Source organism: Streptococcus vestibularis ATCC 49124, assembly GCF_000188295.1.
In the GTDB taxonomy this organism is placed as follows: Bacteria; Bacillota; Bacilli; order Lactobacillales; family Streptococcaceae; genus Streptococcus; species Streptococcus vestibularis.
This window is the reverse complement of record NZ_GL831112.1, coordinates 742,528-800,198: the sequence shown is the minus strand read 5'-3', so window position 1 is coordinate 800,198 and position 57,671 is coordinate 742,528. Positions and strand designations below refer to the sequence as shown.

At 39.7% G+C, this 57,671-nt stretch carries 51 protein-coding genes and 6 pseudogenes (1 of these 57 running past the window's edge); 6 read left to right on the top strand and 51 right to left on the bottom strand.

Annotated elements, in window-relative coordinates; translation table 11 throughout:
• The 37 genes and pseudogenes from xseA to cdaA form a co-directional block, all read right to left on the bottom strand.
• Positions 1-601: the beginning of an exodeoxyribonuclease VII large subunit gene (gene xseA, locus HMPREF9425_RS03935; RefSeq protein ID WP_003092559.1), read on the bottom strand. The gene continues 728 nt to the left of window position 1, outside the view; only the first 601 of its 1,329 coding nucleotides appear in the window; it begins with the start codon at positions 599-601; its stop codon lies beyond the left edge, outside the window.
• A gap of 186 nt (positions 602-787) precedes the next feature.
• Positions 788-1,324: a hypothetical protein gene (locus HMPREF9425_RS10255; RefSeq protein ID WP_003092586.1), complete on the bottom strand. Its 537-nt coding sequence runs from the start codon at positions 1,322-1,324 to the stop codon at positions 788-790.
• Positions 1,325-1,670: 346 nt separating this feature from the next.
• Positions 1,671-2,315, bottom strand: coding sequence for an endonuclease III (gene nth, locus HMPREF9425_RS03925; protein WP_003092414.1), 645 nt, complete (start codon positions 2,313-2,315; stop codon positions 1,671-1,673).
• On the bottom strand, positions 2,315-3,013 hold the full coding sequence (locus HMPREF9425_RS03920; RefSeq protein WP_003092593.1) for a DnaD domain-containing protein: 699 nt from the start codon (positions 3,011-3,013) through the stop codon (positions 2,315-2,317). The genes nth and HMPREF9425_RS03920 overlap by 1 nt, the downstream gene beginning before the upstream one ends.
• A gap of 70 nt (positions 3,014-3,083) precedes the next feature.
• Positions 3,084-4,028 (bottom strand): homoserine O-acetyltransferase MetA, encoded by a 945-nt coding sequence (metA, locus tag HMPREF9425_RS03915; protein ID WP_003093071.1) that lies wholly within the window; start codon positions 4,026-4,028, stop codon positions 3,084-3,086.
• A 170-nt stretch (positions 4,029-4,198) separates the two neighbouring features.
• The gene (locus tag HMPREF9425_RS03910; protein WP_003092661.1) at positions 4,199-4,717 is read right to left on the bottom strand and encodes an adenine phosphoribosyltransferase; all 519 of its coding nucleotides are present in this window, start codon (positions 4,715-4,717) and stop codon (positions 4,199-4,201) included.
• A 114-nt stretch (positions 4,718-4,831) separates the two neighbouring features.
• A complete protein-coding gene (gene recJ, locus HMPREF9425_RS03905) occupies positions 4,832-7,042 on the bottom strand; it encodes a single-stranded-DNA-specific exonuclease RecJ (RefSeq protein ID WP_037621676.1) in 2,211 nt (736 codons plus the stop codon).
• A 310-nt stretch (positions 7,043-7,352) separates the two neighbouring features.
• Positions 7,353-7,757 carry a GNAT family N-acetyltransferase gene (locus HMPREF9425_RS03900; RefSeq protein ID WP_003092934.1) on the bottom strand — a complete coding sequence of 135 codons (405 nt, stop codon included), beginning with the start codon at positions 7,755-7,757 and terminating at the stop codon, positions 7,353-7,355.
• Between the two features lie 76 nt (positions 7,758-7,833).
• Positions 7,834-8,601 (bottom strand): SDR family NAD(P)-dependent oxidoreductase, encoded by a 768-nt coding sequence (locus HMPREF9425_RS03895; protein ID WP_003092437.1) that lies wholly within the window; start codon positions 8,599-8,601, stop codon positions 7,834-7,836.
• Positions 8,601-9,530: a ribonuclease Z gene (rnz, locus tag HMPREF9425_RS03890; protein ID WP_003096969.1), complete on the bottom strand. Its 930-nt coding sequence runs from the start codon at positions 9,528-9,530 to the stop codon at positions 8,601-8,603. Before rnz ends, HMPREF9425_RS03895 begins: the two co-directional genes overlap by 1 nt.
• A 31-nt stretch (positions 9,531-9,561) precedes the next feature.
• Positions 9,562-10,203 (bottom strand): hypothetical protein, encoded by a 642-nt coding sequence (locus HMPREF9425_RS03885; protein ID WP_003096968.1) that lies wholly within the window; start codon positions 10,201-10,203, stop codon positions 9,562-9,564.
• Positions 10,196-11,434: a GTPase HflX gene (gene hflX, locus HMPREF9425_RS03880; RefSeq protein WP_003096966.1), complete on the bottom strand. Its 1,239-nt coding sequence runs from the start codon at positions 11,432-11,434 to the stop codon at positions 10,196-10,198. Before hflX ends, HMPREF9425_RS03885 begins: the two co-directional genes overlap by 8 nt.
• 378 nt (positions 11,435-11,812) lie before the next feature.
• Positions 11,813-12,982, bottom strand: a pseudogene (locus HMPREF9425_RS03875) (FtsW/RodA/SpoVE family cell cycle protein); the annotation flags it as partial.
• A gap of 451 nt (positions 12,983-13,433) precedes the next feature.
• Positions 13,434-13,747 (bottom strand): annotated as a pseudogene (hisE, locus tag HMPREF9425_RS03870) (phosphoribosyl-ATP diphosphatase).
• 8 nt (positions 13,748-13,755) lie between these two features.
• Complete coding sequence (gene hisI, locus HMPREF9425_RS03865; protein ID WP_037621427.1) at positions 13,756-14,094, bottom strand: phosphoribosyl-AMP cyclohydrolase; 339 nt, start codon at positions 14,092-14,094, stop codon at positions 13,756-13,758.
• Positions 14,094-14,498 (bottom strand): annotated as a pseudogene (gene hisF / locus HMPREF9425_RS03860) (imidazole glycerol phosphate synthase subunit HisF); the annotation flags it as partial. The pseudogene hisF and the gene hisI, both read right to left, overlap by 1 nt.
• A pseudogene (locus HMPREF9425_RS03855) lies at positions 14,472-15,031 on the bottom strand (phosphodiester glycosidase family protein); the annotation flags it as partial. The pseudogenes hisF and HMPREF9425_RS03855, both read right to left, overlap by 27 nt.
• Positions 15,032-15,192: 161 nt before the next feature.
• Positions 15,193-15,927 (bottom strand): PHP domain-containing protein, encoded by a 735-nt coding sequence (locus HMPREF9425_RS03850; RefSeq protein WP_037621672.1) that lies wholly within the window; start codon positions 15,925-15,927, stop codon positions 15,193-15,195.
• An 8-nt stretch (positions 15,928-15,935) separates the two neighbouring features.
• Positions 15,936-16,580, bottom strand: coding sequence for a TIGR01906 family membrane protein (locus HMPREF9425_RS03845; RefSeq protein ID WP_003096955.1), 645 nt, complete (start codon positions 16,578-16,580; stop codon positions 15,936-15,938).
• Complete coding sequence (locus tag HMPREF9425_RS03840; protein WP_003096954.1) at positions 16,570-17,343, bottom strand: TIGR01457 family HAD-type hydrolase; 774 nt, start codon at positions 17,341-17,343, stop codon at positions 16,570-16,572. The genes HMPREF9425_RS03845 and HMPREF9425_RS03840 overlap by 11 nt, the downstream gene beginning before the upstream one ends.
• A gap of 1 nt (position 17,344) precedes the next feature.
• Positions 17,345-18,088: an acyl-ACP thioesterase domain-containing protein gene (locus HMPREF9425_RS03835; RefSeq protein WP_003092548.1), complete on the bottom strand. Its 744-nt coding sequence runs from the start codon at positions 18,086-18,088 to the stop codon at positions 17,345-17,347.
• Complete coding sequence (gene hemW / locus HMPREF9425_RS03830) at positions 18,089-19,225, bottom strand: radical SAM family heme chaperone HemW (RefSeq protein ID WP_003096952.1); 1,137 nt, start codon at positions 19,223-19,225, stop codon at positions 18,089-18,091.
• Between the two features lie 96 nt (positions 19,226-19,321).
• Positions 19,322-20,056: a hypothetical protein gene (locus HMPREF9425_RS03825; protein WP_003096947.1), complete on the bottom strand. Its 735-nt coding sequence runs from the start codon at positions 20,054-20,056 to the stop codon at positions 19,322-19,324.
• Between the two features lie 196 nt (positions 20,057-20,252).
• The gene (locus tag HMPREF9425_RS10695; RefSeq protein ID WP_003096944.1) at positions 20,253-20,543 is read right to left on the bottom strand and encodes a hypothetical protein; all 291 of its coding nucleotides are present in this window, start codon (positions 20,541-20,543) and stop codon (positions 20,253-20,255) included.
• Positions 20,544-20,792: 249 nt separating this feature from the next.
• Complete coding sequence (locus HMPREF9425_RS10690) at positions 20,793-21,029, bottom strand: hypothetical protein (protein WP_003096942.1); 237 nt, start codon at positions 21,027-21,029, stop codon at positions 20,793-20,795.
• An 82-nt stretch (positions 21,030-21,111) separates the two neighbouring features.
• Positions 21,112-21,330, bottom strand: a complete 219-nt coding sequence (locus tag HMPREF9425_RS10685; protein ID WP_037621422.1) for a hypothetical protein — start codon at positions 21,328-21,330, stop codon at positions 21,112-21,114.
• 64 nt (positions 21,331-21,394) lie between these two features.
• A complete protein-coding gene (rfbB, locus tag HMPREF9425_RS03805) occupies positions 21,395-22,441 on the bottom strand; it encodes a dTDP-glucose 4,6-dehydratase (protein ID WP_003096936.1) in 1,047 nt (348 codons plus the stop codon).
• Between the two features lie 205 nt (positions 22,442-22,646).
• Positions 22,647-23,240, bottom strand: a complete 594-nt coding sequence (locus HMPREF9425_RS03800; protein WP_003096935.1) for a dTDP-4-dehydrorhamnose 3,5-epimerase family protein — start codon at positions 23,238-23,240, stop codon at positions 22,647-22,649.
• Positions 23,240-24,109 (bottom strand): glucose-1-phosphate thymidylyltransferase RfbA, encoded by an 870-nt coding sequence (rfbA, locus tag HMPREF9425_RS03795; protein WP_003092398.1) that lies wholly within the window; start codon positions 24,107-24,109, stop codon positions 23,240-23,242. Before rfbA ends, HMPREF9425_RS03800 begins: the two co-directional genes overlap by 1 nt.
• A 230-nt stretch (positions 24,110-24,339) precedes the next feature.
• Entirely contained in the window at positions 24,340-25,431 is a 1,092-nt protein-coding gene (locus HMPREF9425_RS03790) for an NAD(P)/FAD-dependent oxidoreductase (protein ID WP_003096932.1), read from the bottom strand.
• A gap of 66 nt (positions 25,432-25,497) precedes the next feature.
• The gene (locus HMPREF9425_RS03785) at positions 25,498-25,779 is read right to left on the bottom strand and encodes a ZIP family metal transporter (protein WP_003096930.1); all 282 of its coding nucleotides are present in this window, start codon (positions 25,777-25,779) and stop codon (positions 25,498-25,500) included.
• 12 nt (positions 25,780-25,791) lie between these two features.
• Positions 25,792-26,580: a Nif3-like dinuclear metal center hexameric protein gene (locus HMPREF9425_RS03780; RefSeq protein WP_003096928.1), complete on the bottom strand. Its 789-nt coding sequence runs from the start codon at positions 26,578-26,580 to the stop codon at positions 25,792-25,794.
• A pseudogene (locus tag HMPREF9425_RS03775) lies at positions 26,570-27,255 on the bottom strand (tRNA (adenine(22)-N(1))-methyltransferase). The gene HMPREF9425_RS03780 and the pseudogene HMPREF9425_RS03775 overlap by 11 nt, the downstream one beginning before the upstream one ends.
• Before the next feature lie 97 nt (positions 27,256-27,352).
• Positions 27,353-27,793: a GtrA family protein gene (locus HMPREF9425_RS03770; RefSeq protein ID WP_003096922.1), complete on the bottom strand. Its 441-nt coding sequence runs from the start codon at positions 27,791-27,793 to the stop codon at positions 27,353-27,355.
• 2 nt (positions 27,794-27,795) lie between these two features.
• On the bottom strand, positions 27,796-29,148 hold the full coding sequence (glmM, locus tag HMPREF9425_RS03765) for a phosphoglucosamine mutase (protein ID WP_003092462.1): 1,353 nt from the start codon (positions 29,146-29,148) through the stop codon (positions 27,796-27,798).
• A 220-nt stretch (positions 29,149-29,368) separates the two neighbouring features.
• Positions 29,369-30,334 (bottom strand): CdaR family protein, encoded by a 966-nt coding sequence (locus HMPREF9425_RS03760; RefSeq protein WP_003096921.1) that lies wholly within the window; start codon positions 30,332-30,334, stop codon positions 29,369-29,371.
• Positions 30,331-31,182 carry a diadenylate cyclase CdaA gene (gene cdaA / locus HMPREF9425_RS03755; RefSeq protein WP_003096919.1) on the bottom strand — a complete coding sequence of 284 codons (852 nt, stop codon included), beginning with the start codon at positions 31,180-31,182 and terminating at the stop codon, positions 30,331-30,333. Before cdaA ends, HMPREF9425_RS03760 begins: the two co-directional genes overlap by 4 nt.
• Before the next feature lie 101 nt (positions 31,183-31,283).
• Between cdaA and murT the strand changes: the two genes are divergently transcribed.
• Positions 31,284-32,627 (top strand): lipid II isoglutaminyl synthase subunit MurT, encoded by a 1,344-nt coding sequence (gene murT / locus HMPREF9425_RS03750; protein WP_003096917.1) that lies wholly within the window; start codon positions 31,284-31,286, stop codon positions 32,625-32,627.
• Complete coding sequence (gene gatD / locus HMPREF9425_RS03745) at positions 32,627-33,415, top strand: lipid II isoglutaminyl synthase subunit GatD (protein ID WP_003092813.1); 789 nt, start codon at positions 32,627-32,629, stop codon at positions 33,413-33,415. The genes murT and gatD overlap by 1 nt, the downstream gene beginning before the upstream one ends.
• A gap of 51 nt (positions 33,416-33,466) precedes the next feature.
• On the opposite strand, the gene mprF is transcribed toward gatD, so the two are convergent.
• The 4 genes from mprF to udk form a co-directional block, all read right to left on the bottom strand.
• Positions 33,467-36,022 carry a bifunctional lysylphosphatidylglycerol flippase/synthetase MprF gene (gene mprF, locus HMPREF9425_RS03740; protein WP_003096915.1) on the bottom strand — a complete coding sequence of 852 codons (2,556 nt, stop codon included), beginning with the start codon at positions 36,020-36,022 and terminating at the stop codon, positions 33,467-33,469.
• Positions 36,019-36,738 (bottom strand): alpha/beta fold hydrolase, encoded by a 720-nt coding sequence (locus HMPREF9425_RS03735; RefSeq protein ID WP_003092532.1) that lies wholly within the window; start codon positions 36,736-36,738, stop codon positions 36,019-36,021. The genes mprF and HMPREF9425_RS03735 overlap by 4 nt, the downstream gene beginning before the upstream one ends.
• A 214-nt stretch (positions 36,739-36,952) precedes the next feature.
• Positions 36,953-38,872 carry an ABC-F family ATP-binding cassette domain-containing protein gene (locus HMPREF9425_RS03730; protein ID WP_003096911.1) on the bottom strand — a complete coding sequence of 640 codons (1,920 nt, stop codon included), beginning with the start codon at positions 38,870-38,872 and terminating at the stop codon, positions 36,953-36,955.
• A gap of 36 nt (positions 38,873-38,908) precedes the next feature.
• Positions 38,909-39,544 carry a uridine kinase gene (udk, locus tag HMPREF9425_RS03725; RefSeq protein ID WP_003092587.1) on the bottom strand — a complete coding sequence of 212 codons (636 nt, stop codon included), beginning with the start codon at positions 39,542-39,544 and terminating at the stop codon, positions 38,909-38,911.
• Between the two features lie 97 nt (positions 39,545-39,641).
• Here udk and HMPREF9425_RS03720 point away from each other — a divergent pair, with 97 nt between their 5' ends.
• A complete protein-coding gene (locus HMPREF9425_RS03720; protein ID WP_003096908.1) occupies positions 39,642-40,724 on the top strand; it encodes a DEAD/DEAH box helicase in 1,083 nt (360 codons plus the stop codon).
• Positions 40,725-40,776: 52 nt separating this feature from the next.
• Here HMPREF9425_RS03720 and HMPREF9425_RS03715 read toward each other — a convergent pair whose 3' ends face one another.
• The 9 genes from HMPREF9425_RS03715 to acnA form a co-directional block, all read right to left on the bottom strand.
• Positions 40,777-41,940 (bottom strand): ATP-grasp domain-containing protein, encoded by a 1,164-nt coding sequence (locus tag HMPREF9425_RS03715; protein WP_003096906.1) that lies wholly within the window; start codon positions 41,938-41,940, stop codon positions 40,777-40,779.
• Between the two features lie 45 nt (positions 41,941-41,985).
• On the bottom strand, positions 41,986-42,726 hold the full coding sequence (locus HMPREF9425_RS03710) for an esterase family protein (RefSeq protein ID WP_003096904.1): 741 nt from the start codon (positions 42,724-42,726) through the stop codon (positions 41,986-41,988).
• Between the two features lie 51 nt (positions 42,727-42,777).
• Complete coding sequence (locus tag HMPREF9425_RS03705; RefSeq protein WP_003096903.1) at positions 42,778-43,605, bottom strand: alpha/beta hydrolase; 828 nt, start codon at positions 43,603-43,605, stop codon at positions 42,778-42,780.
• 115 nt (positions 43,606-43,720) lie between these two features.
• Positions 43,721-45,154 carry an NADP-dependent glyceraldehyde-3-phosphate dehydrogenase gene (locus tag HMPREF9425_RS03700; protein ID WP_003092704.1) on the bottom strand — a complete coding sequence of 478 codons (1,434 nt, stop codon included), beginning with the start codon at positions 45,152-45,154 and terminating at the stop codon, positions 43,721-43,723.
• A 218-nt stretch (positions 45,155-45,372) separates the two neighbouring features.
• Complete coding sequence (gene ptsP / locus HMPREF9425_RS03695; RefSeq protein ID WP_003092582.1) at positions 45,373-47,106, bottom strand: phosphoenolpyruvate--protein phosphotransferase; 1,734 nt, start codon at positions 47,104-47,106, stop codon at positions 45,373-45,375.
• Positions 47,107-47,110: 4 nt separating this feature from the next.
• Complete coding sequence (locus HMPREF9425_RS03690; protein ID WP_003092417.1) at positions 47,111-47,374, bottom strand: phosphocarrier protein HPr; 264 nt, start codon at positions 47,372-47,374, stop codon at positions 47,111-47,113.
• A 261-nt stretch (positions 47,375-47,635) separates the two neighbouring features.
• Positions 47,636-48,811 (bottom strand): NADP-dependent isocitrate dehydrogenase, encoded by a 1,176-nt coding sequence (icd, locus tag HMPREF9425_RS03685; protein ID WP_003093026.1) that lies wholly within the window; start codon positions 48,809-48,811, stop codon positions 47,636-47,638.
• 13 nt (positions 48,812-48,824) lie between these two features.
• Positions 48,825-49,949, bottom strand: a complete 1,125-nt coding sequence (locus tag HMPREF9425_RS03680; RefSeq protein ID WP_003096900.1) for a citrate synthase — start codon at positions 49,947-49,949, stop codon at positions 48,825-48,827.
• Between the two features lies 1 nt (position 49,950).
• Complete coding sequence (acnA, locus tag HMPREF9425_RS03675) at positions 49,951-52,614, bottom strand: aconitate hydratase AcnA (RefSeq protein ID WP_003096897.1); 2,664 nt, start codon at positions 52,612-52,614, stop codon at positions 49,951-49,953.
• Between the two features lie 330 nt (positions 52,615-52,944).
• On the opposite strand from acnA, the gene nrdH reads away from it, so the two are divergent.
• From nrdH to nrdF, 3 genes are all read left to right on the top strand, one after another.
• Positions 52,945-53,169 (top strand): glutaredoxin-like protein NrdH, encoded by a 225-nt coding sequence (gene nrdH / locus HMPREF9425_RS03670; protein WP_003096895.1) that lies wholly within the window; start codon positions 52,945-52,947, stop codon positions 53,167-53,169.
• A gap of 90 nt (positions 53,170-53,259) precedes the next feature.
• On the top strand, positions 53,260-55,419 hold the full coding sequence (gene nrdE, locus HMPREF9425_RS03665) for a class 1b ribonucleoside-diphosphate reductase subunit alpha (RefSeq protein WP_003096894.1): 2,160 nt from the start codon (positions 53,260-53,262) through the stop codon (positions 55,417-55,419).
• Between the two features lie 157 nt (positions 55,420-55,576).
• Positions 55,577-56,539 (top strand): class 1b ribonucleoside-diphosphate reductase subunit beta, encoded by a 963-nt coding sequence (nrdF, locus tag HMPREF9425_RS03660; RefSeq protein ID WP_003092647.1) that lies wholly within the window; start codon positions 55,577-55,579, stop codon positions 56,537-56,539.
• A 179-nt stretch (positions 56,540-56,718) separates the two neighbouring features.
• Here nrdF and HMPREF9425_RS09350 read toward each other — a convergent pair.
• Positions 56,719-57,643, bottom strand: a pseudogene (locus HMPREF9425_RS09350) (IS3 family transposase).
• Between the last annotated feature and the right edge of the window lie 28 nt (positions 57,644-57,671).

Here is a 57,671-nt window from a genome sequence, read left to right as displayed (position 1 = left end):
GACCTACGATAAGTAAATCTAGGTCATCCCTTTGATTGGCTTTTTGGATATTTTCAGCAATTTCCTGTGCAGCTCCTTCACCTTGAACCTTGGTAGGAAAAAGTAAGATTTCTACACCAGGAAAACGACGGTTAACAGTCGTAATAATATCTCGAATAACCGCACCACTAGGACTTGTGACAACCCCGATTTTTTTGACAAAATTAGGAAGACCCCGCTTATGACGCTCGTCGAAATAGCCTTCAGCAGTTAATTTCTTACGAAGCTGTTCAAATTGGAGAGCCAAGGCACCCACACCATCTGGCTCGGCTTTCTCAATAATAATCGAGTAGGAACCACTCGGCTCGTAAATCTGTACCCGACCAACGACATTGATTTTCATCCCTTCTTCGAGGTCAAAACCAAGTTTTTTGAAGACTCCCGCCCAAATTGTAGCTTGGATAACAGCCCCTTCATCCTTCAAAGAAAAATACTGATGACTCGGCCGACGGCGAAAATTGGAAACCTGACCTGTCAAATATACCCTCTCTAAATAAGGGTCACGGTCAAATTTCATTTTCAAATATTTGGTTAAGGATGTGACCGATAAATAGTCTGACACGACAATTCTCCTTTATTTAACCTATCCTCGAAAACCTGAAGACATTAAAAAAGTTCTGTAGAACCATCATCCCCAAATCTTCTCAGTCAGTTTTTTAATTGTATACACGATTACCTTAAATTATATCAAAAAAGACTGTCAAAAGACAGTCTCAACCACCATTGTCAAGTATTTTATATAGTTTCATTAATCGGTTGTATAAGTTTTTGAAACGACGTCCCAAGAATCGCTTGAACCGTCAATACCACCATAGGCTTCGAGTTGTCCCTTCTTATCTACACGGAAAAGAAGAACCTCATTACCATAGGTATCATAAAGTTGAGCATAAACTAGGTTATCATCATCCGTCCATGAATAAACATTCCAACCTAGATTTTTATAATTTTCTCCAGTTGAACCTTGTTCTTTAGCATAGGTAGAAAAAACCCAGTCTTCTAACTGTTTATCAGACAAAGATGAGGTATCAACTTGAGAGGATTGATTATCTGATGACGCTGCAGCTGCTTCCTTACTTTTAGCTAACTGGCCATTTTTCCATGGGTTTGTTTCACTCTCTTTTTGGTTATTACTATACCACATCAAAGTAACAACAGGAATAACCACTGCAAGTACTGCAACAACTCCAATTACCCATCTAATGATTTTAGGATCTTTGAGTTTATTAAAACTCGAAACATTCCTTCCCTTAGTTCTTTCAGTTTTACGACGTCTAAATTCGCTCACAGCTTTATCCTCTTTTTCTTGAAAGTAGTCCCTTTTTTCTTTTCCTCTTGTTCCAAGAGCTTTTGCACTTCCCTACGACCCTGCGAATCACTCGTTTGAGTCAATGAAATTTGCAACTAAAAAATACGATTATCCAAAGCTTGCTCATATTCTTTGGCTGCTTCTCTATCACCGTTATCAGCTAAGGCTCTCAGATACTCTTCATTACTGAATTCAGCCATTCACTATTTCGCTACTGCTTCTAAATCGTTTCTTCTATTTTCTTAAAGCCTGGGACTTTTGTCAAGTTACTAATTTGTAACAAAATCTTACAACTGTAAAAGCTGAAGAAAATCACATCTTCAGCTTATTTCTTGGTTATTCCTCGATAATACTTACAGTAACTTTGAAGAGGACAAGTCTGGCATTTAGGATTCTTGGCTAAACAATGATAGCGTCCAAAGAAAATCATGCGGTGATGACTGATAATCCAATCTTTCTTTGGTATTTTCTTCATCAATTCTGCTTCGATTTCCTCTACACTAGCATTTTCTGGAGCTATATTCAGACGTTTAGAAACGCGAGAGACATGTGTATCTACAGCAATAGACGGAATCCCGTAGACTTCAGCCAATACGACGTTAGCTGTTTTTCGTCCAACACCAGGTAAACTCTCTAATTCCTTGTGAGTTTTGGGAACTTGTCCGTCGAAATTCATTAAAACAGCTCTAGCAGTTTTGATGATATTCTTTGCCTTATTCTTATATAGCCCAATGGTTCTTAAGCACATTTCAACATCATCAAGATTAGCAGATGCTAAATCTTCAATTTCTGGATAACGAGCCCACAAACCCGGTGTTACCTTATTAACAGCTTTGTCTGTTGTTTGAGCAGATAAAATAACAGCAACTAGTAGTTGAAAGGGAGTCTCCCACTCCAGCTCGCCATGTGCATCTGGAAACATCTTTCCCATTAAAGCTAGAGCTTCATTAACACGTTTTCTACCTAACATTATTGACCACCCCACAATTGACGGGCCGCATCCATACCAGTTTTGAACTCATCCGAAATCTGGTGATGTTGTTTCTTTCCTTGATGCTCCAAACGACGTTCTTCAACTTGAATTTTAGTAGTAATACCACTTGTTTTCCAGTTACGAAGAACCCCTTTGATATAATTCCAGTTGGTTTTTCGGTTAAATACTGCCTCTTTCAGAGCTTCACGGATTAATTCCGGGTCAGTGTGTTCTTCCTGAATTTCCTTATTTAAATCTTCGATTACCATAGGATTCAATATTCCCAAAGCCTGTTCCAACTCATCTGTCAGCTGTTTAATAAGCTGCGTATTTGTTGGTTGGCCAACAACAGGACCTGTCGTTGGCTTTTCACTACTCACTAGCTTGTCTAACACTGCTAGGGCAGGTGAAGCATCAACAACCATCTCAATTTCATTATTAACTTTAATAGTCGTAAAATCAAGGAGTCCAGCCTCAGTTAATGTCGTAATACTTTTATTAACCTCAGTGAGGGTCTTTCCAGTTGCCTGCGCTATCTGACTAGAGGCCACTTCTCCAATCTGAGTAGTCGTTTGTAGATAGAGAAACTGCCAAACTAAAAAGTCATCCGCTGATGGAAAAATATCCTTAAAGTGAAAAAATAAGGCATTTGGAAGGACTAAATTTCCTGTTCGATACTGTTCAAAAAAACTCATATTTACCTTTCAGAGTAGATAGGTCAACTCAAAAAATTTATGTTTCAACATAAGTCTTTTGAGAGACCTACTACAAGTAACCGTAGAATGAAAAATCGTCTTCCAACTCTTCTAAACGATAGGGTGTTTCTTGATATACCGCGTAGTTAATCCAATTACTAAAGAATGCTGATGCCGCAAGGTTCCAACGAAGTTTAGGTTCCTGACTTGGATCATCCCCAGGGAAATAGTTTGCTGGCATATCTGGATTGATGCCTGCATCCAAATCCCTTCTATATTCTCTGGCCAGAGTATCACAATCATATTCGAAATGACCAAAACTATAAACTTCACGAAGATTCTTGCTTGCCAGAATGGACAGACCTACCTCTTTACCTGATACAACAACGTCTAAATCTGTTTTATTCTTGATATCTTCCAGAGTTACCTCTGTATAGCGTGAGTGCGGTGACACAAAGCTATCATCAAAGCCATTCATGAGGAAATTTTTTGGCATGTCAACAGTTTGCTTATAGATACCTGATAATTTCTCTGACAAGGGAACCTTATCAACCCCATGTTTGTAATAGAGACCTGCTTGAGCTCCCCAACACAAGTGAAGAGTTGAATAGACATGCTTTTTAGACCAGTCAAAAACTTGTGTTAATTCCTGCCAATAATCAACTTCCTCAAAAGGCATTTGTTCAACAGGAGCCCCCGTTACGATAAGACCATCGTAATACTTGTCCTTGATTTCATCAAAAGTCTTATAGAAGGTTTCCATATGTTCAGCGTGGGTATTTTTTGATTTATGACTAGCCATATACAGAAACTCTACGTTAATTTGGAGTGGTGTATTCGCTAAAAGACGTAGCAACTGAGTTTCTGTCACTTCTTTAGTTGGCATTAGGTTAAGGATCAGGACCTCCATTGGTCTAATATCCTGGCTACTAGCTCTATTCTCATCCATGATGAAGACATTTTCCGAACGCAATACATCAAGAGCTGGTAACTTATTATCAAGTTTTATAGGCATAACAACATCTCCATCCTTGTTTATTCTATCTTCATATTATAAACCGGGTAAATATTGTTATCAAATATATATTTTCTCTAGTTAGCTATAGCTTTAAGCTATATAAGAACACACTTATTTTTTAAAAGAGTTAAAAAGGCCCTGAGGCCTTTTGTAAAACATAGATAGATTTATCCTGGGAAGTTCATTAATACTTTAGCGTCATAACCTTCGATTGCTTCACGACCATTAAGTCCGTCAAGCTCAATCAAGAAGGCACATCCAGCAACGACACCACCTAGTCGTTCAATCATTTCAATTGTTGCTTTGACAGTACCACCAGTCGCCAAGAGATCGTCAACGATAAGTACACGTTGGCCTGGTCTGATTGCATCGGCATGCATGCAAAGAGTATCGACACCATACTCTTTTTCATAATCGGCTGAAATCACTTCACGTGGCAATTTACCAGGTTTACGAACTGGCGCAAATCCAATACCAAGTTCAAAGGCAACTGGACACCCAACGATGAAACCACGTGCTTCGGGACCAACAATCATGTCAATCTTCTTGTCAGTCGCATACTGAACGATTTCACGAATAGCATAGCTATAAGCATTTCCATCAGCCATCAACGGGCTAATATCACGGAAAGTAACCCCTTCTTTAGGGTAGTTTTCAATAGATGCAATATAATCTTCTAATTTCATTTGTTCTTCCTATAGGCATTTTGCCAAAAAATATTTACATATTATTATAGCATGAATCCGTGGATTTAGAAAATGCTAACCACTAGATCCTAAACCAGTTATCTTAGTTAGGCACTACTGCTCCTGTTTGTAGAGCCAATCATAAATTTCCTGTGGTGTTCCCAAAGCCATGAGTTCTTGGAACTTGACAAGACGTTTAAGGTCCTGGAAAATCTTGCTTTCCTCAATCTCACGTTTTTCAGCCTCTTTATTAACTGTCATGACACCATTATCAATAGTGACAAAGTCCAATTCATCAAAGATTTGAATCATCTTGATGAGGAGAATTTTATCAATCTTAAGGTAATGACTGAGGTCATCTAGTTTATAGCGCACATCAAATTCTGGAAATTGATAAATGGTTTTATAGAGCCTTGCAAATTGTTCTCTAGTTCCATAGCCCGTCAGATAATAGGCTTCCTTTATATTATTTTTAAAATAGATAGCCTGGAAAGCTTTACCTTCAAACCACGCTTTTAATTCCGTCGCTGAATCCGGTAGGGTGTTGAGGACAACCGCAGGCTCTGTGTCTGCTGCTTCTTCTACCGTTGGTAGGCCCTCAGGTAGTGATATATTTTTTGAGCGGAAATCAAATAATTGAACACCATCCACACGGGCATCTTCTAGCATGAGCTGTAGCGTTGTCTGACCATTCCAAACATTAACAGACAAGGTCACTGCCAATTCCAAACCTTGAGCTTGTTGAAATTCTTGAAGCAGATTCCCTTTATTAAAAGCGACAACATCAAAGCTATCCTTACCTTGCTTAACCTTAAACTTAAGATGGGCTCCATTTTGTCCCATTGTCCTAGCTTGAGTGACAGTAATATCATGTAGCCAAAAGACTGGCTTTTTATTATCCATACCAAAAGGTGCTAGTTTTTCTAGACTCTTAATGGTATCCAAGCTAAGCTCGCTGAGTTGGAGCTCCTCGTCTAAATGAAGCGTATTTTTGGCACTCGTATCAATGTCATTATCGTAGACATACTGACACAAGATCTCTGATAGTTGACCAAGATTTTCTTCAGGAAGGGTCATCCCAGCTGCTCCAGCGTGTCCTCCAAATGCAGTAAAGATATCTCGGTGGTCATCAAGAGCGTGGAAGATATTAATAGATTCCAAACTACGGGCTGATCCCTTAGCCAAGCCATCTTCAATATTCAAAACCACTACTGTCTGGCTGATTTGTTCCATGATGCGCCCCGCCACAATACCGAGGACACCAGGATGCCAACCTTCCTTGGCCAAAACCTGAACAGGTTTGTCCAAATCCACCATAGTCATGGCTTCATCAAAGATTTTTTGAACAACTTCCTTACGTTCTTCATTTTTAGCATTGATTTCCAGAGCAATGGCTTGAGCTTCCTCATCGTCAAATCCGGTCAGAAGTTCAATGGCTGGATTTGGATCATCTAAGCGTCCCAAGGCATTGAGTTGAGGAGCCAGTTTGAATCCTACCGTTTCTTCGGAAATCGTTGTTGGGTCCACATCTGAAATGCGGAGCAATTCTTGAAGCCCGATACGCTCAGTAGTCTTGAGAATTTCCAGGCCGACCTTGACCATAATACGATTTTCATCCGTTAGGCTAACCATATCAGCAATGGTACCAATGGCTACCAAATCCAACATCTCTGTAGGAATAGTTTCAAGGAGGGCAGTTGCCAATTTGAAAGCTACACCACAACCTGCCAAATACTTAAAAGGATAATCGGCATCTGGATGCTCTGGATGGACAATGGCATAGGCATCTGGAAGCTGTGCCGGCATACTATGGTGGTCTGTAACGATAACGTCCACACCTTGCTCTTGCGCATAAGCAATAGCTTCATTTCCCGCAACCCCATTATCCACTGTAACAATGAGTGAAATGCCTTCCTGCTCAATGAAATACTTATAGACACTTTCATTTGGTCCATAACCATCTGTAAAACGGTTAGGCAGATAGACTCGAGCTTCAGCTCCCATCATTTCAAGGGCTTCCTTGACAATCGATGCTGATGTCATCCCATCCGCATCATAGTCCCCATAGACTAAGATTTGCTCATAATTTTCAATGGCTTGACGAATTCTAGCCACTGCCTTATCCATATCATGAAGAAGATAAGGATCATGAAGGTGTGATAAATCAGCCTTTAGAAAGTCTTCAAGAGCCTCTTCTGTCGTAATGCCACGTTCATAAGCAATCTTGGCTGCTGTTTCTGCCAGCCCATGTTCTTTGGCAAGTTTAAAAAAGCCAGCATCTGGCTCTTTTGTGTTTATTTTCCAATCATACGTTGATGTAATCATGTTCTTATATTTTCTCCCTGTCATCTAGTCTACCTATTATAACATGAATAAATTTATCATAGTGGATAGAAGCCTAAGTTTCCTAAAATTAGAATAGAAAACATCGGAAGGTGCTTCAACTCATGGTACATTTCCAATCAAGACCTGCTTTTCTAGACAAAATAATAGTCTGGATATTGCTCCCTTTTTGACTTGTATTTTCTCAGATATCCCCTTCTCCTCTTTACGTTATTTAACTCTACTCTACTATCATTTTCAAGTAATATTAGAAAAAGCAAGAAAAAGATTCCCTATTTGGAAATCCTTTTCATCAATATTTATAAATCATCCCTGTACAAGCTTGCTCTGAAAGTTCGACAAAGCCCAGAGATTGGTAAAAGGCTAGATTTTTCTCGCTACGATCAGTGGCAAGGAGCCGTTGATAGACATTGTGGAAAGTCCCTAAAGCCTCTTCTAAGAGTTTCTTTCCGATCCCTTGGCGCTGATAATCTGGTCGCACCAAGAGGTCCTGCACAAAAATGACAGAGTGCCCATCTCCTACCAAACGAATGTAGGCTACGAGCTCTTCCTCATCATAGACCGCCAACTGCCATAGACTGGCTTTGACAGCTTCTTCCAACATGGTTGGATTGTTAGTATAATTGGTCCAGCCGACTGAACTGTACAGTGCGAGTAGGTCTGTCATCGCTGGAATCTCTTTTCTATAATCTAACATCTTAATTCCTTTTTTAACCTATAGTGCTGTAGGTTTTCTAAATAGGCTTGGATATTTGCGGTCATCTAGTTTTCTCCTATTTGTAGTTAAACACATTGGTAGCTAGTTTGTCCGAGATTCGTGGAAATAGCGTGTAGCCTTTGTGGGCAACTGATAAGAGTCGTGGTAGATTGACTTCACGTTTATTTTTACCCAGAATACGGACAATCTTTTTAGCCACGTATTTAGGACTGAGGACAAACTTTTTAACACTCTCAAGATAAGCTCCAGAGGGGTCGGCTTGGTCAAAGAAGCTTGTCTCAATTGGACCTGGATTGACCGTAGTAACATAGACTCCTTTATCAGAAAGCTCTAAACGAAGGGCATCTGAAAAGCCAATTACCGCAAACTTTGTCGCTGCATAGACACTTGAGTTGGCTGTCGCAATTTTACCCGCCATACTGGCGATATTGACGATATGACCATGGCCTTGCTCCACCATTTTCTCAGCCATCAGACGTGAAAAGGTCATCGTCGCAAAGGTATTGATATCAAACATATCACGTACTTCTTGGCTAGTGTAATTATCATAAGACTTGAATTCACCGAAGCCAGCATTATTGATAAAGACATCAATACGGCCAAACCGTTGATAGAGATAATCGACCATTTCTTTAATGGCATTGTCGTCTCTAAGGTCAATAGCAAGACAAGTTTTATTTTCCACATGGCGATAACATTTCTCAAGTTTGTCCTTGTCTCGTCCTAAGAGGATAATACCATCACTGGGTGAGAGCTGCTTGACAATTTCTTGAGCAAGGCCTCCTGAGGCACCAGTAATAGCGATAATACGTTGTTTAGCCATTAAATCTCTACCTCTTCCAAGTCACGAACGATGTGAGTGTTTTCAAAAATCGTTTTAGCATCTGCTGCCATCTTACCGATATCACGCCCCAAGAATCGTGCTGATACATGATTTAGAAGAAGGCGCTTAGCTGAAGCATCTTTAGCGACCTGTGCTGCTTGCATGTTGGTTGAATGCCCATGGTTCTTAGCAATTTTTTCATCACCCTTACCATAAGTGGACTCATGAACCAAGACATCTGCACCCAATCCAAGACGAACACTGGCATTCGTCTTACGAGTATCACCTAAGATAGTGATAACCTTACCTTTCTTAGGTGCGGAAATAAAGTCTTTGGCAATAATTTTCGTTCCATCTTCAAGAACTACATCTTGTCCATTCTTAATTTGTCCAAAAAGCGGACCAAATGGTACGCCTGCTGCCTTAAGGGCCTCAGCATCCAAGGTTCCTTCGAGATCCTTTTGAACCACACGGTAACCAATACAAAAAATGGTGTGATCCAACTTATCTGCATAAACAGCGAACTTGTCATCTTCCATAACCAAGCCTAGCTTATGCTCATCAATTTCCTTAAAATGCACATGATAAGGTAAGCGTGTCCCCGAGGTACGAAGGCTGGTCATGACGTATTGCTTAATACCAACTGGTCCATAAACTTCAAGGTCAGTTTGTTCTTCGCTAGATTGGAAAGAACGACTAGCCAAGAAACCAGGTAGACCGAAGATATGGTCCCCGTGCATATGTGTGATAAAGATTTTTTTTACTTTACGAGGTTTGATTGTTGTTTCTAAAATCTGACGTTGGGTTCCTTCCCCACAGTCAAACATCCAGACTTCGTTGATTTCATCGAGTAGCTTCAAAACCAGACTCGACACGTTACGGGCCTTGGATGGCTGTCCGGCGCCCGTCCCTAAAAATTGTAATTCCATGACTTTCTATACTTTCTATCTATCGTTTTTCTTATTTCTGGACAATATAAGCCAGGCATTCACGCTGAGCAAAGCCATAATATACAGTTTGCCCTTTATATTGAGATAAAAGTTCCACTAATTCGTCTTGATTGAAGCTAGCTAACTTAATGACATTCCCCTTCAGTTTAGTGACACGACTAAGTAACTGAGTTTCTGGTGTCAACTCCTCCAACACTTCTTCGTCAAAATCAACCTTGGCCATCTTAATTTGAGTGCCTTCAAGATAAACCTTATACTGCGGGAAAACTTGAGCAAGCTCAAACAAAATGCTAGCTGTTGGAACCTCTAAATGCTCGGCAAAGACTAGGGCCACCTCATCGGCATTTTCATAGCAAAAACCATAAGATTTGCCTGACAAATTGAGACGAATAAAGGGCTTGTGTTCATCAAAAGATGGTACTGGATTAAAGAGGTTCAATTCTTTCGAAAGCTCCAAATAGTAATCCGTTGCTGCTTCTGGAGACTGTTTCTGGTAAATCTCTGCAAAATAAGCATTAATCACGCTTGGTGGTGGTGTAATAAAGGCCAGTTTTTGACGGTCTGAAAGGTCTGACAAGGTGTTTTCCAGATACACTTTATCTAGACTTGTAAAACCACCATATTTTAAAGCTAAATCCATATAATCAGTCATAAAACTCTTCCAATTTCCATTTATTTTTCGGTGAAATATAACCTGTAATTTCTTCCACTTCTGTCTCAAAAGTGTAGCTATCTAGCAAGGCCAATTGACTCAACTGATAAAGTTTATAAGCTTGATCCTGATGTACCTTAATACTAAAAGGTTCAAAAATCTGTTGAATTTCATCAATCAAGAGTCTTCTGAGGGCCTCACGACTTCCCTTGTCACGTGCTGAGAGGCGAACATTAGGAAAGACTGTTGCTACTAGATTATCAGCTACATCCATCTTATTGTAGATTGCTAGGCGAGGAATATCAGTCATGTCTAAGTCTTTGAGAATGTCTAAGACCACCTTTTCGTGCTCTTCGTGATTAGGATCACTCGCATCAATGACATGCAAAAGGAGGTCCACATTACGACTTTCTTCAAGCGTTGACTTAAAGGCAGCAACCAATTCTGTTGGCAAATCTTGGATAAAACCAACCGTATCTGTCAAGGTCACTTGAAACTGATCTTTTAAGTAAATTTTCTTAGTCGTTGCATCCAAGGTCGCGAAAAGTTCATTAGCCTCATATTGCTTATCATCCGTCATAAGGTTCATGATTGTTGATTTCCCAGCATTAGTGTAACCTATCAAGCCAATTTTAAAGGTACTTGAATCAACACGCTTTTCGCGAATAGTTTCTCGGTTCTTCTCAACAATCTTTAATTGGCGTTCAATATCGGCTATCTGGTTACGAATCGAACGACGATTGAGCTCCAACTGACTTTCACCAGGTCCACGGCTACCAATGCCCCCTGCTTGACGGCTGAGCATAATCCCTTGACCAGCCAAACGAGGCAACATGTATTTAAGTTGAGCTAGGTGAACCTGAAGTTTCCCTTCATGGCTTCTAGCCCTCATGGCAAAGATATCCAAAATTAATTGCATACGATCGATGACTTTTACACCAAATGCTGCTTCAAGATTGGTATTTTGACGTGGGGTTAAACGGTTATTGACAATGACCGTAGTAATCTCATCCGCGTCCACCATAGCCTTGATTTCTTCTAATTTTCCTGAACCTACGAAGGACTTACTATCATAGCGTTCACGTTTTTGGGTATAGCTAGCTACAACCTCTGCTCCTGCTGTTTTGGCAAGACTAGCAAGTTCCTCCATGGACATGTCAAAATGCTCTGTCTCTTGCAATTCAACACCTACTAAAATAGCACGTTCTTGCTGCTTAGCTGTCTCTATCATAGCAACCCCCCTTTTCGAAATAGTCGCCTTCTATTATACCACAGGGAGACCTAAAGAGAAGGGGACAGACCTTAATTTTTTATAAAGAAAAACAAGTTGGATTGCCCAACTTGCTTCTAATTAGTGTTTACGTGTCGGTTTCTTTTTAGACCCCTTACGACGCTTGCCTTGGTGAAGAATAGGCGTATTTTGAGAAATGGTTTGACGCATTTTCTCAGTGACCTTATCAACCTTATCTTTAGCCTTGACCAATTCTTGTGAGGCCTTGATTGCACTCTTCGAAGGTTTGTTTTTCTTAGTTTTGATCTTAGACACTGACTTTACTTGACTAGTCCCCGATGTACGCATACGACGAGACATTGCCAAGAGAATTTTATTTTCCTCGTTGAGGTTGGTTTGATAAGCCATCGAAAGCACCAAACCAACACCAATCAAGTTTGAGATGAGTGAAGATCCACCTTGAGAAATAAAGGGCAAAGGAATACCTGTCAGAGGAAGAATTCCTACTGCTGCCCCAATATTTTCAAAAATATGGAAGACAATCATCATAATAAAACCTGTAGAAATAAAGGTATAGAAACGGTTGTTAGACTTAAAAGTCACTCGCAACATGCGATAAATGAGGAAGAGATAGGTCAACAGAACCAATCCACCGCCTACCAAACCAAAGTCTTCTGCAATAACCGTGAAGATCATATCACTCTCACGAACTGGTACATTCAAATCAAGATGATTAAAACCTTTTCCGTATATTCCCCCAGTACCTATCGATACCATCCCTTGTGTCTGTTGAAAGGCGATGCCATCCGCATAGGTGAAAGGGTCCAACCAAGCTGAGATACGGTTAATCTGATAAGTCTGAACCCCTAACTTGAGCAAGGCTTCCTTTCCCCAATCTGTGATAAACACCATTATAAACAGAGCTACGCTAGCTGCAAAGGCTAGCACTACCGGCAAGATGATACGCCAGGATATTCCCGAAACCACTATTATACCCGCTAAAATAGCGAGGAAGACTAAGGCCGTTCCCATATCACCTTGAAGAACCAGTAAGCCTAAGACAGGAAGCGTGACCGCTACATATTGGAAAAGTAGCAGCCAGTCATCTTTAAGCTCAGTTACTTCTTTTCCTTGTTTAGCCCAAACACCTATTCTCGAAAGAAAAAGGATGTAGGATATCTTCATAAATTCTGATGGTTGAAAAAGGGTGACTGATCCAATACTGACCCAGTTTTTTGCTCCTGTCGAGGCAACCAAAGCGGGTGAATAAAAAACAAGAGGTAGAACCATAAGTCCCAGGCCAAAAATATAAAGCCAGGGAGTTACCTTCCAAAGAAACTCTGTATTAAATAACATGACAACAAAAGCAAGTACCGAACCAAGAAAAATCCATAGTACTTGCTGAGAAATGACTTGCACGAGATTCTTTGGATAATCAAAATTTGTCGCGATAAAAACCGAGACCAGACCAACCAGCAGTAAGATAAGGACTGGCAAGAGAATCGAGTAATCTATCCGACTTTCAATAGTATTTTTTGACTTAGCCATGTGTACTCCAAAATAAAGATTTAGCAAGAGTTATTATACCACTTTTTCGGCCAGATAAATGGCCTGAATGTATAAAAAGTTGTTAATTTTTTAACGAAAAAAGCAACCACAAATTACTTGATCATTGAAGTATACCCATTGACCTGAAGGAATTCGGATCCAGCAATCAACAGCCCTGTCACAAGGTAACCCTTATCGTTTCTGTAAAACAAAAAGGTACTTCCAACTGATTTTCGGAGATGTTTTTGTGTATTTTGAAGTTTGCGTTTTCACTTAGTTGAAACCCACATCTAATACCCTAGTATGACATGCTAGATTACAGAGGAAGAGAACAGCTAAGCTAGAAAGCGTTGAAATATTAGTAGTATTTTTCTTCATCGGATTTCTCTATCAAAAACCTGAAGCGTCACTTCATGTTTTTATTCTTAGTATCAATCGGTTGAGATAATCCTTAATAATCCGTTACTTCTTTTCGGTCATGGACATTGCTTTGCTTGCCCTGACGTGCTTTAAGAACGGCTTCAACATCTTCAGGGCTAACCCCTGTTTCAACGAGCATGACTGCTAGGTGATAGAGGACGTCTGCTGTCTCGTTGGCAATTTCTTCTTTATCAGCATTTTTAGCTCCGATCACAACTTCTGTTGCTTCTTCGCCAACCTTTTTAAGAATCTTGTCTAGGCCCTTGTCAAAAAGGTAATTGGTATAAGAGCCTTCTTTGGGATTTTTTTACGATCTAAGGCTTCCTTATAAAGTGTTTCTAACATATCTACTCCTATCTGTCTTGTCTGTCATCATATATATCCGTAAAGAAACATCTGTGTGCTCCTGTATGACAGGCAGCTCCTTCTTGTTCCACAGCGATAAGCAAGGTGTCCTGATCACAATCTGTCTTGATGCTTTTGACATGTTGGAAATGACCAGATGTGGCTCCCTTATGCCAAAGCTCGTTTCTAGAACGGCTCCAGTAATGCATTTGTTTGGTCTCTATGGTCAACTGATAGGACTCCTCATTCATATAGGCCAACATGAGCACCTGTCCCGTCTTGTAGTCTGTCACAATGACTGGCACCAGTCCTCCTTGTTTGTCAAAATCAAGTTTAACCTCTGTCATCATCTCACCTCAATTCCTGCATTTGCCAAGACTTGTTTGGTTTCGCCTATATTTACCTCACCAAAATGAAAGATAGAGGCTGCCAGTGCACCAGTCGCTGTTGTCTTTTCAAAGACCTCTACAATATCCTCAATATTTCCCGCACCACCAGAGGCAATGATCGGAACATCGACGACTTCTGCCACACGATTTAGCATTTCCAAATCAAAACCAGACTTAGTACCGTCCTTGTCCATGCTGGTTAAGAGAATTTCTCCAGCCCCCAAAGCGACGACTTCTTGAGCCCATTGGATGAGGTCCCTACCTGTATCCTTACGGCCTCCCGCCACAAAGACATGCCAGCTCCCATCAGCCATTTTTTTCGCATCAATCGCAGCCACGACACACTGATTGCCAAATTTTTGAGCTGTTGTATCGCTCTCCTTAAAGGTCTTGAAGCTACCATCTGAATAAACAGCAAGATCCTCGTAGTCACTGTTTCGATCAGTATCACGATAGACTTAGCCATTTTTAATCACATAGCCCGACTGATTAGCTCCGTAGTAGTCACCATTGATGGCAAAGATTGCATTGTTTTGCTGGGCATACTTGAAGTAGTCTCGGTGATGTTGGTCCCATAGGTATTTTGTGCCAAAGCCGTTTTAAGGTAATCTGCACTCGAAAGCTTGATATCTGCCACATGGTATGTAGTATCACTGGTTTTACCTGTCGTGATTTTGATATCCATATTGTCATCTTTATAAGTCGTATCCGTCTTAGTGACCTTACCAGTGCTGGTAGATGCCGTCGACGACGCTGTGCTTGAGCTAGTCGTATTGGCTGAAACCGTTGAGACCGCTGAGGGAATGACAAAGACCTTTAAGAGAGAGTAGACATTTGCCCCCATCAGAAAAAGGGTAAAGAGTAAGGCATAGGCATGCCTTTTGAGAAATTTCATAGAAGACCTCCAATTGTGAAAGATAAGATAGAAACCATAAGTTCCTTTTGCTTGACATTAGCATAACAAGCAAATCTTAAAATCTTCTATAATTCCCACAACCACGCCTTTTCTTTAAGTTTTCCTTAAGAAAAAGACAGCTTCAGTTGAAGCTGTCTTCACTATATAATCATATCTTCCGTAATGCCGAATTCTCTCAAGATCTCCTGAATCTTATCAAAGTTCAGACGGAAATGCTCTAATTTATGTCCATCAGACCCAATAGAATACTTGCGACATCCCAAATCCTTAACAAGGCCTAGCGCATAACGATATAGGTCTTCGTGATGATAGAGATACATGCTCTTTGCATTCAGCTCAAAAGCCAAATCATTAGCCATCATTTTCTGGAAAGTACGTTTGAGTTGTTCTTCATAAGCTTTTAGCTCATCAACAGTCACGTCAAACAGTCGAAAACCATAGTCAAAGTGGGCCAAAACATCTGCGTCCACACGGCCAATGGCATACTCCAACTTGTCCAGATATTCTTGAATAATGCTAGCCTTGTCCATATCAGCTACCTCATCATCAAGGTAATCATTAACCCCATTATGGTGAACAGAAAGCAGTTTGAGATCATAGTCCTTACCATCCAAAAAGTCTAAAATATCGCTTTCTCTAGGCTTGTAATAACCAATCTCGATGCCTCGTTTAATACGATTGCCATACTTGAGATTGAGATTTTCAATCTCATGACTATATGCCTCGTACTCTGGCACATCGTCCTGTTTGGTATAAGGATTAGAGAGATCATAATGCTCAGTCGTTACAATCTCGCCATCAAAATGTGTCAAATAATCAGTAAAATCCGCATCCGAATCATAGGAATGATGGGTATGCAAATGGTTATCACGAATAGACATAATTACTCCTTATTTTTTAAAAATCTTCTTACCTGCTTATGGGCTAGCCAGGTCAAACTCACCATCAACCCCTCATAAATAATAAAGAAAATCACAAAACATTGAAGGAAATACTCTTCTGGCAAAACATTAATAATCGGGTCCAACATTGGATTAAAGAGCCAACTGCGATCTCCAGGAAAGAGAGCCTCATGAAAGAGAATGAAGAACTGATCAAATCCTAGGAAAAGTCCCACTACTCCAATAAGGATTGGTAAAACAGCTAGACTCAGATAAAGTCTACGATAGAGACCAAAAGTCCCCTTCTTCACATTTCGCCAAATAAAGCCCACAGCTGGATAGACCAGTAGGACAATAAGGACCTGAACCAGATGAAAGAGCCACTTGACATCATGAAAATGCTTAAGACCACTCTCTGACGACGGAAAATCAGGCATGGCCAGATGATTTACCCAAGGAAAAGTCAGGTACTGCATGAGGACATTGAAATTATGCCAAAGCTCCGTCTTTCCGATAATGACATAGTCCAAAAGACGCATCCAATCAACATCAAAATAATAGAAGCCCCATGCTAGGTAAATCGTAACTAGAATAGACAAGGCTAGGAGCCAAATGGGAGTCAACACTGCTTCAATCTTAGTTCGCATCAAAATCCCACTCCGCTAGACTAGCAAGTACATGGTCTGGTTTTACTGGTAAATCCGCAACCTCTTCCGCCTTGGTGAAGCCAGTTGTCACAAGAAGTGTTGGAAAGTCATTTTTAATGCCAGCTGTAATATCAGTCAAGTAATTATCACCAACCACAATAGTTTGGCTACGTTCTGTTCCAAGGATTTCAAGAGCCTTGTTCATGATAATAGCTTTAGGCTTACCAATAATGATTGGGGGCACACGTGTAGCCGCCTCGATAAGAGCTAAGAGTGAACCAGCACCTGGAAGCAGACCGCGTTCTGTTGGGATATTCAAATCTGGGTTTGTCCCAATAAACATAGCTCCTTTTTGGATAGCAAGTGTTGCCTTTACCAACATTTCATAAGTGACTTCACGGTCCAATCCCACTACCACATAAGCAGGATTTTCCTCATCTACCGTATATCCCGCATCCGCAATAGCAGATTTAAGCCCAGTTTCACCAATAACATAAACTGTCTTACCACGATTCATATCATTCATGTAGTCAACTGTCGCCAGGGTTGCTGTATAAATAGTTTCAAGAGGCGTTTCCAACTCGCACTGATTACGCAAAAGCTCTTGGACCATTTCTGGTGTACGCATACTGTTATTAGTCACAAAAAGATAGGGAATTTGACGCTTCTGCAACTCCTTAACAAAGGCCTCCCCTTCAGGAATACGGTCCTTACCCTTGTAAATGGTTCCATCTAAATCAATCAAATAACCTTTATATGTCATCTTACTTGTCTCCTATTTCTTTCCATTGAATAATGGCTTGGGCATGAACATTACCATCAACACAAATCTGGTGTTGACTGCTTAAACTGTCTTGATCAAACTCATAGCCAGAATAAATTTCTGACCCATGATGAATTTCTTTAACGTACTTGAGGTCAATACGGGCTGGTGTGTACTTGGTCAAAAAATCCAAATCGAAAACATCCAACATCCACTCCAAGTACTTGCTATTATTAACGTGGCCATTCATGTCTAGGTCAAAATAACGCACACGATAAAGCGTCTCAATTGGATTTTCCAAAACCTTGTAGCGAGGACCCCGAAGTAACTTTTTAGTTTTTTCAGCCCCATAAGGTGCTACCACCTCATCTGGCACTTCGGCTACCTTACGCGTTTCATAATCCATAAGGGCAAAAGTAGTCTTAAAGAGCATGATTTGTTGACCAGTTTCATCTGTGATGTAAAAATTACGGTAACAGAAAATCTTATTATAGGAAATAGCTTCCGTTGTAATTGTCACCTTTTCATTGTAGCGAGGCAAACGGTCAATCTCAATCGCATAGTCTGTCACAATCCAAACCAGACCGTATTTATCAAAAACGTCCTTATCCGTATTTCCCAGAGACTCTGACTGCATACCGGATACTTGCAATGAAAAAGCCAGTAAGTGTGGTAATTTTACCTGATGCGTGATATCCGTCTCATAAAACGGAATCTGATAAGGAATACTAAATTTTAATCCCATCTAATCCTCCAAGATAAATTGTTCAGCGACACTATCACCCAAAAAGAGTCCTCGTTTGGTCATACGAACAACTTCTGGATCCTTGACCAAGAGCCCATCTTCCTGTAGTTTTTTTACAATGTCTCCATAAGTATCCGCGAATGACAAGCCAAACTTCTCTTCAAAACGTTTAATAGATACACCTGATTTTTTACGCAAACCAAGGAAGAACTCCTCCTCCATCATCTCCGCCTTAGTCAGATGCTCCTCGTGAAGTCTAGCATGACCATCCTCAGCTATAGCCTTAAGGTAATGCTGGATAGGTCCTCTATTGCGATAACGAACACCATTGACATAACCAGAGGCTCCAGCACCCACACCATAATACTCATCATTATTCCAGTACATGAGATTGTGACGACTCTCCATCCCAGGTTTGGTAAAGTTGGAAATCTCATAATGCTCAAAACCATTTTTTTCCAACTCTTGGATAATATAGTCAAACATCTCTGCTTCCAAGTCCTCAGTTGGTAGATTAAGCTTACCTCGACGCATCTTATTCATAAAGACCGTGTGATGTTCCAATATCAAGCTATAGAGACTTAGGTGTGGAATATCCAGTTCCAGTGCCTTTCTCACATTTTCCTTGACCTGATCCATGGTTTGACCAGGCAGAGCATAAATGAGGTCAATGGAAATATTATGGAAACCAGCAGACTTTAAGCTATCAATGCTTTCATAAATCTGTGCTTGATTATGACTGCGACCAATTTGACGCAAGTGCTTGTCATCAAAAGTCTGAACCCCTAAAGAAACGCGATTAACAGCAGATTTTTTGAGCACTTCAATCTTATCAACCGTCAAATCCCCGGGATTAGCCTCAATAGTAAACTCCTCCAGCTTAGACAGATCCAAGTTCTTCTGAAGATTGCTCAAAAGGTAATCCAATTGCTCTGCAGAAATAGCCGTTGGGGTCCCCCCACCAATATAAAGGGTACGAAGCTCCTTGATATTTAAAAGCTCCCACTCACGAATCAAAGCACTCAGGTAGTCATCAACGGGCTGATTTTTAATGAAGACCTTAGAAAAGTCACAATAATAACAAATTTGAGTGCAAAATGGAATGTGCACATAGGCTGACGTTGGTTTTGTTTGCATGTAACTATTCTACCATTTTTTAAGCAGAAATGAGACTTCGAATGATAAGAGTTTGAGCCCAAAAAAGAAGCCATCTCTCCAGATAGCTTCTTTACTTTATTTTGTTAATGAGAATGGGAAAGCATTGTAGTTGCTATAATCAAAGGTTGGTCCCAAATCAGAGATAAATTGAACTGGCGTATAAGTTCCATTTTTAAGAATAAAGCCAGGCTTAGCTTGGAAACCAGCTCCCCCTAGGCCTGTAATACCTGGAAGCAAGGTAGAAAAATCGCCACCCTCCCAAACATAGAGATTTCCAGAAATTTGAACAGCTTTTGCAGTTGTAGAGCTTTGACGATAGGGTTCGTAATCAACATTGAAATTTGCCTTTGAAGTGATGTTTCCTTCGGCATCAACTGTAAAACTAATGTCTGTTGCTTGAGGACTCGTACCTGTCCAAGTTCCAACCAAACCTGCTGGGACAGGAGCGTCACTTTGAGTATCAGTTGTTGCTTGACTAGACTTGTTTGACTCAGATGCAGCACTGCTACTTGTTCCTCCTTGAGCATCATTTCCAGCTGTAACTTGATTTTTTGAAGAGCTTGCTTCAGGAGCGCTCGCTTCTTTTTGGCCTTGAAAATCCTTTGAAGCTTCTGTCTTGGCCTTTTTAGCAGACTGCTTCTCAGATGTTTGTGTTTTAGCAGATGACTTCACTACTTTAGAAGTTGAAGTTGTCGATGATGCTGCAGTGTCTTTTTCTGACTTAGAGCCACATCCACCAAGAGCTATAGAAACAGCTACAGACAACAAAACAAGTGAGCAAACACGAATAACTTTTCTTTTCATTTTCATAAACCTCTTTTCTATATGTCTATTATATCTATTTTGTTACAAAAATCAAGTATTTTGTGTAATTTTTGTAACATTTATGTAATTAATTGTATCGCTGTCATAAGTTAATATATTCTTTTAACCAAAAAAGTCTATCACTCCCACAGGAATGATAGACTCTTGACTATTATTTAAGTACTCCTTATCTTATCTGATATTAGCGAGTACCTTCTCTTTCAAGATAACCTGAATAGGAATGATAGTAGCCATCTTCCAAGACAATAATGCGCTTACCACCATTCACAACTAGAAAATAGTATAAACCTTTCTCGTCATGGTAGATATCGTTAACACTCTTAGCTTGGTAACGATGTGACTTAAGAGACTTCTGTATTCTAGCAAACTCTTTTTGCACCTTACCATTATCTCCTCTGCCTGATTTATCCATCAGATATTCATTTAAAAGTTTAGCTATTAATATATCTATATCATCAGAATCTGTAGTCATAACACCATTTTCAGAGATAGTCGTTTCCCCTTCTGATTCATCTTCATAATTAAATGTCTTCCATTTTCCAACAAAAACTTTGGGAACCCCTGCCTTATGAAAAAGATAGCTCTTTTTTAAATCTTTGTTTTTTGATCCGTAGTGGGCTAGTTCTGATGAGCTTAAACCTAGAACAAAGTTTGTCCCAACTTTCTGAATCAGATTATAGTAGCCAGAATCTTCCGTCGTTACCAGTATGACCTCTTTTGTTTATAATTGATATTTCTTGTCAAAATCAGCAATAATTTTTAGTTTTGAATCACTGAGTTTCTCTAAGTTTGCTTCAAACTTCTGTCCAGCTTTCTTACCAGTAGAGATTTCTTTGATTTCTTCTTCCGTATAGCCTGCAACGAGTTTTGACTTCTTCCCATTTAAATCATAAACAAGCCCATCATTATTACCATTTACCCACAAACCACCTAAGTTTGTTCCTTTAGAAGAAAACAAAAAGAATCCAAGACTTTTTGCTACGACAAGAAATAAAGCAATGGTAAAACCTATAAAAGTCTTCTTACCAAACTTTTTCTGTTTAACAAAGACAAGCTGCTGTGCAGAGGAGTAATTGACCAGTCATCTGATTTAGTAAAAATATGGCTTCTTCAGTCCCAGATTTACTATTGCTAGAAAAAGTAGCTTGCTTTTCTTCCATGACAAATTCACCATTTAAAAGGGCCTGCTGACACTCTTGAATAGTGGACTTACGATTATTAATCGCTTCAAAATATTCAATCCATTCTTTTCTATGCATCATCTCTCCTCACAATTCTTAATAGAAAAATCTATCACTAGCTTATAAGTGATAGATTTTCCAATTATTTAAGCACTTCTTGTGTCTTAGCGTAGTTAGCTTCAACAGCTTCTTTTTCGGCTTTCCACCAGTCTTGGTGATCTGTGTACCACTTGATCGTTTCTTCCAAACCTGATTCAAAGTTTGTGAATTGTGGTTCCCAACCAAGTTCTTCACGCAATTTTGTTGAGTCAATAGCGTAACGTAAATCATGACCAGCACGATCTGTGACACGGTCGTAAGCATCTTTTGGTTGACCCATTTTTTCAAGGATGAGTTCAAGAACTTCCTTGTTATTCTTTTCACCATCAGCACCAATCAAGTAAGTTTCACCGATACGGCCCTTAGTAAGGATGGCCCAAACACCAGTTGAGTGGTCATTAGTGTGAATCCAGTCACGAACGTTTTTACCTTCACCATACAGTTTGGGTTTAATCCCTGACAAGATATTGGTGATTTGACGTGGGATGAATTTTTCGATGTGTTGGTATGGTCCATAGTTGTTTGAGCAGTTTGAAATAGTTGCCTTAACACCAAATGAACGCACCCATGCTTTAACGATAAGGTCTGAAGCAGCCTTAGTTGATGAGTATGGTGATGATGGGTTGTATTTTGTTTCTGCTGTGAATTTTTCACCAGGACCTTCACCATGTCCAGGGAGATCTTCGCGCAATGGAAGGTCACCATAAACTTCGTCTGTTGACACGTGGTGGAAACGAATATCGTATTTACGAGCAGCTTCCAAGAGTGTGTAAGTACCAATAAAGTTTGTGTAGATAAATGGTGATGGGTCGTTCAATGAATTATCATTGTGGCTTTCAGCTGCATAGTGAACGATGGCATCAGCCTTAGCAGCCAATTTATCAACCAATTCAGCATCAGCAATATCACCAACAACCAATTCAACACGATCACCAAGGATTTCTTCAATGTTGGCACGGTTACCAGCGTAAGTGAGTTTGTCAAGGACAGTCACATGTACGTCTGGATGGTTGTTGTAGACATAGTGTACGAAGTTTGAACCGATGAAACCTGCGCCACCAGTTACGATGATATTTTTATATTCAGTCATTTTTTCTCCAAAAAATATTGTTTTTTCTTATTCGTTCCTTTCGCTAGTGAGGGACGCCAGCAACCCTTCGATTTCATGGCTAAATCCGAAGCCGAAGTCTCTGAATTTCCCTACAAGATTCCTTGAGGAAATCTTGTTTTCACTAGGGTAGGAACGATCTTATAATGCTCCTTGCAGTCGAGGTACTGCTGTGCAAAGCTCGTTTTTACAAATCTTCTGCTTTTAGTGGTTTGACGTCTTTGAGCAATGGGTGATTTTTATCTGCTTCTGAGACTTCTGCTTCTTCCAAGTTTTCCCACTTGATATCAAGGCTTGGGTCTGCGTAGTTGACAAAGGCGTATTTTGGTTTGAGTTCAAGTGCCCAGTAGTCGTTCACAAGATAGCTGTATGCAACCTTATCAGACAAAACTTGGAAACCATTGGCAACACCGCGAGGAACGAAGATTCCTTTTGAAGCATCAATAACTGTTTGGTAAGTATTCCCAAAAGTTTCGCCTTCACGAAGGTCAACCCATGTTCCAAGAACCTTTCCTTCATCTGCTACTGAGATGTATTTATCCCAAGGCTCGGCGTGCAAGCCACGCAAAACATTTTTACGTGAGAAAGAAACGTTATTTTGCAATTTTCCTTCTGCAAAAAATGATTCTGGAAAACCGAGTGGCAACATTTTTTCTTTTTGGAAGTTTTCCTTAAACCAACCACGGTTATCTCCATGAACAGGAATATCAAATTCAAGCAGACCTGGGATAGCTTCAATCTTACGTGCAGCTAGTTCTTTTCCAAAAAATTGTTCAGTCATTATGCTTCTCCAATCAAACGGAGCAAATATTGTCCGTATTCATTCTTTTTAAGCGGTTGTGCCAATTCGAGGACCTGTTCCTTAGTGATGTAACCCATACGATAGGCAATTTCCTCAAGGTTAGCCACTTGGACATTTTGCAACCGTTGAACAGTTTCAATGTACTGAGCAGCTTGCAAGAGACTTTCGTGAGTGCCTGTATCCAACCAAGCAAAGCCACGTCCCATAAGTTCAACAGAGAGGTCACCACGATCTAAGTAAGCCTTGTTAACATCAGTAATTTCAAGTTCTCCACGAGGGCTTGGTTTGATATTTTTAGCAATTTCCACGACATCATTGTCATAGAAATAAAGGCCTGTTACAGCAAAATTTGATTTTGGATGTTCTGGTTTTTCCTCGATTGAGATGGCATTCATATTGTCGTCAAACTCAACCACACCAAAACGTTCTGGGTCCTTAACTTGGTAGCCAAAGACTGTGGCTCCTTTTTCCTTAGCTTCAGCACGTTGAAGCATGGCAGAAAGACCATTGCCATGGAAAATGTTGTCCCCTAGCACAAGAGCAACACTATCATCACCGATGAAGTCTTCACCAATGATAAAGGCTTGAGCCAAGCCATCTGGACTTGGTTGTACAGCGTAGGAAAGGGAAATACCAAACTCTGAACCATCGCCAAGGAGCTCTTCAAAACGTGGAAGGTCCTGTGGTGTTGAGATAATGAGGATTTCCTTAATACCAGCCAACATAAGCGTTGAGAGTGGGTAGTAAATCATTGGTTTATCGTAAATCGGCATCAGTTGTTTTGATGCAGCACGTGTCAGTGGATACAAACGTGTCCCTGAACCGCCTGCAAGAATAATACCTTTCATAAGAAGGCTCCTTTTTTCTCTAATATATTACCTATATTTTAGCATTTTTCAGCCCTCTTGTCACGGTAAACCCTATGTTCTTAAGCTTTCATTAAGAAAATCACAAGTGTCCATTTTCTTAATCAAATGGAATAAGAATTTCGAATGAAATCCTTTTCTTGCACTATTACTCTTGGGAATAGTGATTTTCATCCTTTTCTTAAATTTTAATATGTTGAGGGGCTTTACAACTATTGCTCTTTCTTCCTAACGTACTGAGTCACTGGATAATCTGCACTGTCCAAGCTACCAGAGCGATTCATGGCCAAATCAACTAGATTTTTTCCAATAAGTGGACCAGTTGTAAGCCCTGAGGAACCTAGACCTGAAGCAACGAAGACGTTTTTAAGCTCTGGAACTTCTCCAAAGAAAGGCGAAAAGTCACTGGTATATGCTCTAGTTCCCACACGTTCAGAGAAGGACTTAGCAGTACTTAAGTCAGGGAAATAGGTCTTAGCCTCCTCCTCCAAACCTTCTAGAATAGCTTCATCAACCGTTAAATCAAAGCCTTTGTCATTTTCGTGACTGGCCCCTACCGAAATCTTTCCACCAGCAAAGGGAATGACATCTAATTCACCCTCTGGCATCAGAACTGGTAATTTACCAGTATCTAACCCATCAAAGAAATAATCTCGTAATTGACCCTTTTGGGGGCGAACATCCACCTCAAAACCAAGGGGTTCAAGCGTTTGACCTAGCCAGGCACCACAAGCGAGAATGACCTTGTCAAAAGTTTGACAATTAATCTCATAAGACCCATTATCAAGAGAAGAGAGTGTAACTGGCCCCTCTACCTTTTCAAAACCAGAGGCATTAATCAAAGTTGCTGTCAATTCTGCCCCTTCGACTCTGGCTCCTCCTGAGGCATAGAGATAACGGTCAAATCCAGTAAATTCAGGGAGGTTGTCAGCATTTTTTATAGAGAGTTCACCAATAATAGGTGACTCTTCTAGCCTAGTCTCAGCATGCTGATACAAACCGTCCAACTTACTATCGTCTTTCTTGAGAAGGGCTACACCAGACTGATCATAGAAGCTCGTGTCGTAACCATCATTTTCAAGATTTGAAGTTAACTCTTGGTAAAAATCAGCTCCCAAACGAGCCATACGATACCAGGCCTTATTTCGGCGTTTAGAAAACCAGGGACTGATAATCCCTGCTGCTGCCTTGGTTGCTTGTCCAAGACCATGGTCAAAAACGGTAACCTCTACATCTTTTTCTTTTGATAAGTAATAGGCAGCCGTTGAACCGACGATACCTGCGCCAACAATTGCAATTTTCATTTTTTACTCCATCTATTTGAAAAAAGCTGAGACCTATACATATAGGCACAGCTCATCATTAATCATTTATCCCAAGGCCACATCCATAACCATCATGACTACAAAGCCAACCATAAGCCCCAAGGTTGCCACATCAGTATTACCATTGGTCTGTGATTCAGGAATCAATTCCTCTGTTACCACAAAAATCATGGCACCTGCTGTAAAGCCCATCATGATGTCTAGCAATTTACGGCTAATATTCTTGAAGAAGAAAACTATGGCTGAGCCAACAATAGTACATCCCCAGGTAAAGAGACCCGCAAGAAAAGCCAAGAAAACAACATTTTGATGTAACAGCCAAGTCATAAACACATTCTCCTACAAATGATCAAAAGGATTGGTTGATGACTGAGTTTCAAGTATCGTCACATTCCAATTATGCTCACGTTTCCAGGCTTCAAATTTCTCAGCAATCTTTGCGATAAAGAGGGCTTCGATATGATGCCCAGGATCAATAGCCAAGAGACCATTAGTAATCATTTCCTGACCTGTATGGTAATAAACATCACCCGTGATAAAGACCTGTGCTCCCTTTTTCAAAGCATCCTTGTAAAATCCTTGACCGCTACCACCACAAATAGCCACACGGCTAACAAGAGGATTATCATGGTCATAACGAACCAATCGAACACTGTCCAAGCCAAAAACTGCTTTTACTTTAAGAGCAAGTTCTTCAATGGTCTGTGGCACGATATCACCCACTCGACCAATTCCATGATTTTCAGAAGTCTGTGTTAAATAAGTGGTGTCTTTAATGTCAAGTAACTCGCAGAACCAATCATTAAGGCCATCATCAACTACATCAATATTGGTATGGCTGACATAAACAACAATTTCGTGCTTAACCAAGTCAAGTAAAATATCACGATCCGGTGAAGACACCAAGTCCTTAATCGGACGGAAGATAGGGGCATGTTTAGCAATGATGAGGTCCACACCTTTTTCAATGGCTTCAGATACTGTATTTTCACGAACATCCAAGGTAACCATAACCTTCTGAATCTCCTTATCCAAACTACCAATCTGCAAGCCAACCACATCACCTTCCATAGAAAACTCCTGTGGACAGAATTCTTCATAAGTCTTAATAAGTTCACTAGCTAACATGATTCAAAACCTCCTTAATGGTTTGAATTTTATCTTCAATAGCTGTACGATCAGCCTGATTGGCCAGTGGAATGAATCCTAAAGCAATCTCTAATTTATTGATTTCGCGTTGCCATTTGAGCTGGAAAACCTGAGATTGGTCTTTCATGAGATGAGGACCAAAACGTACTTCCTTGTCCGAAAGGCTCATGTGTCCAGCTTCTGCCACCATGATTTCGTAATATTTGCCATTTTCAGTCATGATAGACTCTGCAATAATCTCAAAACCATTTTCCATCAACCAGATACGGAGATCATCTTCACGATTATTTGGTTGTAAAATCAGACGGTCTACGCCCTTAAGTTTGTCCTTTCCAGCATCAAGGATGTCCGCAATAAGACGCCCCCCATACCACAAATCGTTATAGTGGTTACATCGTCAGCAGGCTCAAAGGCAGCCAAGCCATTAGCCAAGCGCACCTCGATTTTATCATTGAAATCATAAGCTGAGACATTTGCTAGAGCTGATTCATAAGGGCCCTTTACCACTTCACCAGCAATAGCTGAAGTAATCAGGCCTTTTTCAACTAAATAAATCGGAAGATAGGCATGATCACTGCCTACATCCAAGAGTTTTGCGCCTTTGGGAACATAGATTGCTACATCCTTAAGGCGTTGAGATAATTGTACGTACATATTTCATCTTTCTATTTTTTAAGTCTCTTTAATTATATCAAAAAAGGAGGTTGGTAAGAAATGCTTTTAACACATTTCCTAACAACTTCCTTTTTATTTATACCTTTTCGCCCGTAAAGACAAAGAATTTAGAAATAATATAATTCAACACAATGATAAGGACCTGAGCAAATACACTCTCTATACCATTTACCCATGCCTGACTATGACCAACAAATTGACCAATAATTTCTGGATAGGTATCGACCAAGAAGAAGGCTAATGCCAAATCCAAGACCAAGGTCAAAAGGCGGGCTCCTACGAACTTAACAAAGCGCGTGGCCATACCGGTCGTTTCCTGATTAAAGACAAAGATGTCATTTGTAAAAAAGGCAAAGATAATGGCAATCGCATTGGCCAAGACAGCCGATAGGGTCCCTTGTTGGGTCAACTGAAAAATAAAGGTACGACTAACCATGTAAACCAAAGTTGCCAAAACCCCAAAGAAGAAATATTTGAATACTTCAGTAGCCATGAAGGCTCTGAGTTTAGCTATCATACTCAGTCCAATCCAATTTCTGCACGAACAACATCAGCAATCGTATCAACATAATAGTTCACTTCATCATCTGTTGGTGCTTCTGCCATAACACGAAGGAGAGGTTCTGTACCACTTGGACGAACCAAGATACGGCCATTTCCAGCCATCTCAGCTTCCATTTTTTCAATGATAGCGGCAATTGCAGGAACTTCCATAGCTTTATCTTTCAGGCTATTTTCCACACGGATATTAACCAATTTTTGAGGATAAATGGTCACTTCTGCTGCCAATTCAGACAAGCTCTTACCTGTTTCAACCATGACTTTAGTCAATTGGATAGCTGTCAATTGACCATCACCAGTTGTGTTGTAATCCATGATAATAACGTGACCAGATTGTTCGCCACCAAGGTTATAACCGTTTTTACGCATTTCTTCGACAACGTATCGGTCACCAACAGCAGTGACAGCCTTGTTAATACCCTCACGATCGAGAGCCTTGTGGAAACCAAGGTTCGACATAACTGTTGTAACAATGGTGTTTTTAGCTAACTCACCTTTTTGGGACAAGTATTTACCAATGATATACATCACCTTGTCACCATCGACAATATCACCATTTTCATCAACGGCAATGAGACGGTCACTGTCACCATCAAAGGCAAGACCGATTGCTGAACCAGTTTCTCTAACTAAGGCCTGCAATTGCTCTGGATGTGTAGAACCTACACCGGCATTGATGTTAAGGCCATCAGGTTGATCACCAATAACAGCGATTTCTGCATTCAAGTCAAGGAAAATGTTACGTGCAGATACCGCAGCCGCACCATTAGCTGCATCCAAGGCAACCTTCATACCACCGAGGTCAAGACCAGTAGCCACCAAGAATTTTTCGTATTTACGAAGACCTTCTGGATAATCCACAAGTGTTCCAAGTCCCTCCGCTGAAGGGCGTGGAAGCGTATCTTCTGCAGCATCTAGAAGAGCTTCAATTTCTGCTTCACGTGCATCATCTAATTTAAAGCCATCTCCACCAAAGAACTTGATCCCATTATCAAGAGCTGGATTGTGACTAGCTGAAATCATTACACCAGCACTAGCATTTTCGGTACGTACCAAGTATGATACACCTGGTGTCGCAAGCACTCCAAGTTTGTAGACTTCAATACCCACTGAGAGCAAACCTGCTACTAAGGCAGATTCCAACATCTCACCAGAAATACGTGTATCACGAGCCACAAAAACTTTAGGACGGCCAGTTTCATGTTGACTAAGCACATAACCACCAAAACGACCTAATTTAAAGGCCAATTCAGGCGTAAGCTCAACGTTTGCTTCTCCACGAACACCGTCTGTTCCAAAATATTTACCCATAAATTTACTATTAGTGCTTGTGCACTAAATCCTCCTTAAACTTTGATGCCGTTTAGCAAGAGTCAATCTAGTGAACCCTATCTAGATAATCTAACTGTATAAGATTGCACCAATATTTTCAACCCTTGTTTTAAAATATTATTAATTGGTTACATTTTTATGAGACTAATCCCTCTCAATCCAATCTATTATATCTGAATTTGATAAAAATGTAATTCCCTCACTTTTGTGTGACTTTCAAGTTAACCTTCACAGTACTTGGTTGCACTGTGACACCTTCTGCTGTAAGCTCTAAGGTTTTCGATGTATCCTTAGTTACTTGGCTAATGTCTACAGGGACTGTGATGCTATCGATTTTATCCATCGCTTCTTGACTACCAACAATGGTCACATGACCACGATCAAAACTATAACTGATATTAGACACGTTGCTAGCCTTATCGCCAGTCAACTCTAGCTTAACTGGAACTGATTTACTCAATTTTCTCAAACTAATCTTAGCATGAACCTTAGCTGGGGAAATTGAACTAGCTAGAATCGTTCCACTAGACGAAACTGCTTGAAGAACCAAGTTACCATCATAATCATCAGACAAGTTGTCATCGCCTTCCAAGACTGCTTGAACGTGATCAATTTGATTGATGATATCCTCACTTGACGTCACCTCTACCTTGGTTTCATTCAAGCTAACCTTTTTCACTTCATAGCCATTAGCCAACTTATCCTGTGTGATATTTGCAACTACATCAAATGTCTTACTAGCTTTTTTACCTATGGTTGCTGTCAAGGTAGATGGTGATACTTGGGCAGACATTCCAGCCGGTAAATTCTTAACCTGAATAGGAACACGACTTGTCCCTTGGCCAAGATTTGATAAATCTGCAACCAACTTAAAATGACGTGTATCACTTGTTGCTTCAGTCGTTAAGGCCAATTGTGTCGTCGCTGTCAGATAGACCTCAGCATCATAGGAATAACCACTGATAAAGTACTTATCACTATCATATTTAATATCCACAGGAACCGACTCAACGGTTTGTGTAAAGGTATTAGATGCACTTGAGCTATTGTTTTTATTTTGCGTATTTCCCGACCATGCCGTGAAAAAGAGTACCACAGCAAAGAAGAGAGCAACTAGCATCTGCCATAAACGATCGTTTTTAAAGAAATTTACAAAACGCTTCATTTTTTGCTACCTCCCATCCAACGTTGGAAGAATGACTGACTTGGTTCTTGTTCTTTCAACAAGATAAGACTCAACTCTTGTTCAAATTCTTGAACAGAGAGATCATGGATGAAATTTCCCTTGTACGCAATTGAAATCGCACCAGTTTCCTCAGACACAATAAAGGTCAGTGCATCTGTCTGTTCTGAAAGACCAATAGCAGCCCTATGTCTAGTCCCAAACTCTTTGGAAATCTTATTAGATTCCGTCAATGGCAGATAAGAACAAGCCGTCGCAACCTTGTTATCTCTGATGATAACTGCCCCATCATGAAGAGGTGTATTTGGAATGAAAATATTAATTAACAGTTCCCCAGTCACCACCGCATCAAGTGGAATCCCAGTCGCAATTTGCTCTTGTAAGGTCTGAGTCTGTTCAATAGAAACCAAGGCCCCAATCTTACGAGGACTCATGTACTTAACAGCTTTAACGTAGGCTTGAACCAACTTCTCGTCTGAGCTAACCTCTTTATTTTGCAGAAAATGCTGAGGCGTACGTCCAAAGGTTTCAAGAGCAGAACGAAGCTCTGGCGCAAAGATCACAACCGCCGCAATAGCTCCATAGTTGATAACTTGATTCATCAAATAAGAAATCGTCGTGAAGCCTATAAAATCAGAAATCAGTTTGACTAAAATAAATAAGACAACCCCTTGAACAAGGGTCATAATTTTTGTCCCTCGTAGGGCCCTAATAAAGCGATAAATTAAAAAAGCAACAATCAATATGTCCAAACTATTGACGATAACTTTCAGCGGACTATCAAAGAGTGACCGCCAAAAATCAATATCAATGGACGAAAGTATTCCCATACATATCACACTTTCTTTTAATTTTTAAACAGTTTCTATTATACCACGAATTCTAACTATTTTGAGACTACAATCACTACTTTTTGTGATAAAATAAATTCATGACTATGAAAACTACCATGGGAGTTCTGGCGGGTAAAGCTAGCCATCTCGTCCTTTCAAAATTGGGACGTGGTTCAACCCTGCCTGGAAAAATTGCCCTTAAATTTGACAAAGATATTTTAGACACTTTAGCTAAGGACTACGAAATTGTCGTTGTCACTGGAACCAACGGTAAGACTCTGACAACCGCTTTGACAGTCGGTATTCTAAAAGAAGCTTTCGGTGAAATTGTAACTAACCCTAGTGGGGCTAACATGATCACAGGGATCACTTCTACCTTCCTAACAGCTAAAAAAGCCAAGTCTGGTAAGAAAATTGCTGTCTTGGAAATTGACGAGGCCAGCCTTCCAAAAATCACTGAATACATCACTCCAAGTCTTTTTGTCTTCACAAATATTTTCCGTGACCAAATGGACCGCTACGGTGAAATCTACACTACCTATCAGATGATTTTAGATGGTGCTGCTAAGGCGCCAGCAGCAACTATTTTGGCTAATGGGGACAGTCCTCTCTTTAATTCTAAAGAGATAGTCAATCCCGTGCGTTTCTACGGTTTTGACACTGAAAAACATGCGCCAGAGCTTGCACACTATAATACTGAAGGAATTGTGTGTCCTAAGTGCGAGAGCATTCTTCAGTATCGCCTTAATACTTACGCTAACTTGGGTGACTATGTGTGCCTTAACTGCGACTTCCACCGTCCAGAATTAGATTATAAGCTAACGCAGCTGACAAAAATCACCAACACCACTTCTGAATTTATCATTGATGGTCAAGATTACAAAATTAACGTTGGGGGGCTCTACAACATCTATAATGCCCTTGCTGCCGTTTCTGTCGCTGAATTCTTCGGCGTTGCGCCAGAGCAAATCAAATCTGGTTTTGAAAAGAGTCGCGCTGTCTTTGGACGCCAAGAAACCTTTAAAATTGGTGATAAATCATGTACTCTCGTACTGATTAAGAATCCAGTTGGAGCTAGCCAAGCTCTTGACATGATTAAACTTGCAGATTATCCATTTAGCTTGTCAGTCCTTCTTAATGCCAATTATGCTGATGGTATTGACACCAGCTGGATCTGGGATGCCAACTTTGAAAGCATTCTCGATATGGATATTCCTGAAATTAATGCTGGTGGTGTCCGTCACTCTGAAATTGCCCGTCGTCTGCGTGTGACTGGCTATCCAGAGGACAAAATTACACAAGCAGAAAAACTCGAAGATATTATGACCCTAATCGAAAAGCAAGACTGCGACCATGCCTATATCCTAGCGACCTATACTGCTATGCTTGAATTCCGTGATATTCTTGCCCAACGTCATGTTGTCGGAAAGGAGATGAACTAATGACTTATACTTCTCTCAAATCTCCAGAAAATCGTGACTACACCTATGACCTAAATGTTGCCCACCTTTACGGTAATCTGCTCAATACCTATGGTGACAATGGTAATGTCCTTATGATAAAATACGTGGGGGAAAAGCTTGGTGCTAAAATGACCTTCGACATCGTTTCTGTTGGAGACTACTTCGACAAGGACTACTACGACATGGTCTTCTTTGGTGGTGGTCAAGACTATGAACAATCTATCGTTGCTAAAGACCTCCCATCAAAACGTGATGCCATTGGTCAATTCATCCAAGATAATAAAGTGCTCCTAGCCATCTGCGGTGGTTTCCAACTTCTTGGACAATATTATGTCCAAGCCAATGGTGTCCGCATTGATGGTATTGGTGTTATGGGTCACTACACCCTTAATCAAGAAAATAACCGTTACATCGGTGACATCAAAATTCATAACGAAGAGTTCAATGAAACCTATTATGGTTTTGAAAATCACCAAGGACGTACCTTTCTTTCTGATGATGAAAAACCACTTGGTAAAGTGGTCTACGGTAATGGTAATAACAAGGAAGATGGTACTGAAGGTGTCCACTATAAAAACGTTTATGGTAGCTACTTCCATGGTCCGATTCTTTCTCGTAATGCTAACCTTGCTTACCGCTTAGTAACAACTGCCCTTCGTAACAAATATGGTCAGGATATTCAATTACCAAGTTATGATGACATCCTCTCAAGCGAGATTGCTGAAGAGTATGCAGATACTAAATCAAAAGCTGAATTCGAGAAATAATTCTTTTAAACAAAAAAAGTGACCCTCCAAGGGTCACTTTTTTTGTCGTATTTACTTCCAAAGACGTCTTTTCTTCATTTTATCTTCAATTTTACGATTATCAATCCTTAGAATAGCAATCATATCAAACAAGAGCCAGGTTCTTTTTGGATAGACAATGTATTTTGGAGACCAAATTGGAGAGAATTTTTCCTTGTAACGTTGGAGCCCACTAAAAGAGTAAAAACGCTGAGCAAAAATATAAACTAAATTGGCAACCTTTTCCTCTAAAAAACTATCTTCTTCAGTACCAACGTTGGCTAGGGGAGCCATTCCCATATCAAAGTACTTCTTGTCTTCTGCTTGGAAGTATTGGAAGAGTTTAACGAAGAGGTAGTCCATAATGCCTTCAGGAGCCTTCTCAAAGTCGTAACGCATAAGGTCAATGGTCGCCACCTGTTTATTTTGGGTCGGCATGATATTAGCAAATGCCACAATGTCGCCTTCTTCACTCTCAACGATAGCAATCGGTGCTTGTTGCAGATAGGCTTCATCAAAGAAACCAAGAGAGAAACCTTTCTCCTTACGACCATTAAGCCAAATATCTGAGACTGCCTTCATTTCCTGCATCTGAGTCTCCGAAAATGGAGGATTAAGTAATTTAAACTGGAAGCCTGCTTTTTCCACACGATTGGTTGGTTTACGAAACTTCTTACCATGCTTACCATCGACAGAAAATGTCGTCAAATCAACCATGGCATTTTCTCCAAATTTCATGAAGTCAAAGCCATAATCATGAAGCATAAGGGTCACACTCTCATCCGCCTCATAAAATAAAGCCTGTAAATTCCAATCAGATAAGTTTTTCAAGAAAGCTTCCCAAGCTGGACGATAATATATTTCATTACCAATAGGATTGCCCATAATCACACACTTGTTACTGGTTTGTGCAAATTGGAAAACCACCTGGTCTTGTCCATCGACACGATACCAAAAGAGGCGTTTATCATGTAAATAAGCTAGAGCACTTTCTGATGCGCCCCCATATTTCTCAAGAAGTGCTGTGAAGCGCTCATTATCCATGCTTTGACCAAAATGCTTACGAGGTGCCAAAACTCTCAAAACAACCCAAACAATGGTTGCAATGATTACCGATCCCAGTAAAATATCAAACCAAATATGAACAAAATGTCCAAGAACATCCCGGTTCCTAGGTGGCAATAAATGAGACCAAAAACCGCTACCACCCAGAACAAGAAGAACCAGAATAGTAAAGGCTAGGAAAAGGAAATCCTTAGTTTTGTCTTCCCAACTATAAACAAAGTAACGATGATACAACCGCTTTCTGATGATCAACATAAGCACCAAAGAGAGTACAATTAGGAATGACATGGCCCAAGAAATACCATTGAGATTGACATAAATTAAAGCCAAGACAAAGGTTACCAAGGAGGCAATGAAAGCTCCCTTAACCCGACGTCTGATCAGACGAGCCATGAAAACAAAGAGGGTTCCAAATAAAATACTCGGAAACTGCCAGATCAACTGTTCCTGAATAGGATCGAAACGGTTAATAAAGTAAACATTTGCCAAGCGTTCTGGGATTAGGGCAGATAAAATCAAGAAGATTCCTAAAAAACGTAACAAATAAACAAGGATACGATGGAAACTTCCACCAAATACTCGTGAAGGAATCTTGAAGTATTTCTCATTGATGTGGCCTCCCATGTGTTTGAAAAAGAAGACAACACCTAATAAAAATGGAATGATGTAGTAGGTTAGACGAAAGAGCAATAGTAGGCTGACCGCTAGAGCATTACTAACCCCCATAGACGTCAGACCGGTAATCACAATCAAATCGAAACTACCAATCCCGCCCGGAATCATAGAGAAGATACCAATAATAACCGCTAGGAAATAAAGAGGAATCAGATTATAAAGAGGAACATGCAAGCCCATTAAATAAGCCACACTTACAAAGCTCCCAAGGGCCGTTCCCCATTCAGCTGTCGAAGCTAAAAGAAGACTTAGTCTCGTTTTCAACGGCACTTGCCCAAAATAGGTTAACTTTTCACGACTAGAAACAAAGAAAATAAAAGGCAGATAAAGGAAAATACCCAATAAGAGTAACCAATATTTTCTTAAGTCTGGACTTAGAGGGAAGAACCAAAAGACAGCGAATACCAAACCACTTAAAAGGGATAGGCCCGACATAAAGTAAGGCAATAAACGTGATAGTGCCTTAACACCAGACTTCTCCTGCCCATCTTCAGAATAAAAGGAATACCTCAACCCCACGTCGACTAAACCGGCAAAACCAGCCAAGTTATTAATGGTATTGACAGCCCAACTCGTTTCTAGTATATAGGATTTGGAAAAATCCGTCTCTAACTCCCTATTCAAGATAAGGTCATAAAAGAGCATAGGTGACACAGCAACTAAACCTATCACTACCATCAAAGCAAGATGCCAAATTGACAGACCTGATAAAGCTGATTCTAGCGATTCTAAAGTGATCGTTCGTTTCAAACGAACCAACTCTACAACAACAAGAACCGTAATAGAAATAAAGAAGATAGATTTAACGGCAGTTTTTAAAGGTTGAAGTCTCTCTATAAGTCGCTTCATGCCACCACCTCTTTTCGACTAATTCTAACTAACTCACGGATCATTTGATTAAAAACCTTATATTTTCGTTGAGCTAGACGATGCCCCTGTCTCCGTTCAACATATAGCTTATGAATTGGAAAAAGGTCCGAAATATCCCTTGAATGACTAATACTAATGACATCTCTTTGTCCCATAACTACCCAAACAGGATAGGATGCTTGATGTAGTCGTTCCCTATCCAGTGGCAAATCATGTAGCATGAGCTCCGTTATCTGAGCCATGATGTCCATTTTAGATGAAAATGGCGATAAGGCTTTTAGGCAATAATACTGTATATAAACCAGAAATCTTGAGCGTCTGGTCAATCCTTTAAAGGTCATATTCCCTGCATTAAGCAAGAGCCCTGCAATCCGGTCAGGAAAGCGACTGGCATAAACCATAGCTAGATTAGCCCCATCACTGTGACCAACAAACAAAGCCTTTTTGATATTTAAAAATTGCAAAATTTCCTCCAAATCGGCAGCCATCTGTTCAAAGGTCATCTTAGCACTCTGACGACTGGATCTGCCATGATTACGACTATCAATGAAAATTAAACGATAGTCTCGATATAGAATTCCTTGCTTACCAAAGTAGTTTCCTGATAAATTATTGCCATGCAAGAAGACAATTGGAAAGCCTTTACCAAGGTCACGATAATAGATGATTTGACCATCTTTCACTTTGAATTCCATAATATTACCTACCTTTTCACTAACGTATTCTTATACGATGATTAGTCTTATAAGGCATTGGGTCCGATACCATAAAACAAAGTGCTCAAACCCTCTCATTCCATTATAACACTTCCATTTAGCAAAACTCAGAATATTAGTACATTTTCTGCAAAAAAAGAAAAAACCTTTTCAGGTTTCTCCTATTAAAATATAGAAAGGTTTCCATATTTCTTTAACTTTCCAACTGTTCCGAAAGGTCACTCCACTCTTCCATCAGAGCCTCTTGATTGACTGACAAGTCATCTAGTTCTTTCTGCAAGTCAGACAATTCCGCCACATCATTGGTTTCAAGCATGGCAACAGAGATTTTCCCCAAGCGTTCTTCGATGGTTTCTAATTCATTTTCGATTTGCTCAATACGTCGGCTTAGTTTACGGATCTCTTTTTGACTAGCTTTTTGAGCTTGATAATCACTAGCACCCGCTGAAGCTACTTGGGTCTCCTCTGGCCCTTGATTTTCTTCCGCTTCAAGTCGTGCTAATTCTTCAAGCTCCGCCTTTTTCTCAAGGTAGTAATCATAATCCCCAAGATAAATGGTTGCCCCCTCCTCAGAGATTTCCATCACTTTTGTTGCCACACGGTTGATAAAGTAACGGTCGTGGCTGACAAAGAGAAGCGTTCCATCAAAGTCAATAAGGGCATTTTCCAAGACTTCCTTACTATCAATGTCCAAGTGGTTGGTCGGCTCATCTAGGATGAGGAAGTTGTTGTTTTCCATTGACAATTTGGCTAGGAGCAGACGAGCCTTCTCACCACCAGAAAGCATGGAAACAGACTTTTTGACATCGTCACCTGAGAAGAGAAAGGCTCCCAAACGGTTACGAATCTCAACTTCAGGAGTTGTCGCAAAATCATTCCACAACTCATCAAGAACAGTGTTTGACGGTGTCAAGGCAGATTGGGTTTGGTCATAGTAACCCACTTCAACATTGGCACCATAAGTTGATGTTCCCTTGATAAATGGCAGTTTACCGACTACCGACTTGATAAAGGTTGTTTTTCCAATACCATTAGGTCCCACAATGGCAATGGCATCCATCTTCTTAACATCCAGAGAAATAGGCTCTGAGAGAATCTCGTCGTCATAACCAATAGCAGCATCCCTCACAGTCAAGACTACATTTCCAGAGACCTTGTCCGCATGGAAAGTCATATTAGCTGACTTTTGACCTTCTGTTGGCTTATCCAGACGTTCCATTTTCTCAAGCTGTTTACGACGGGCTTGGGCACGCTTAGTTGTAGAGGCACGAACAATATTACGATTAACAAAGTCCTCCAGCTTAGCAATTTCCTTTTGTTGCTTTTCGAAGTTCTTTACTTCAGTGGCCAACTTTTCAGCCTTAAGGTCCATGAATTTTGAATAATTTCCGACATAACGATCTAAACTATGTTTAGTCAAATCTAGGGTTACTGTTGCTACCTTATCCAAAAAATACCGGTCGTGACTGACAATGATTAGAGCCCCCTGATAATTAACCAAGTAATTCTCCAACCAAGCAATGGTTTCGATATCCAAGTGGTTGGTCGGTTCATCCAGTACCAAGAGTTCAGGCTTCTCAAGCAGCATTTTCGCCAAAGCTAAGCGCGTGTTTTGCCCTCCAGAAAGTTCTGAAATGGACATCTCCCACATGCTTTCATCAAACTTAAAACCATTGAGAATAGCTTTGATGTCAGATTCATAGGTAAAACCACCACGCTGTCTGAAATCCTCGGAAAGGCGATCGTAGTCAGTCATTAACTTGTCCAAGTCTGCCCCAGTCAAGTCAGCCATCTTCATTTCCATGTCACGCAAACGGTTTTCATCTGCACGTAGATCTGCAAAGACATTCAACATTTCCGCATAGATGGTCTTACTAGACTCAAAACGACTATCCTGAGCCAAGTAAGACAGGTTCAAATCACGTTTGGTGTTGATGTCACCACTTGTCGGTGCTTCCTCTCCAACCAAGATTTTCAACAAGGTTGATTTTCCAGCACCGTTACGGCCAACCAAGGCAATACGATCACGTTCATCTACCTGAATATTAATATTATCAAAGAGCACATCTCCTGAGAAAGAGCGCTCAATTTTATTTCCTTGTAAAATAATCATAACGTTTCAATTATACCAAAAAAGCCAAGCTCCTGCTTAGGCTTTCTTACTTTCTTCTAGAATGCTAGCTACCTTAGTATTAATCAAATCGATTGCAACAGTATTTGTGACACCTTCAGGAATCACCACATCCGCATAGCGTTTGGTTGGCTCAATAAACTGATGATACATAGGTTTGACCACACTGATATACTGCTCGATAATACTATCTAAGCTACGACCACGCTCTTCCATATCACGCTTAATACGGCGGATAATACGGATGTCATCATCAGTATCTACAAAGAGCTTGATATCCATCAAATCACGCAAACGTTTATCTTCAAGTACCAAAATCCCTTCAACGATAAAAACATCCTGAGGTTCCTGACGATAGGTCTTATCACTACGAGTGTGTTGCGTGTAATCATAAATCGGAATATCTACTGGACGCCCAGCAATCAGCTCATTGATATGCTCAATCATAAGATCTGTATCAAAAGCAAAAGGATGGTCATAGTTAGTTGACACACGCTCTTCAAAAGTCAAATGTGACTGATCCTTATAATAAGAATCATGCTCAATCATGGCAATTTTCTCATCTGGAAAATTTGATAGAATGGCACGAGAAACACTGGTCTTACCACCACCAGAGCCACCCGTAACCCCAATAATAATCGGTTTTTTAGGCATGGTAAATTCCTATCTAATATAGTCTTTCGTATCTATTCTACACTAAATCATGATATAATAAAAGCAAATCCATATAGAAAATGAGACTTTTATATTTATGTTTAAAAACTTTCCTGAACAATGGCAAAACCTTCTTAAAGAAAAAGGAATCACGACAGAAACCTCCATTCAAAAAGAACTATTTACACCAATTACTGAAGGGGACAATATCTTAGGTATCAGTCCAACTGGAACAGGTAAGACCCTAGCCTACCTTCTCCCACTTCTTCTCTCTCTTAAGCCAAAAAAAGCTCAGCAACTGCTTATTCTAGCACCTAACTCTGAACTTGCTGGACAAATTTTTGATGTAACCAAACAATGGGCTGAACCACTAGGACTCACTGCTCAACTCTTCCTTTCTGGCTCTAGTCAAAAACGACAAATTGAACGTCTGAAAAAAGGACCAGAGATTCTTATTGGAACTCCTGGTCGTGTCTTTGAGTTGATTAAACTCAAAAAAATCAAAATGATGAACGTCAATACCATTGTTCTCGATGAATTTGACGAGCTTCTCAGTGATAGCCAATATCACTTCGTCACAAAAATCAGCCACCATGTCCCTCGCGACCACCAAATGATCTACATTTCAGCAACCAACAAAATTGACAGTCAAGATCTTGTAGAAAATACTATCGTTTATGACTTATCTGATCAGGAACTAGACACCATCAAACATTATTACATCAGCGTTGATAAACGTAACCGTGTCGAACTTCTTCGTAAGTTCTCCAATATTCCTGACTTCCGTGGCCTTGTCTTTTTCAATAGTCTTTCTGATCTTGGTGCTACTGAAGAACGTCTCCAATTTAACAGAGCTTCAGCGGTATCATTGGCTAGTGACATCAACGTTAAATTCCGTAAGGTTATCTTGGAAAAATTTAAAAATCACGAGATTTCACTCTTATTAGGGACTGATCTCTTAGCACGTGGTATTGATATTGAAAACCTTGAAGTGGTCATCAACTTTGATATTCCTCGAGACCGTGAAGCCTACACTCACCGTTCAGGACGTACTGGCCGTATGGGAAATGAAGGTAGGGTGATTAGCTTGGTAACCCATCCAGAAGATCTCAAAAAACTTAAAAAATTCGCCAAAGTTTCAGAACTGGTTCTGAAAAATCAAGAACTTCACGAAAAATAAGGCATGACAAAAGCACTTCAGAATCAACTGAAGTGCTTTTAACATATACAGATTAAGCTTTTTTACCAAAGTCCTCAATCATTTGTTCCATTTCCTCACGACTTGGAGTAGTCAACATATAGAGGTAGTCACCCTGTAACTCTGCAAAGGCAGCTGGCATGATTTTCTTAACTTTGAGTTGTTTACGATACTTGTCGAAAAGTTCTTCCTCTGAATAAGCATAATGAGAACTTGCACGACGTGAAGTCGCCAAACAATAAAGTGGTTCAAAGTGAGATCCAGGGAATGGATCACCAGCAACGATATCTGCATAGCCCTTGTACAAATCGATAGAATGGGCATAGTTATATACATCAATCGTGAAACCACCTGCTGGTCGATTGTTGTACTCAATAGCAATATAATCATCACCATCACGGAAAAATTCAATATGGAAGAAACGTTCCTTCATACCAAATTCTTTGACAATGGCTTCACCATACTTACGCAATTTAGGATCCATTTCCTTAAGAACATAGTAAGAATTATCCATCTTGTAAATCATCAAGTCAAGTGGAGTGTGAGCATAATCAAAGGTAGTTGAAAATACAATATTACCATCTCTATCAACCAAACCATCGAAAGTACAGATTTCACTTGAATTTACAAATTTTTCAAAGAAATAAACGGTTTCACGGTCCCACTCAGCTTTGAAGTGATTGATATCATCTTCTGTTTCGAGTTTGAAAGTTGCAGCTGCACCAACCCCGTTATCTGGCTTAGCAATCATTGGAAGACCGATTTCTTGTACGGCTTTATCCACATCTTCATTAGTTTTAATGACAGCACCAGGTACAACTGGAACTCCAGCTTTTTGGAAGAGCTTTTTCATTTCAGACTTAAATTTGGTCTTCTTAAGATCTTCTGGCTTAGCACCAAAAACATTAAACTGTTCACGAAGAGCTGCATCCAATTCCAACCAGTATTCATTATGAGATTCGATACGATCGATTGGTCCATGTTTATAGAAGAGAAAGGCTACCGCACGTTTCACTTCTTCCAAGTTTTCCAAATTATCCACACGGAAATACTCAGTCAAAGCATCTTTCAAAGATTGATCCAACTGTTCATAAGGCTCTTGACCAATACCAAGAACTGTGATTCCCTTATTAGCAAGTTCGACTGTAAACTGTTGGAAGTTTTGTGGATAGTATGGTGAAATAACAAGATAATTCATTAGTGATTCCTCTTTGATAGTTATTTAGATAGTTTAGATACAATATTATAGATTCATGTTATCAAGGAAATAAGGCATTTGTTTGCGCCACCATTCCCAATCGTGAGCAACATCGTGGCCCCACTCAGAGAACCAAGCTGAAATATTCTTTTGTTCAAAAGCTTCCTTAAGTTTGTAATAAGAAGGAAGACCATCTTGTTCCCAGGCACCAAGACCTGTACACACAACAATTTCAGCTTGACGATAACGATCAATAAACCAACCATCGTTTTGATTCCAAATATAATCTGATGGTGAATTTTGGTAAATAGCCTCATCTCCTCCAAACTCTCCAACAAAGAAACGAGCATCATAAACACCACTAAGTGCCACTACTTTATTGAAAACATCAGGATGTTGTAAGAAGAAATTAAGAGCATGATAAGCACCCATTGAACAACCTGTTGTCATCATTGGATCAAACCAACCAGTTTTATGTTTGATAAATGGAATAGCTTCTTCAATTACATAACGTTCATAAGCACGATGCATTTCAGCACGATCGTGTGGATTTTTCCAATCGCAAAGCCAACTTTCACTATCTACACTTGAAAGTGTAAAGAATTGTAAGCGTCCTTCTTCAATAAAACGTGCACAGGCATCAATCATACCAAAATCATAGTATTCGTTATGGCTACCACCTGATGAGGCAAAAACCACAATAGGGATACCAGCGTGCCCATAACGGTTAACATACATTTCACGATTAAGCTGACCACTCCAGTGGCTAAGATGTTCGGTATTCATATTTTAATTCCTTTTCCTTTATTACAATTTAAATAGTTATGGCAAGGATGACTATTCCCAGTTTTCAGCGAAAAAGCGAAGACAGTCAGGTAGATTCTCGGCCCAGGCCTCCTCATTATGTTCAGCTCCAGATTGAATGTGAATCTTAATATTCTCCAAATCAACCCCACGATCAATCAAATCATGATAATATCTCAGAGACGAATCAATATAAGCCTGCTTAATATTACCAGCCATCAAAGTTTTGTCTGTATCATCGGCTTCTTCTGTGCCTACATAGATATAGACACGTTGATTAGCATCTAGATCTTGACGGGATATATATCGATCAAAGGCCTCCTGATGCAACCAGTTGGCTGAAGAAAATACCCCTAAACAGCCAATTTGATCCTTGTAATCAAGCCCCATAAACTGAGTGATATTACCACCAAGTGAAGATCCAATCATGGCAGTATGTTGTCGGTCTGGAAGTGTGCGGTATTCCTTATCAATAAAGGGTTTTACCACATCCATAATGAACTCAGCATACTCTACGCCCTTACCGCCAAACTGCATACCTGGGATATTAGATTCTTGGTACTTCCATGCAGAATACTCGTTCATACGGTCAGGACCATCATTATCAATGGCTACAACAATCATACGCGAAATATCAGGGTTACGCTTGATTGTTGGGATAATCTTCCAAGAATAGCCAGAAAATGACTCCTTACTATAAAGAACATTCTGACCATCATGAAAATACACGACAGGGTAGGAACGATCTGTATCTGTTTCATAGTTTTTAGGTAGAAGAACACGCACACGACGAAGTTTACCAGTGTAAGGCACTTCTAACTCATGCGTCTTCATCACCAAATAAAAATAAGATTTATTCATTGTCAGAAAACTCACTCTATTCAAAATTTTATTCTATTATACCAAATTTTTACAAAAAAAGAGCCTTATAACTAAGGCCCTCTTTACTTTTTACAATTATTAACTGACTTAACGCTTAGTAGTTTGTAACATCAAATACTGTTGATTTCACACGAGTCATAGCTTCGATAGAGTATTTCACACCCTGAGTTCCGGCACCAGATCCTTTAACACCAAGGAATGGGAAGTTATCTGTACCACGTTGTGTTTTATTGTTGATGTGAACTGTACCAACTTCAAGTTGCTCAGCAATTGCGAATGCACGTGGGTAGTCTTGTGTGAAGACAGCACCTTGAAGTCCAAATTCAGATTCGTTAGAAATCTTGATTGCTTCTTCAACTGAAGATACACGGATGAATGGCAATACTGGACCAAATGGTTCTTCCCAAGCAAGACGCATATCAGTTGTTACATGGTCAAAGACTACTGGGTAAATAAGGTTACCTTCACGTTTCAATTCAGTTTTAGCAGTAGCACCTTGTTCAACTGCATCATCAATCAAACCTTGTACGAAGTCAGCTGCTTTTGTATCGATAAGTGGTGTAACGCTTGCGCTTTCTTCAGGCATACCAACAGTGATATTACCTACCAAAGCAGTTACTTTTTCTACCAATTCATCTGCAACGCTATCCATTACAAGGACACGTTTGATAGCTGTACAACGTTGACCTGAATAGTCAAAGGCACCAGCCACAATGTTTTTAGCAGTCAAGTCAAGATCAGCATCTTCAAGAACGATAGCGGCATCTTTACCACCAAGTTCAAGCATGATTGGACGCATTGCTGCCAAACGACCGATGTTTTCACCGACTGGAGTCGAACCTGTAAAGTTGATAAAGTCAACTGCTTTGTGTTCAACGATGTAATCACCAATAACTGAACCACGTCCTGTGATAGAGTTCAAGACACCAGCAGGGATACCAGCTTCAACGAACGCTTCTACCAAAAGAAGCCCTGAGATAGAACCTTGTGTTGGTGGTTTGAAGGCAACAACGTCACCAGCGATCAAGGCAGGAGCAATTTTAGAACCAGCCAAGTTTACTGGGTAGTTAAATGGTGAGATAGCAAGTACAAGACCTACTGGTTCGCGACGAACAACAGCAATTTTTTTCTTGCTACCAGCATCAAAAGCACCACCTTCAAGTACTTCACCTTCCAAACGCAAACCTTCTTCAGCTGCATAGTGGATAATTTCAGCAGTACGAACAACTTCACCAATTGCAGATTTCAAACCTTTTGAAATTTCTTTAGAAAGAACTTGTCCAATTTTTTCTGCATCACGTTCCAAGATATCAGCTGCTTTATGAAGATAAGCTGCACGTTCAGCATATGAAAGCGCACGCCATGCTGGGAGTGCTGCTTTAGCTGCTGCGTAGACTTCGTCTACTTCAGCTTGGCTCATAGCTGGAACTGACCCAAGTTCCTCACCGTTTGCAGGTGCGTAGATAGTAATTGAATTTTCAGATGTTTTCCACTCACCATTGACATAGTTTTTGTATTGTTTAGCCAAGATAGTAACTCCTTTTATCTATTATAAGACCTATTTTATCACTTTTTTAGAAATATTCCAACATTTAAATGAGAATTATTCAGAAAATTTTGACAAAAAATACTAAAAATTATTAACCTAGGTTAGCCGTATTTTACTCCTAACTAAAGAATGAGTCAATTATTTTGTCTCTGTTTAGATATAAAAAAAGTGAAAGCTCAAGCCTCCACTTTTTTTGATTAATCTACGTTAACATATTCTTTTGAAAGTTCAAGAACTTCTTCCATTGTTGAACATTCAGTAAGGGCACGGTTAGCGTATTCTTCCATTTTAGCTGTGTCAAGTTTCTTCATCAAGCTACGTGTACGAAGGACAGATGTCGCTGACATTGAGAACTCATCCAAGCCCATTCCGACAAGAAGTGGAACAGCAGTTTGGTCACCGGCCATTTCACCACACATACCAGCCCATTTACCTTCAGCGTGAGCCGCCTTAATAACGTTGTTAATCAAGCGAAGGATTGATGGGTTATATGGTTGGTAAAGGTATGAAACTTGTTCATTCATACGGTCAGCAGCCATAGTGTATTGGATAAGGTCGTTTGTACCAATTGAGAAGAAATCAACTTCCTTAGCAAATTGATCAGCAAGCATTGCTGCAGCTGGGATTTCAATCATGATACCTACTTCGATGTCGTCTGCAACGGCAACACCTTCAGCAACTAATTTAGCTTTTTCTTCTTCAAGAATACCTTTAGCAGTACGGAACTCAGTCAACAAAGCAACCATTGGGAACATAATACGCAATTTACCGTGAACAGATGCACGAAGCAAGGCACGTAATTGAGTACGGAACATTTGGTTACCAGTTTCAGAGATAGAAATACGTAATGCACGGTAACCCAAGAATGGATTCATTTCTTTAGGAAGGTCAAAGTAAGGAAGTTCTTTATCCCCACCGATGTCCATTGTACGAACAACAACAGGTTTACCATTCATACCTTCAAGAACTGCTTTATATGCTTCATATTGGTCTTCTTCAGTTGGGAAGTCTTGAGAATCCATATACAAGAATTCTGTACGATAAAGACCAACTGCTTCTGCACCATTATCGTTAACACCTTCAACGTCTTTAGGTGTACCGATGTTTGCTGCTAACTCGAAGTGTTTTCCATCAGCAGTAACTGTTTGAGCATCTTTAAGTTGAGCCCATTCTGCCTTTTGTTTAGCGTAAGCTTCACCAGCCGCCTTAAACTCAGCAATTTGTTCTTCAGTTGGATTAATAACAACTTCACCAGTAATACCTGAAACCGCTAAAATGTCACCATCTTTAACAAGTTCAGTTATGTTGTTTGTTCCAAGAACTGCTGCGATTTCAAGTGTACGAGCCATAATTGCAGAGTGACTAGTACGTCCACCGATATTAGTAACAAAAGCTTTTACAAATTTTTTGTTCAACTGAGCTGTATCAGATGGAGTCAAGTCATGAGCAACAACGATTGATTCTTCATCGATTGTTGCTGGATTTGGCAATTTCTTACCAAGCAAGTTTGCAAGCACACGTTTAGTAACGTCACGAATATCCGCTGCACGTTCTTGCATGTATGGGTTATCTTCCATACCTTCAAAGATCGCGATAAACATGTTAGTTACTTCTGTCAAAGCAGCTTCGGCATTGACTTGTTTAGCACGGATAGTTTCTTTGATTTGACCAGTCATTTCTGGGTCAGCAAGGACCATCAAATGAGCATCAAAAACGGCTGCGGCCTCTTCACCAAGGCTTTCAACTGCTTTTTCACGGATAACAGAAAGCTCGTCTTGCGACGCCGCTAGAGCAGCATCTAGACGAGCCTCTTCTGCACTTGTATCTTCAACTGTAACAGTTTCAAATGACAAGTCCGGTTGAACAAGCAGATATGCCTTAGCAACTGCAACACCATCAGATGCCGCGATTCCTTTAAGCATTTCTGTCATATTTTTATGCCAATCCTTCTTTTGTCATTGTTTCTGCGATTGCTGAGATTGCATCATCAGCGTCAGCACCTTCTGCAGAAATAGTTACGTCAGCACCTTGACCAACACCAAGACTCATAACACCCATGATAGATTTAAGGTTAACTGCTTTACCTTTATAGTCAAGAGTGATATCTGAAGCAAATTTACTTGCTGTTTGAACAAGCAAAGTAGCTGGACGTGCGTGAATACCAGTTTCTGCAACAATGTGGAAATCTTTAGAAGCCATAATGGACTCTCCTTCTTAATTTGGAATATTTGAGTTATCAATGATAACCCTTACAATTTAGAATTATAACATAGCTGTTTGATATTATCAAGGTTAAAACGCACTTTCTACAAGTTTTTCAAAAGACTGTCTCTCATTTTACTGCTCATTTTCATTTTTTAAAACATAAGCAAATACTAGTCTTTAGTTATTTACAACATTTTCAGAAAATGTCTTTCATAGTGTTTTCAACCATTAATTTTCATTTTTGAGCAAAAACAATCACATAATTGAAAGAATTTGATTACTAAAAGCACTCGTTGAATATTCTTGTTTCCCAAATGCTAAGTCAGCTGTAAAGATATCATCTTTAAATGTCTCCTCAATAGCACTTTTAATCAGTTGAGCTGCTTCAGACCAACCGATATATTCTAGAAGCATGCAGCCAGATAATAGAACTGAGCAAGGATTAGCCTTATCTTGATTCGCAATATCCGGAGCTGTTCCATGTGTTGCTTCAAAAATTGCATGACCTGTTTGATAGTTAATATTGGCTCCAGGGGAGATTCCGATACCACCAACCTGAGCAGCTAGTGCATCACTGGCATAATCACCATTCAAGTTGGTTAATGCAACAACATCAAATTTTTCTGGATTCAAAAGAATCTGTTGTAAAAAGTTATCCGCGATTATATCGTTAATCTCTAAACGACCATCCATCAATTCTTCTTTATAGTCTTCCTGAGCCACTTCATAACCCCATTTACGGAAGCCACCTTCTGTGAATTTTTGAATATTCCCTTTATGAACCAATGTCACTTTCTTTAGATTGTTTTTGAGAGCATAGTCGATAGCCGAGCGAATGAGTCGTTTACTTCCTTCTATTGAAATTGGCTTGATTCCGATACTACTTGATTCTGGGAAGCGAATTTTACTAACATTCATCTCTGTCTGGAGAAACTCAATCACGCGCTTGACATCTGTCGTTCCTGCTTCCCATTCAATTCCCGCATAAATATCCTCAGTATTCTCACGGAAGATAGTAATATTTGTTTTTTCAGGTTCTTTAAGTGGACTTGCTACTCCGTCAAAGTAACGAACAGGTCTAACACAAGCGTAGAGATCAAGTTCTTGACGTAAAGCTACATTTAAAGAACGAATACCACCACCTACTGGCGTCTCAAGCGGTCCCTTAATAGCTACTAAACTTTCTCGAATAGCCTCCAAGGTTTCTTTCGGCAACCACTCGCCTGTTTTGTCATAAGCCTTCTTACCGGCTAGAAGCTCTTGCCACTCAATATGACGATTTCCTTCATAGGCTACTTCTACTGCTTTATCAAAGATTGCTTGGGCATTCTTCCAGATATCATGTCCAACACCATCCCCTTCAATAAAAGGGATAATTGGATGATCAGAAACTTGAAGCTGTCCATTTTTCATTACGATTTTTTCTGCCATATAGCTTTCCTCCCTAGCGTTTTTCTAAAGGAATATACGTCATATTTTCTTGTCCGATGTACTGCGAGCGTGGACGAATCAATTTGTTATTTTTTTGTTGCTCTTGAATATGAGCAATCCAGCCGGCAACCCGACTCATAGCAAAGATGAGTGTAAAGATATCACTATCAATTCCTAGAGTATGATATACAGTGGCTGAATAGAAGTCCACATTGGGAATTAATCCCTTCTTTTCTTTCATGAACTCTTCAATTTCTTGAGACATATTAAAGAATTCTTCATTCTCAGTACCCTCTGTCAACTTTTTAGCCATATCTCTTAAGAAAATTTCACGAGGATCCTGTTTCTTGTATACACGGTGTCCAAATCCCATAACTTTCTCTTTAGAGTCAAGCTTTTCCTGCAAGTAAGCATTAACATCACCGGATTCACGGATTTCTTTAAGCATATCAAAGACGCGTTCATTAGCTCCACCATGCAGGGGACCTTTTAGAGCACCAATAGCTGTTGTAACACAAGAATAGATATCTGTCAGAGTCGAGGCACAAACACGCGCTGCAAAAGTTGAAGCATTCAACTCATGGTCAGCATGTAGAATTAAGGCCTTATTCATAGCCTCAACTTCAATTTCAGAAGGTTCAACACCATTCAGCATGTAGAGAAAATTAGCCGCAAAGCCTAAATCCTTCCGTGGTTTAAGGGGCATTTTACCAGTACGTAAGCGTGCAAAAGTCGTAATAATTGTAGGCAATTTAGCCATCAATTCAATACTTTGCTGATAAATTGCCTCCATGGATCTTTCCTCAGCATCCACATTGTAAACTCCAAGAAGGGAGACTGTTGAACGTAAAACACTCATTGGGTGCAAATGTGGCCGAGATTGGATAAGAATGCATTGCTCTACAGCATCAGAAATATCATAGTTCTTACGCAACTCAGCTTCAAAATACTTGAGTTCCATTTGCGTAGGAAGATGCCCATTCCACAAGAGATAAATCACTTCCTCAAAAGACGCTTTATTATCCATAAACTCAGAAATATCATATCCTGAATACGATAAATGATCATCAATGATAGATGAAATCCTAGTATTACAGGCAATCATATCCTTAAGTCCATTAATTTCAACTGTTGTCATATTAGGCTCCCTTCAATTTTTTTCTTACAACCATTGGCAAGATACCACCATTTTTATAGTAGCGAATATCAGCATCAGCATCAAAACGAACCAGTACTTTGAAAGTTTTGGTTTGTTCAGGTGTTGAAGCTGTAACAGTGATAACATCATGAACACCTGGATTTTCTGAAAGGTCAAAGCTAAAGGTCTCATGTCCTGTCAATCCAAGACTTTCAGCATTTTCTCCTTCCATAAATTGTACCGGCAAAATTCCCATCATGACTAGATTTGAACGGTGAATACGCTCAAAACTCTCAGCAAGCACTACTTTTACACCAAGGAGATTTGCCCCTTTGGCTGCCCAGTCACGACTTGAGCCCATCCCATAATCTTTACCAGCAATTACAAGCGTATCTCGATTAGCTTCTTTATATTTCATAGCAGCATCATATATAGGAAGAATGTCACCATCATATTTAGTATATCCACCAATTTTTCCTTCTGCCAACTCATTCTTGATACGAATATTAGCAAAAGTTCCTCGCATCATGACTTCATGGTTTCCACGACGACTACCATAAGAATTAAATTCTTGGTAATCTACACCATTTTCAGACAAATAGACTGCCGCAGGACTATTTCTAGCAATATTACCAGCTGGAGAAATATGGTCTGTTGTAACCGTATCTCCAAATTTAGCCAATACCTTCAAATTATTCAATGGTTTGATGGTCAAATCATCTCCTAAAGCATCAAAGTAAGGTGGGTTTTGAATATAGGTAGACTTCTGATTCCATTTATAATTTTGTCTATGTTCAGTTGGAATCGCATTCCACTTCTCACTGTCAGAGAAGACACTAGCATATTCGTCTCGGAAAAGTTGACGGGTTACGTATTTATCAACATAAGCTTCAATTTCATCACGTGATGGCATAATATCTTCTAGATAGACAGCTTGCCCATTGTCATCAAAACCTAAAGGCTCCGTTGTCAAATCAATATTAGTATTACCAGCCAAAGCATAGGCAACAACCAATGGTGGGCTAGCCAAGAAATTTGCTTTAACAAGTGGATTAATACGCCCTTCAAAGTTACGATTTCCTGACAAAACGGCACTCGCTAGTAAGTCCTTGTCTACAATAGCTTTAGCTACCTCAGGACGTAAATCTCCCGAGTTACCAATACACGTCGTACAACCGTAACCTACCAAATTGAAGCCAAGCTTATCTAAGTAGCTTTGCAAGCCTGAAGCTTTGAGATAACCTGTAACGACTTTAGATCCAGGCGCCAAAGAGGTCTTGACTGTTGGAGAGACTTCGAGTCCCTTCTCAACAGCTTTTTTGGCTAAAAGACCGGCTGCCATAAGGACGTAAGGATTTGAGGTATTGGTACATGATGTAATCGCTGCTATGGCCACATGACCTGTTTGAATTGTTTCTGAATGATCCTCAAAATCAACTTTTGCAGTTTTTTCTAACTCTTCATTATCCAAACCAAAGCCACGCACACCTGCTTCTCGTACCACTGCATCCTGAAATTCTTGCTTAGCATCGGATAAGAGAATCAAATCCTGTGGACGTTTAGGACCTGAGATTGAAGGTTTAATGGTTGACAAATCAATTTCAACAATCTTAGTATACTTGACTTCTTTACTTGGGTCATAAAAAAGATGATTGGCTTTTGTGTAGGCTTCGGTGACCTGGATATGTTCCTCATCACGGTTAGTTAAACGCATGTAGTTAAGGGTTTCGTCATCAATAGGAAAATAACCACAAGTTGCCCCATATTCTGGTGCCATATTAGCCACTGTAGCACGATCAGCTAGAGATAGGTTCTTTAAGCCAGAACCAAAATACTCTACAAATTTACCAACAACATTTTCAGAACGAAGTACCTGAGTAACCTTGAGAGCCAAGTCTGTTGCCGTAGCAATTTTAGGCAGTTCACCTGTTAAATGTACACCAATAACCTCTGGAATAGGGAAATAGGAAGCTTCGCCTAGCATAGCTGCCTCAGCTTCAATTCCACCGACACCCCAACCCAGAACACCAATACCATTAATCATAGTTGTATGACTATCTGTACCAAACATAGAGTCAGGATATAGTAGCCCATTTTTTTCAATAATGACATCACTCAGAAATTCAATATTAACCTGGTGAATAATACCGGTAGCTGGTGGAACCGCACGGTAATTTTCAAAAGACTGTTCGGCCCATTTAAGAAATTCGTAGCGCTCATTGTTACGTTTAAATTCTAGATTGATATTATCTTCAAGCGCTGTATCACATCCATATGAATCAACTTGAACAGAGTGGTCAATAACCAAATCTACTGGAATCTCTGGATTAATAAGTTCTGCTTTACCACCATTAGACACTATAGCATCCCGCATTGAGGCCAAGTCAACGACAACAGGAACCCCTGTGAAATCTTGTAAAATGACGCGACTTGGTTTAAATGGTACTTCAGAAATTGTTGGAAAATTCGGAAATTTTATTAGATCAGAAATGTGAGATTCCTTGACATCAGCACCATCTTTTTTTCGGAGTAGACTTTCAAGTAGTATTCGAATGCTATAAGGTAGTTCTCCGACCTTGACATCATAAGATTTTGCTGCTTTTTCGAGATCATAAAAAGAGAATGTCTTACCATTTACAGTTAGATTTGAACAGTATTCTTGCATACTTGAACCTCCATTAGTTAAAAAATTTCCTTTATTCTACACTGTTTTTTTGAAAAAACAAATAGAATCGGCATTTTGATGTCATGTTTTATTACATATTCAGTCAGTTGTTGGAATTTTAGCAATTTCTATAAACAAATTTGATTTAATTTAAGAAACTAAAAAAAGCCTTTAAAACACAAGATATAGGGTTGTGTTTCAATACTAAACACAAAATATTGTATTCCCTTAAGATATTTAGCTTGATTTTTCCCAATATTTTGGGTATTCTATTAAAGTCGAAAAAGTGACTCCTAGTCACTTAAAATCTTTAAAAAAGGAGTATTTGCAATGGCAAAGATTACATTGTTTTCTAAAAACAACTGCATGCAGTGCAAAATGACTAAAAAATTCTTGGAAAAGGAAGGTGCTGATTTCGAAGAAATCAACATTGATGAACAGCCAGAAAAAATCGATTACGTAAAAAGCCTCGGTTTCACTGCTGCTCCAGTTATTGAAGCCGGTGATATCGTCTTTTCAGGTTTTCAACCGGCTAAACTTAAAGAAATCCTTTAATTATCAAGTTTTTATATAGAAAGGAACTTGTTTGCTTAGTTTAATATGTTAACCTTGATCTACCTTTAAACTAAGCCTGGTATCTGTATTATGTCTTTAAAAAATCTTGGCGATGTTTCTTACTTCCGCCTCAACAATGAAATTAACCGTCCTGTAAACGGTCAAATTCCTTTGCATAAGGATAAAGAAGCGCTTCGTGCCTTCTTCCTTGAAAACGTTAAGCCAAATTCAATGGCATTCAACAACATCACAGATAAAATTAATTATTTGATTGAGAACGATTATATCGAGTCTGAATTCATCGGTAAATACGAACCTGCTTTCATCGAAAAATTGTCTGCAGACATTCATACTCAAAAATTCCACTTTCAATCTTTCATGGCAGCCTACAAGTTCTACCAACAATATGCCCTCAAAACAAACGATGGTGAGTCTTACCTTGAAAGTATTGAAGATCGTGTTCTTTTCAATGCGCTTTACTTTGCTGATGGTGATGAAAACCTTGCTAGTGACCTTGCTAACGAAATGATTCACCAACGTTACCAACCTGCTACTCCTTCATTTCTAAATGCTGGACGTAGCCGTCGTGGTGAACTCGTGTCATGTTTCCTTATTCAAGTAACGGACGACATGAATTCTATCGGTCGTTCTATCAACTCGGCCCTCCAGCTATCACGTATTGGTGGTGGGGTAGGTATTAGCCTATCTAACCTACGTGAAGCTGGTGCTCCTATCAAAGGATATGCTGGTGCTGCTTCTGGAGTTGTCCCAGTTATGAAGCTTTTTGAAGACAGTTTCTCTTACTCAAACCAACTTGGTCAACGCCAAGGTGCTGGTGTTGTTTACCTGGATGTTTTCCACCCAGATATCCTTGCCTTCCTTTCAACTAAGAAAGAGAATGCTGATGAGAAGGTGCGTGTTAAGACACTGTCACTTGGTGTTACAGTTCCAGATAAATTCTACGAGTTGGCACGTAATAATGAAGATATGTATCTCTTCAGCCCTTACTCAGTCGAAAAAGAGTATGGTAAACCATATAACTACATTGATATTACAGCTATGTATGATGAGTTGGTTGCCAATCCCAATATTACAAAAACCAAGATTAATGCACGTGAGCTAGAAACTGAAATTTCTAAACTCCAACAAGAATCAGGTTATCCATATATTGTCAATGTTGATACAGCCAATCGACACAACCCAATTGATGGTAAGATTGTCATGTCCAACCTTTGTTCTGAAATTCTCCAAGTTCAAACACCAAGTGAACTTAACGATGCACAAGAGTTTGTCAAACTCGGTACAGATATTTCATGTAACCTTGGATCTACTAATATCCTGAACATGATGACTTCACCTGACTTTGGTCGTTCCATTAAGGCTATGACACGTGCGCTTACTTTTGTTACAGACAGCTCAAGTATTGATGCTGTTCCATCAATCAAAAATGGGAACCAACAAGCTCATACCTTTGGTTTGGGAGCTATGGGGCTTCACTCTTACCTTGCTAAACACCATATCGAGTATGGTAGCCCTGAATCTGTTGAATTCACTAATATCTACTTCATGCTTATGAACTACTGGACTTTAGTTGAATCTAACAATATTGCCCGTGAACGTCAAGAAACCTTTGTCGGCTTTGAGAATTCAAAATATGCTGACGGTTCTTACTTTGATAAATACGTTACAGGCCAATACGTTCCTAAATCTGACCGTATCAAAGAACTTTTCGAAGGCCACTTCATCCCACAAGCCAAAGATTGGGAAGAACTACGTGAACTCGTTAAGAAAGATGGTCTCTACCATCAAAACCGTTTGGCTGTTGCGCCAAATGGCTCAATCTCTTACATTAACGACTGTTCTGCTTCTATTCATCCAATCACACAACGTATTGAAGAACGTCAAGAGAAGAAAATCGGAAAAATTTACTACCCAGCCAACAGCCTTTCAACAGACACTATTCCTTTCTACACTTCAGCCTACGACATGGACATGCGTAAAGTTATCGACGTCTATGCCGCTGCGACTGAACACGTTGATCAAGGTTTGTCATTAACTCTATTCTTGCGTAGTGAGTTGCCTAAAGAAATTTACGAATGGAAAACAGAAAATAAACAAACTACTCGTGACCTTTCTATCCTTCGTAACTACGCCTTTAACAAAGGAATTAAATCAATCTACTACATCCGTACTTACACAGATGACGGTGAAGAAGTTGGCTCTAACCAGTGTGAAAGCTGTGTCATCTAAGATAGTGATTTGAGACTAGCAACTTCACTACTCTTATTTATAAAATGCATAAAAAGGTCGGTTCTCCGACTTTTTTAATAGATAAACTCAAAAAACTATATCATGATTTTTAATTATGATAAAATAGAAATGATATCAATAAAGAAAGAGGTTTCTAATGGAAACTTACTATAAAGCCATTAACTGGAATGAAATCGAAGATGCGATTGATAAATCTACCTGGGAAAAATTAACTGAACAATTTTGGTTAGATACTCGTATCCCCCTTTCAAATGACCTTGATGACTGGCGTAAACTTTCAGCTAAAGAAAAAGATTTAGTTGGAAAAGTTTTCGGCGGTTTGACCTTGCTAGATACCATGCAATCTCAAACGGGTGTTGAAGCCATTCGAGCAGACGTTCGTACACCTCATGAAGAAGCTGTCTTGAACAACATTCAGTTTATGGAATCTGTTCACGCAAAATCTTACTCTTCTATTTTCTCAACTTTGAATACTAAATCAGAAATTGAGGAAATTTTTGAGTGGACAAATAGCAACAAGTACTTGCAAACTAAAGCAAAAATCATTAATGATATCTATGAAAACGGAACGCCGCTTCAGAAAAAAGTTGCTTCAACTTATCTTGAAACCTTCCTTTTCTATTCAGGCTTCTTCACTCCACTCTATTATCTTGGTAATAACAAGCTAGCTAACGTCGCTGAAATTATTAAACTCATTATCCGTGACGAATCTGTTCACGGTACCTATATTGGCTATAAGTTCCAACTAGGATTCAACGAATTACCTGAAGAAGAGCAAGAGAGTTTCCGTGAATGGATGTATGATCTCCTCTATCAATTGTATGAAAATGAAGAACTCTACACTAAATCTCTTTATGACGGTGTTGGCTGGACTGAAGAAGTAATGACATTCCTTCGCTATAACGCCAATAAGGCATTGATGAATTTAGGACAAGATCCTCTTTTCCCAGATTCTGCTAACGATGTTAACCCAATCGTTATGAATGGTATTTCTACAGGAACATCAAACCACGATTTCTTCTCTCAAGTCGGTAATGGTTACCTTCTAGGTACTGTTGAAGCCATGCAAGACGATGATTATAACTACGGACTAAAATAAAAACTAGCTCGGGGCACTGCACCAATAAAATGAGACACAAGAAAACACTCCTGTTGAATTCTGGTAAGCTAGAAACAGGAGTGTTTTGTTATAGTCAAAAAAGTATATTCAGTAGAAACTAAGCTAGCTTGTATCAAAATGAAGAAGGTGTACTGACCCCAAAAAGTTAGACAATTAATTTAAGCAAAGGATTTGGTTCTGTATTGCACAGGACTAAGTCCTTTTAGTTTTACCTCAATGCGTTTGTTGTTGTAGTAATCAATATAGTCTACAATAACTTGTTCCAATTGCTCAAGCGACTTAAACGTCTTCTCATAACCATAAAACATCTTAGACTTCAGAATGCAAAAGAAAGCCTTCATCAGACGTTGCACTTTCTTATGATTTACTACGAAGCCACGATTTCTCAATGCGAGAGTGATGCGACGATAACCATAATTTCCCTTGTGTTCAGTAAAAATAGCTTGAATTTCAGCTTTGATAGTTTGATTATTATCCGTTTGATCCAGCTGTTTTAAGTGGTAATAATAGGTCGAACGAGCAAGCTTAACAATCTTTAGAAGACTCTATAAAGCAAACTCTGTTACCAATCCTCGAACAATTTCCGTTTTTCTCTTTGCTCTTTCTCGTCCCTCAATCGGAGTTCTCTCAACCTTTTTAGAACAGCGTTGTTCTCCGCTCTCAAGTACTCATTTTCTGCTTGAAATTGCTCTAGCTCTGTCATCTCTTCAGATTTCTTCTTTGGCTTACGTCCCATTTTAGGCGGTCTCCCTCTTCTTTTCTCAACAATAGTATACCCATTTTCTTGTATTGTGCTATCCAATTGTTAAGCAAGCCTTGATTTGAAAGGCCATAGTCCAGACAAACACTTTATTGAGAGCAACCTTCAAGCAGAACCTTATCAATCATTTCTCGTTATAATTTAGGAGAATAGTAACAATTCTTACCTTTCTTGACAATTTCTATTCCGTAACGTTCGACCAATCTCATCATATACCTTAATCTAGAAGCATCCACACCAAATCTTTTTGAAAGTTGGTTGAAGGTTTGACCTTGCTTTCTCAATTCATGTATTTGAACTCTATCTTCGTACGTTAATTTCATAATAAAAACACCCCAAGTTAGATTTTTT

What these genes read in the sequence shown, in the direction of transcription:
- HMPREF9425_RS03730 (WP_003096911.1), bottom strand. Translation starts at nt 38,872, where the DNA reads ATGATTATTTTACAAGGAAATAAAATTGAGCGCTCTTTCTCAGGAGAT.
- acnA (WP_003096897.1), bottom strand. Translation starts at nt 52,614, where the DNA reads ATGCAAGAATACTGTTCAAATCTAACTGTAAATGGTAAGACATTCTCT.
- hisI (WP_037621427.1), bottom strand. Translation starts at nt 14,094, where the DNA reads ATGACAGAGGTTAAACTTGATTTTGACAAACAAGGAGGACTGGTGCCA.
- HMPREF9425_RS03800 (WP_003096935.1), bottom strand. Translation starts at nt 23,240, where the DNA reads ATGACTGAACAATTTTTTGGAAAAGAACTAGCTGCACGTAAGATTGAA.
- HMPREF9425_RS10695 (WP_003096944.1), bottom strand. Translation starts at nt 20,543, where the DNA reads ATGACTACAGATTCTGATGATATAGATATATTAATAGCTAAACTTTTA.
- nth (WP_003092414.1), bottom strand. Translation starts at nt 2,315, where the DNA reads ATGTTAGGTAGAAAACGTGTTAATGAAGCTCTAGCTTTAATGGGAAAG.
- HMPREF9425_RS03825 (WP_003096947.1), bottom strand. Translation starts at nt 20,056, where the DNA reads ATGAAAATGAAAAGAAAAGTTATTCGTGTTTGCTCACTTGTTTTGTTG.
- HMPREF9425_RS03790 (WP_003096932.1), bottom strand. Translation starts at nt 25,431, where the DNA reads ATGAAAATTGCAATTGTTGGCGCAGGTATCGTCGGTTCAACGGCTGCC.
- HMPREF9425_RS03785 (WP_003096930.1), bottom strand. Translation starts at nt 25,779, where the DNA reads ATGACTTGGCTGTTACATCAAAATGTTGTTTTCTTGGCTTTTCTTGCG.
- HMPREF9425_RS03845 (WP_003096955.1), bottom strand. Translation starts at nt 16,580, where the DNA reads ATGCGAACTAAGATTGAAGCAGTGTTGACTCCCATTTGGCTCCTAGCC.
- hflX (WP_003096966.1), bottom strand. Translation starts at nt 11,434, where the DNA reads ATGATAGAGACAGCTAAGCAGCAAGAACGTGCTATTTTAGTAGGTGTT.
- ptsP (WP_003092582.1), bottom strand. Translation starts at nt 47,106, where the DNA reads ATGACAGAAATGCTTAAAGGAATCGCGGCATCTGATGGTGTTGCAGTT.
- metA (WP_003093071.1), bottom strand. Translation starts at nt 4,028, where the DNA reads ATGCCTATAAAACTTGATAATAAGTTACCAGCTCTTGATGTATTGCGT.
- HMPREF9425_RS03920 (WP_003092593.1), bottom strand. Translation starts at nt 3,013, where the DNA reads ATGAGTTTTTTTGAACAGTATCGAACAGGAAATTTAGTCCTTCCAAAT.
- HMPREF9425_RS03770 (WP_003096922.1), bottom strand. Translation starts at nt 27,793, where the DNA reads ATGATAGCTAAACTCAGAGCCTTCATGGCTACTGAAGTATTCAAATAT.
- HMPREF9425_RS03690 (WP_003092417.1), bottom strand. Translation starts at nt 47,374, where the DNA reads ATGGCTTCTAAAGATTTCCACATTGTTGCAGAAACTGGTATTCACGCA.
- HMPREF9425_RS03835 (WP_003092548.1), bottom strand. Translation starts at nt 18,088, where the DNA reads ATGGGATTAAAATTTAGTATTCCTTATCAGATTCCGTTTTATGAGACG.
- HMPREF9425_RS03885 (WP_003096968.1), bottom strand. Translation starts at nt 10,203, where the DNA reads ATGACTGATTATATGGATTTAGCTTTAAAATATGGTGGTTTTACAAGT.
- HMPREF9425_RS03840 (WP_003096954.1), bottom strand. Translation starts at nt 17,343, where the DNA reads ATGACATATAAAGGTTATTTGATTGATTTAGATGGAACCATTTACAAG.
- murT (WP_003096917.1), top strand. Translation starts at nt 31,284, where the DNA reads ATGACTATGAAAACTACCATGGGAGTTCTGGCGGGTAAAGCTAGCCAT.
- HMPREF9425_RS03760 (WP_003096921.1), bottom strand. Translation starts at nt 30,334, where the DNA reads ATGAAGCGTTTTGTAAATTTCTTTAAAAACGATCGTTTATGGCAGATG.
- rfbB (WP_003096936.1), bottom strand. Translation starts at nt 22,441, where the DNA reads ATGACTGAATATAAAAATATCATCGTAACTGGTGGCGCAGGTTTCATC.
- gatD (WP_003092813.1), top strand. Translation starts at nt 32,627, where the DNA reads ATGACTTATACTTCTCTCAAATCTCCAGAAAATCGTGACTACACCTAT.
- HMPREF9425_RS10685 (WP_037621422.1), bottom strand. Translation starts at nt 21,330, where the DNA reads ATGCATAGAAAAGAATGGATTGAATATTTTGAAGCGATTAATAATCGT.
- HMPREF9425_RS03720 (WP_003096908.1), top strand. Translation starts at nt 39,642, where the DNA reads ATGTTTAAAAACTTTCCTGAACAATGGCAAAACCTTCTTAAAGAAAAA.
- rnz (WP_003096969.1), bottom strand. Translation starts at nt 9,530, where the DNA reads ATGGAATTACAATTTTTAGGGACGGGCGCCGGACAGCCATCCAAGGCC.
- HMPREF9425_RS03780 (WP_003096928.1), bottom strand. Translation starts at nt 26,580, where the DNA reads ATGTTAGCTAGTGAACTTATTAAGACTTATGAAGAATTCTGTCCACAG.
- HMPREF9425_RS03705 (WP_003096903.1), bottom strand. Translation starts at nt 43,605, where the DNA reads ATGAATAAATCTTATTTTTATTTGGTGATGAAGACGCATGAGTTAGAA.
- HMPREF9425_RS03895 (WP_003092437.1), bottom strand. Translation starts at nt 8,601, where the DNA reads ATGGCTAAACAACGTATTATCGCTATTACTGGTGCCTCAGGAGGCCTT.
- nrdF (WP_003092647.1), top strand. Translation starts at nt 55,577, where the DNA reads ATGGAAACTTACTATAAAGCCATTAACTGGAATGAAATCGAAGATGCG.
- nrdE (WP_003096894.1), top strand. Translation starts at nt 53,260, where the DNA reads ATGTCTTTAAAAAATCTTGGCGATGTTTCTTACTTCCGCCTCAACAAT.
- udk (WP_003092587.1), bottom strand. Translation starts at nt 39,544, where the DNA reads ATGCCTAAAAAACCGATTATTATTGGGGTTACGGGTGGCTCTGGTGGT.
- HMPREF9425_RS03710 (WP_003096904.1), bottom strand. Translation starts at nt 42,726, where the DNA reads ATGAATACCGAACATCTTAGCCACTGGAGTGGTCAGCTTAATCGTGAA.
- recJ (WP_037621676.1), bottom strand. Translation starts at nt 7,042, where the DNA reads ATGATTACATCAACGTATGATTGGAAAATAAACACAAAAGAGCCAGAT.
- HMPREF9425_RS03735 (WP_003092532.1), bottom strand. Translation starts at nt 36,738, where the DNA reads ATGGAATTCAAAGTGAAAGATGGTCAAATCATCTATTATCGTGACCTT.
- cdaA (WP_003096919.1), bottom strand. Translation starts at nt 31,182, where the DNA reads ATGGGAATACTTTCGTCCATTGATATTGATTTTTGGCGGTCACTCTTT.
- hemW (WP_003096952.1), bottom strand. Translation starts at nt 19,225, where the DNA reads ATGCAAACAAAACCAACGTCAGCCTATGTGCACATTCCATTTTGCACT.
- HMPREF9425_RS03900 (WP_003092934.1), bottom strand. Translation starts at nt 7,757, where the DNA reads ATGTTAGATTATAGAAAAGAGATTCCAGCGATGACAGACCTACTCGCA.
- rfbA (WP_003092398.1), bottom strand. Translation starts at nt 24,109, where the DNA reads ATGAAAGGTATTATTCTTGCAGGCGGTTCAGGGACACGTTTGTATCCA.
- icd (WP_003093026.1), bottom strand. Translation starts at nt 48,811, where the DNA reads ATGGCAGAAAAAATCGTAATGAAAAATGGACAGCTTCAAGTTTCTGAT.
- mprF (WP_003096915.1), bottom strand. Translation starts at nt 36,022, where the DNA reads ATGAAGCGACTTATAGAGAGACTTCAACCTTTAAAAACTGCCGTTAAA.
- HMPREF9425_RS03910 (WP_003092661.1), bottom strand. Translation starts at nt 4,717, where the DNA reads ATGAAATTAGAAGATTATATTGCATCTATTGAAAACTACCCTAAAGAA.
- HMPREF9425_RS03680 (WP_003096900.1), bottom strand. Translation starts at nt 49,949, where the DNA reads ATGACAACAGTTGAAATTAATGGACTTAAGGATATGATTGCCTGTAAT.
- HMPREF9425_RS03715 (WP_003096906.1), bottom strand. Translation starts at nt 41,940, where the DNA reads ATGAATTATCTTGTTATTTCACCATACTATCCACAAAACTTCCAACAG.
- glmM (WP_003092462.1), bottom strand. Translation starts at nt 29,148, where the DNA reads ATGGGTAAATATTTTGGAACAGACGGTGTTCGTGGAGAAGCAAACGTT.
- nrdH (WP_003096895.1), top strand. Translation starts at nt 52,945, where the DNA reads ATGGCAAAGATTACATTGTTTTCTAAAAACAACTGCATGCAGTGCAAA.